We start from the raw sequence: 57,671 nt of genomic DNA, 5'->3' as shown, positions 1-57,671 counted from the left end.
ACGCTGATGAAAAATCCATCAAAGGGATGGATCCCCGGAAGAAACTGGATCATTCCTTCCTTCAGCGATGGCTCGTCAAAGGCATTCCCCACCCGGTTTGTCAGATCCACCGGCTCCAGCGGGAAGCGGCTTAAAAGCCATCTGGCATTCTCCTCGTTCTCCTTTGTGTCAATGGTGCAGGTGCTGTACACAAGGGTTCCGCCCGGCTTCACATACTCCCATGAAGCGGCAAGGATCTCCCTCTGAAGGGAGGCCAGTTCAGCCATCTTTTCCATGGTCATGTTGTATTTGATGTCAGGCTTTTTCCCAATGATCCCAAGGCCTGAGCAGGGAAGGTCCGCGATAACGATATCCGCCTTTTCCCTGGCATCTTCATCCGTCACCAGGGCATCCCAAACCACCGCCTTTATGTTGGGGGCGCCAAAGCGGGCCATATTTTCCTCTATCATGGCCACCTTCTGCTCGCTCAGATCCCTGGCCTCCACCATGCCCGTACCCTTTAGCTTGTCAGCCAGGTGAAGGCTTTTTCCTCCCGGAGCAGCACACACATCAATGATGTAATCCCCCTCCTTCGGATCAGCAAGTTCGCTTACCAGGGCAGAGGTCACATCCTGAACCTGGATCCATCCGTTCCGAAAGCTTTCCAGGCTTTCCAGATAATCATAACCTGATATGGATATCATGGATTCCAGCCAGGAAAGTCCTGTCACAGCCACCCCCTGGGATGCCAGGGATTCCAGGATCTCCTTCCTGGACGCCCTGCTGAGATTGCAGCGCACCCAGGTGGGTCCGTCCCTAAGAAAAGAGGCGGCAATTGCCCCCGCCTTTTCCCTTCCATATTCCTTTTCCCACATGTCATACATCCACTGAGGGATGCTGTAGGCCAGGGACGGCGTATCAAACACCAGGGAATCCTTTTCCCTGGAAACAGTCCGGAGCACGCCGTTGACAAAGCCTTTCAGGCCTGAAAAATGCCGCTTTACCGCCAGCTTCACCGCCTCATTGCAGGCGGCGGAATCCGGCACCCTGTCCATATACAGGATCTGGTACACGCTCATCCTTAAAAGATTGCGGATCAGCGGTTTCATCTTTTCTGTCTTGGTCTTTGAATACCTGTTAATGATATGGTCGATCTGCAGAAGATATTCCAGCGTGCCCTCGGTGACCCGTGTGATAAAGGCACGGTCCGGCTTGTCCAGGTACTGGTACTTCTGCAAAGCCTGGTTCAGTACAAGGTGGACAAAACTCCCCCTTTCCAGTACCTCTGTCAGTATATCCAGTACGATCTCCCTGTTTTCAAGTCCGCGGTCCGATATCTTAGCCATTCCTCTTATGTCCTCTCCAGGTATTAGTCATTTCTTCGATTGCCAAAAATCATAAGAAGCCTCAGGAGCTGAAGAATGGATGCCGCAGCTGCCGCCACATAGGTAAGGGCCGCCGCGCTCAGCACGCTCCTGGTCTGCCCCACTTCCTGTCCGGACAGGATCCCGGTGGAATCCAGCAGGGTCACTGCCCTGTGTGAAGCATTATATTCCACCGGCAGAGTGACCAGCTGGAACAGCACTGCCAGTGAAAACAACAGGATACCGATGCCGGCAAGGGTGGAACCGCCTCCCCCAAGCAGCAGGCCGATGAGAATCAGGGGCCAGGCCAGGCTGGAGCCCAGATTGGCGGCAGGCACCAGGGCTGCCCTGATCCTTAAGGGCGAATAGTCGCTGGCATCCTGCATGGCATGGCCGCACTCATGGGCCGCCACGCCGATTGCTGCAATGGAGGTGGAACCGTATACGGAATCCGACAGGTTCACAGTCTTTGTCCTGGGGTCGTAGTGGTCCGTAAGATTGCCCGCCACACGGCGCACGGTCACATCATAGATACCCTGGTTGTTCAAAAGCTTCTGGGCCACCTCGGCGCCTGTAAGACCGCACATGCTGCGCACGGAGGAATACCTCTGATAGGTGGAGTTCAGCTTGGCGGAGGCTATCATGGATATGACTACGCCGATCAGAACCAGAATATAGGTTGAATCATAAAAAAATGGATAATACATAGTTATTCATCACTCTCTTTCAATTGTGCATTCAGTTGTGCATTCAAGTATGCTTCCATGCTACTCAGTTTTCCTTGTCAGTATATCCCCTTCAGGGACAGGATACCCCCGCAGGAACGCATCCACATCCATGCGCTTCTTTCCCTCCATCTGAAGTTCCTTTATGGACAGCAGGCCTTCGCCGGTCTTAACCACCAGGGACCGCTTGCCGGAACATACCACCGTACCGCGGGGAGCACTGTCAAGGGATGGAACGCTGTGGGCAATCCCCTCTTCCTCGTCTTTCCCAAGTACATCTGCGGACCATATCTTAATGGTTTTTCCATTCCACATGGTATATGCGCTGGGCCATGGATTCAGTCCGCGGATCAGACGCTCTATGGACACCGCGCTCTTCTCCCAGTCAATATCTCCCAGGGATTTGGTAAGCATTTTGGCGTAACAGGTTCCCTCCTCCGTCTGGGGGGTGCGGACTATGGTTCCCTCCTCCATCTTCTTAAGGGTGGACAGGATCAGTTTCCCGCCAGCCAGGCTCAGCTTATCATGGAGGCTTCCCCCTGTCTCATCCCTGTCAATGGGGATCACCACCTTCTCCAGCATATCGCCGGTATCCAGCCCCACATCCATCATCATGGTGGTTATGCCGGTTTCCTTCTCCCCATCGATCACACACCACTGGATCGGCGCCGCTCCCCGGTACTTGGGAAGCAGGGAGGCATGGATATTCACACATCCAAGCCTCGGCAGGTCCAGGACGGATTTGGGAAGAATCTGGCCAAAGGCTATGACCACAAAGACATCCGCCTCCATCTCCCGCAAAACCTTTACAAAGGACTCATCCCTTACCTTCACCGGCTGGTACACCGGTATCTTATATTCCAGCGCCTGGATCTTCACCGGCGTCATCTGCATCTCTTTTCCCCTGCCCTTTGGTTTGTCAGGCTGGGTCACCACTGCAGCCACATCATGGCCTGCCTCTACCAGTGCCTTTAAGGTGGGCACGGAAAAGTCAGGTGTTCCCATAAAAACAATGCGCATCTTCCCACTCCTATTCCTCAATGATCTCCTCGCCGGTCTCCGGGTTGGTGTCCACCAGTTCCCCTTCCACCAGCTCCACATACATCTGGCCTTCCAGATGGGCATACTCATGGCAGAGGGCTCTGGCCAGAAGACCTTCTCCCTCCACTTCCACCGGCTCCATATTCTCATTCAGCGCCCGCATCTTTACATAGTTTGGGCGTGTCACGATACCTGACTTGCCCGGCAGGCTCAGGCAGCCCTCATAACCGGTCTGTTCCCCCTCCTGGGCAATGATCTCAGGGTTGATCATCACATACTGGTTGCCGTCATCCACGTCCACCACAAAGATCCGCTTCAGCACGCCCACCTGAGGTGCGGCCAGGCCGCAGCCATTGGCCTCATACATGGTCTCGAACATATCCTCAATCAAATCCATGGTACGCCCGGTCATCTCCTTCACAGGTTTGCACTTCTTTGTTAAAATCTCGTCTCCCATAACCCTTATCTGTCGAACTGCCATCGTGGTCTCAATCTCCTTTATTATGTTCTGTCACGTTAAATCATATTGTACTGTCAGTCCAAAACGGCCCTCCGCCTCCTTAAGGCGCAGTTCCGCCATTTTCCTAATCTGTATCAGTATATCATAATTTTCGTGCTTTATATATAAAATTTTTCTATAAATATCATTAACTTTGTATACAGGCGCATTCACCGGGCCGATGAGCTTAAAGCCCTCCATGGCGCTCCCTGCCCTCTCCTCCACCCAGCGGGCGGTCTCTGAGGCGGTCCGCTCCAGCACATCCTCCCTGGGACAGGCCATCTGGATGGTGAGCAGGGCCACGGCCGGCGGATACCCAAGAAGCCTTCTGTATGCCATCTCCTGACCGTAAAATGCCTCGTAATCCTGGCTGGCAGCGGTCACGATACAATAATGGTCCGGCTGATAGGTCTGTATGATAACATTGCCCGGAAGGTTTCCCCTCCCGGCCCTCCCGGCTGCCTGGGTCAGGAGTTCAAAGGTCTGTTCCCCGCACCTGTAATCCGATGCATACAGGGACAGATCCGCTGCCAGCGCTCCCACCAGGGTCACCTTGGGAAAGTCATGGCCCTTTACGATCATCTGTGTACCGATGAGGATGTCTGCATCTCCCCTGGCAAAGGCGGAGAGGATCTCCTGATGACCTCCCTTTTTGGATGTGGTGTCCGTGTCCATGCGCAGGATCCTGGCGCCGGGAAACAGTTCCCCGGCCATGGTCTCGATCTTCTGGGTTCCGGTGCCAAAGGGCGCAATATACCGGGAACCGCAGGCAGGGCACTCCCCAGGCTGCTGTATGGTGTAGCCGCAGTAATGGCACATCATGCGTCCGTCCCTGTGCAGGGTCAGGGTCACATCACAGTGAGGGCACTTAAGCGCTTCACCGCAGGCGCGGCAGGACACAAAGTTGGCATACCCCCTGCGGTTGATAAACAGCATGATCTGCTCCCTGTTTGACAGCCGCTCCTGGATCAGTTCCTGAAGGCGGCGGCTGAATATGGAACGGTTCCCGGCCCTCAGCTCCTCTCTCAGGTCCACGATCTCCACCTGGGAAAGCCTTGCCTTTGTCTTGGCCCGCTCCTTCATGGTAAACAGGGTGTATTCCCCTCTCAAAGCCTTTGTGTAGGATTCCAGGGACGGTGTGGCCGATCCCAGCACAAGGGATGCTCCGTTGGCTTCCGCACGCACGGAGGCTGCCTCTCTGGCATCATAGCGGGGGGACAATTCACTTCTGTACGCATTCTCATGTTCCTCGTCAATGATGATCAGACCCAGATCGGAAAAAGGGGCAAACAGGGCGGAACGGGGACCGATCATAATATCAATATCCCCTGTTCTGGCCCTTTCATACTGATCATACCGCTCCCCGGCCGACATGCGTGAGTTCATCACCGACACGCGGTTGCCGAACCGATTGTAAAACCGCATTACGGTCTGCCATGTAAGGGATATCTCAGGTATGAGCACAATGACCTGACGCCCTGCCGAAAGCACATGGCTGATCAGTTCCATATAGACCTCGGTCTTGCCGCTTCCCGTAATACCGTGGATCAGATAGGTCTTTCTTATCCCCTCCCGGTAATCCTGGATAATGGAATCCGCAATCTGACGCTGGACCTGGTTTAAGGGCGGGGCCTGGTCTGCAAATACAGGAGAATCCGCTCCGGCCAGTCTCTGCATTTCCAGCAGCGGGTTCCTGTAACGCTCCACCACCTCCACCGCAATGACACCGGCCTCCTCCAGGGGTTTTATGACAGCCGCAGTAAGGTTTAAGCGCCCTGCGGCCTCCTCATATGGTATGATGCTTGAATCCTTAAGGGCTTCTAAAAGCCTGAGCCTGGCCTTATGGTTCTTCTGCCTGGCCTGTGCAGCTGCCTGTTCCAGCCCCTGGGGATCCAAAAGGCAGCGTATCCTGCGCCGGGGCGCCTCCTTTACCTTCTGCTTCACCGGAAGCACGGTCCTTAATGCCTGGTTCATGGTGGAACCATACCGTTCCTTCATCCACCATGCCAGCCAAATAAGCTGGGATTCCGCAGTCACGCTTCCCTGCACAATCCCAGCCACATCCTTCAGCTTATTCTCATCAAACTCCGCCTGGTCCGTCAGGCCCACCACATACCCCTTGCGCTGCCGGTTGCCCTGCCCAAAGGGAATATATACCTGATGCCCCACCTGAATGCGGTCCTCCAGTTCCTGCGGAATCCTGTACTGGAAGGTCCTGTCCACACTTTCGTGGGAAATATCTATGATAATATTGGCATACTTCTGCCCCACACACTTCACCTGTCAATCTTTAAATCTGATATGTACGTTCCCGTACTCCAGCCTATTATACATGAGAATAGGGAAAAATGCAAATCAGGGAATATATTGGTTCAGGGCAGCAAACAGACGGTCATAATCAATGGGCTTTGAAACATGGTCATTCATGCCTGCGGACAGGGCCTTCGCCATGTCCTCGGCAAACGCATTGGCGGTCAGGGCAATGATGGGAATCTCCTCCGACTGGGGATGGGAACTGTTTCGTATCCGTCTGGCCGCCGTATAGCCGTCCATCACAGGCATCTGCAGGTCCATCAGGACAGCCTGGTAATAGCCCTCGGCAGACGACTCAAACAGGTCCAGCGCCTCCTGCCCGTTGCAGGCCTCCTCCACAAGGAATCCGGCTTCGGACAAAATGGTATGCACGATCTCCATGTTCAGTTCATTGTCCTCGGCCACCAGCAGGCGGACGGTCTTTTGGGATACCTTGCGCAGAAGCCCTGAGACTGCACCATGCCCCGGATCTCCCGCCATGTGTTCCTCCCCATCCAGTTCCATGGAAAGGGTGACCGTAAAACGGCTCCCTCTGTTTTTCTGGGTCTCCACCTGGATACTGCCGTTCATTGCATTTACGATCCCCTGGGCAATGGACATGCCCAGACCCGTTCCCTGGACAGCGGCGGCACTATCGTCATTTTCCCGCATAAAAGGGACAAACACGTAATCCCGGAAATCCTCGGACATTCCGATCCCGTTATCCTCCACTATAAACACAAAGGTCCCGGATCCCGGCGAGCGTTCCGTCACCTCCTTTGCCGTAAGCTCCACCCTTCCGCCTTCCGGGGTATATTTGACTGCATTGGACAGCAGGTTTAACAGTACCTGGCGCAGCCGTCCGCTGTCCCCTATGAGCCGGTCGTGCATGAGCTGTCCCCCGTCCACTGTCAGGCTTTGCTTTTTCTTTTCCGCCTCTGGACAAATAATGGTTTCCACCTCACACAGAAGGCGGCGCAGACAGAAAGGGGTCCTGGACAGTTCCATCTTTCCTTTCTCGATCTTAGACATATCCAACACCTCATCGATCAGGTTTAAAAGATGGCTGCTGGACATGGATATCTTCTTCAGGCAGTCCTTTACACGCCCCGGATCATTCACCTGGGCCAGGGCGATGGAGGTCATACCCACAATGGCATTCATGGGGGTGCGGATATCGTGGGACATCTGGGCCAGGAAATTGCTTTTTGCCTCATTTGCATACTGGGCCGCCTCATATGCGGCCATCAGGGCATTCCGTTTCTCCTCCTCCTGTTTCATCTCCATCATCTTTTGGTCGTGGATGTTCATGTTTGCAAAAATCACCTTGGCGACCCGGCTTCCCTCCATCTCAGCAACGCTGAAACGTGATCTGACCCACTGGACCCCCTCCGGATACTGCCTTCTGAAGTCAATGTCATATACGGGATGATCTCTGGATAAGGTCATTCGCAGGAACTCAGGGCTTCCGGCCCTGCGCATCTTCTCCTGGTCCTCATGGCAAACATGGCCCTGTATAAACTTTTCATAATATAGCTTCAGACTCCCCTTGGGAAACTCCCTGGATTTTTCTATCCATGTCTCCTGCCAGATTGCTTCCTCCGTATCGTGGTCCAGGTCAAAAAGATAGATGGAATAATAGCACTGGCACAGATTGGACAGCACATTGTCACGAAGCCGGGCCTTGTCCTTTAACATGACCGTGTCCGTGATGTTCTGATGATACCCGCGAAGGCACACTCCCCCCTGGTAACTCAGGTCCCGGACTCCTCCGCACCGCACATAGATACGGCCCAGAACGGGATGCTCCCAGGGATACTGCACCTCAGCCCGCTCATTCCTGATCATCTTTTCCACACCGGACTGTATCATGGGGCAGTATGCCGGATCGATCCGTCCATACCACAGTTCATAACATTCCTCCGGGGACGGCATCTCTTTTAATCCCAGCAGTTCCAGCATGGCCTTGTCGCTGTACATCCGAGGCGCTCTGTCCTGGTCCATCTCGATCACCCACAGGCCTGTGCGGGCCATGCTCAGAAGCTCCTGCGTATTTTTTATATCCATAAAATGGTCCTGCATATGTACATCCCCCTTTTGCCGGCCGGCGTGTTGATCTTGCCGTTCACAGCGCTCCAGTATCACTTATCCTACAGTATTTTCCCTCAGTGGATAATGGCACACATCACTTCACAGCCACGGCCCGTTTTTCAAACCCTTTGAAACGCCACGAGAATACAAAGGCGCGGAAGATCCAGTCAATGAACATACCGTACCACACTCCCATCACCCCAAGCTTACATATATTCACAAACAAGTATGCAAACCCGATGCGGAACGCCCACATGGAAAACACGGCTACCGCCATGGTGAATTTCACATCCAGGGACGCTCTCAGGGTATGGGGAATGATAAAGGCCAGGGGCCACAAGATCATGGCTATGCTGTGGGCTGTAATCAGTTCCCTGGACAGCCGGGACGCCTGTTCCGAGAGATGGTAGATCCCCACCAGCCGGCCTGAGAACACCACCATGGCGGTACTGAGCACTGCCAGAATCCCGTAATTTACCCCCATCAGGGTCTTTGCATAATGCTTTGCCTCCGCCAGCCTTCCGGCACCCACGCACTGGCCCACAATGGTGATCAGCCCCAGCCCGATGGCAGTTCCGGGCAGGTACAGGATGGTCACCAGATTGCTGGCAACCGCATAGCTGGCAATGGCAGCCGTGCCCAGGGAGGACACAAGACTTTGGAGGAAGATTTTCCCAAATTGGAACATACCGCTTTCCAACCCGCCCGGTATGCCGATGGAGAGTATGTTCTTTATCATCCTCACATCCGGCACAAGGAGCTTCAGGCTGTTAAGGCGGATGGAATTATGACGGTTCTGGATCAGCACCAGCATCATGGCCGCTGCTATGATACGGCTTAACAGGGTGGGATAAGCCACTCCGGCCACCCCCATCCCAAGGCCGAACACGCAGACGGCATTGCCCGCAATGTTGATCACATTCATCACAAGGGAGGTCATCATGGATACCTTGGAATTACCCATGGAGCGGAACAGGGCCGCACAGGCGTTATACAGCCCGATGAAGGGGTAGGAAAGGGCCGTGATCCAGAAATATGTCTGGGCATTGTCCATGACCGAAGTCTCCACCCTTCCAAAAATAGCGCCCAAGAGATGCCTGTTCCCAAGGATCGCGATCCCTGTCACCACCATGGAAAGGGCCAGGGTCACGGTGACCAGCTGCCCGGCCGCCTTGCGGGCATCCCTTGGCTGCACCTTGCCCAAATACTGCGCCGAGATCACCGCGCCCCCGGTTGCCAGGGCTCCCATGATCTGTATGATCAGCACGCTGATGGAGTCCACCAGTGAAACCCCGGATACGGCGGCCTCGCCAACGGCAGCCACCATGACCACATCCACCATTCCCACCAGCACTGCCATGATCTGTTCCACGATCAGCGGCGCCAGCAGCTTTATCAGTTGTTTTCTGGAAAACATATCATACCATCCTTATATTATCTCATAACTTCCCGACTCACCCGCCCTGATACCGGCGGAATAAAAATGCTTAGCCACCTGGACCAGATAGCAGGTATCCTTTATCCCCGCCGTCTCATAGGGTGAGTGCATGGCCAGCTGGGGAAGACCGATATCCACGGTGTTAAGCGCTACATGGGCATTGCTGATGTTGCCCAAAGTGGAGCCCCCGGGCATGTCGGAACGGTTGGCAAAGGTCTGGAAGGGCACGTCCGCCTCCTGGCAGAGTACCTTAAACATGGCTGCCGAAACAGCATCCGTGGTGTATTTCTGGTTGGCATTGTACTTGATGACGATTCCCTCATTCATATAGGGCCGGTTGGTGGGGTCCGCCTTAAGGTCAAGGTTGGGATGGACCGCGTGGGCATTGTCCGCCGATATCATGAAGCTGGATGCCAGGGACATGAGGTATTCCTCCTCACTTCTCCCAAGATTTCTGTTGATCCGCTTTAACGTATCCTCCAGGAAAGTGGAATCCGCTCCCTGTTTTGTGCCGCTTCCCACTTCCTCATTGTCAAACACGGCGTGGACAGACACATTTTCAGAATTTTCCCCTTCCAAAAAGCCCTTTAGGGATGCAAACGCACACTGCAGGTCGTCCAGGCGGCCGCAGGAGATAAACTCGCCGTCAGCTCCCCAAATCGTCCCCGGTGTTCTGCTGTAAAGGAACAGGTCATGGCCCAGGACATCCTCCTCCCTGACCCCGGCGCTCTCAGCCACGGTTTTCATAAAAGTCCCCTTGGCAGAGGCATCTCCGTACAGAGGCAGCATATCCACCTGGGGGTTGTATTTATAGCCGTCATTGACCTCCCTGTTAAAATGGATGGCCAGATTGGGGATCATCAGCAGGTCCCGGTCCACCTTCACCAGCTTTGTCACCAGGCGTTTTCCCTCCCTGACAACCAGGCGGCCCGCCACGGAAAGGGGCCTGTCCATCCAGGGCGCGCACAGCATTCCGCCGTATTTTTCCACGTTCAGTTTGATATAGTGCCCTCCTGCCTCCATCTCGGGATTCTCCTTGATCTTAAAGGAAGGTGAGTCACTGTGGCTTGCGATCAGATGAAATCCGTTAAATGCTCCCAAAGGTATCTTAAATGACAGAATGGAGGACTGGTTCCTTGTTACAAAATAGGAACCGCCCCGGCGAAGTTCCCATGCCTCCCCTTCATGGAGCTGGGTAAACCCGGCTTCACAGAGCAGTCTGCCTATATTCTCCACTGCATGAAAACTGGTGGGGCTGTCTTCCAGGAAACGGATCAGTCCCTCCGCTGTCTTCCTGCAGTCGTTTCTATCTAATGTCATGTCTTATTCTCCTTTGATTCCTTTTGGTTTCATACCTAAATACTGTACCACAAAGCCCGCGCTCAGGCAATAGGCCAGATAACGGGCGATCAGGCTTTTTTCTCCCTCTCAGCCATCCACGGCAGGATAAAGCCCAATCCCACCAGCACAAAGGGCGTGATGATGTTGAGTACCAGCTGGAAGGGATCTTCGGAATAAATACCTGTGATACATGCAAATGCGGTAAAAACAAAACACCAGGTTCCCACCAGGATTCCCGGAATCCTCCCCTTCAGGAAGCGATACTCGGCCTGAAACTTGTCCCCTGCCTTTTTTAACGCGATATATGCCACAAACACCCAGAGATAGCGAAGGGGCATGCAGACGGAATTGACCTTCACCAGCCAGCGCACCAGCACGTCCACATTCTTGATCCCAAAGGCAGGCACAACGATCAGTACACACACAATGAGCAGAACCAGCCTGTGGCCGTTTACATAGGTGCCGTGTTCATTTTTCTCAAACATCCTGCTTGGTATGAACCGGGAGTCAGCGCTGTCCAAAAGCATGCGCAGCGGCGCGTCCACGGACAATACCATGACGGAGAACTGACCGATGAGATTGGTCAGGGCATATACTACCACAAAAAAATTGCCCATATGATAGTATTCTCCTAATTTCTGGAACGCATAATAAGCTCCGTTGGTCATCAGATCACCAGGAATATGGTTGGAGTCAAACATCATGCCCAGGGCAATGGTTCCCAGGATGGCGGTCACAGCCACCATAAGAGCCAGGGCAACCATTCCCTTGGAAAAGTCCCTGGCAGGGTCCTTCATCTTATTTACATAGGGAGATATCTTCTCACAGCCGCCCACTGCAAATACCAAAATCGAGAGCCCCATAAAGAAACTCATATCAAAGGTAGGCATAAAGGTCCGCACCGACCATTCAATGGGCACAAAGGCGCCGGTGGTCAGGGCCGGCGCCGCCACCATCATTACAATAAACAGCATGGACATAATGAACATGGCTGATCCGGCCAGAGTGGACAAACGCTTGAGCACGCTCATTCCCTTGCTGGACAGATACATTGCAAACAGGAAGATCACCAGACAGATCAGCTGCATCACCGTGGTATTCATGCCGCTGGCCCTCTTGTCCTGGAACAAGGCCCAGCTGGCCGCGATCACCGTGGAATTAGGCTTTTGTGAGATATAGGGCATATGCACTACCCAATAGGTCCATCCCGCATAATAGGCCATCCTAGGACCGATGGTCTCATGGATCCAGGAGCTGACACCGCCTCCCGCATGTTTGAAGGTGGATCCCAGCTCTCCCACCATCAGGGCATAGGGCACAAAGTAGATCGCAAATATCAGGATCCAGGACACGATCGCCTTCAGCCCGCCATACTCTGAAAATCCGTTGATCACATTCCCAAATCCCCACACTGTGGAAAATGCCATAAAAGCAAGGGTATGCCATAGTATCTTTCTGTCATCCTTATGCTGCTTCATTTTTGTCTTTCTCCTTATCTGTACCTGTTTTTCCAGGAATTTATCTTCATGGAGAAATATTCTTCCCCGAACAGCAAAAAGACATGCACTTTTTATTCTCTCTCCCCGCAATTAGCGCTGTTATTATCCAATATTCTAAATACTCTCCCCACCTCATATGATGATATGAGGTGAATCAGATGCAATCATGTGAATTAGTAATGTCCATATCAGCCCTTGCCTGCTGTATCGCCGAAGGAAGATCGCCTGAGGAAATTGCCCTTATCAGTTCCATTTACTCGCAGCTGGGTGATACGCTCAATACGATCGCCGCCCACCAGGCGTTATGCCAGCCCTGTGACTCAGAAAAAAAGGAGGATTCGGGGAAATCCGGCAGCTCAGGACAGTCCGGCAGTTCTGGACAGACCAACCGTTCTGGGCAGGACGGCAGTTCTGGGCAGGCCAAACGTTCTGGGCGGGACGGCAGTTCTGGACAGACCAACCGTTCTGGGCAGGACGGCAGTTCTGGGCAGACCAACCGTTCCGATAAACAACAGATATAAAAAAAGCAGTACGAAAACCATGGCATAAGGATCCTGTCATCCATTCCTGCATGGTTTTCTGTACTGTCTTTCTTATATTGTAACTGTTCCGTCCCGAAACTGTTACCTTATATTTTATTTAGGGCGGCCTGTTCCTTTAAGTGTTTCACTGCCAGGGACAGCTTCATGCTGTTGGACCCCTTGAACAGCACACAGTCCTCCGGCTTCAGGTGTTCATCCAGCCAATGCTCCACTTCTCCCAGCTCCCTTAAAGATACTTGGGGAATTCCGGGCGCCAGAGCAGCCAGCTCATCTCCTATCTCAGCAGCCAGTTCCCCCAGCAGAACCACCTGATCCACGGGATGAACGGCGATATATGCGCCGATCTCTCGGTGGAACCTGGGGGCATCCGCTCCCAGTTCCTTCATATCCGCCAGTACAGCGATTTTCCTTCCCTCTCCCGCCACGGAGCAGAGCACTTCCAGGCCCGCCTTCATGGATACAGGGCTTGCATTATAGCTGTCATCGATCACCGTCACACGGTCCAGCGTGAAGATCTGCTGTCTTCCCTTATATCCTTCAAACTCCTCCAGCTTTTCAGCCGCCGCTTTCATGGGAACACCGTATGTTCCGGCAACGGCCAGGGCTGCCAGGGCGTTGCTGACCATATGGCTGCCCATGACGCGCAGGCGGACTGCAACGCGCTCATTGCCATGGACTGCCGTAAACACAGGATACCCCTGTTCCAGGTGAAGGTCCTCCCCCCTGTAATGGCAGCCCTCAGACAATCCGTAAAGGATCTTCCTTCTGCCGTTCTCAGGAACCACATCCCTAAGCAGCCCGTCATCCCCGTTAAGCACAAGCAGGCCGTCAGCTGCCATATTGTCCTGGATGTGGAGTTTTTCTTCCAGGATATTCTGCTGGGATCCCAGCTGTTCAATGTGGGTCACACCTATGTTGGTCATCACAGCGCAGTTCACCTGAGCCACTCTGGCAATCCTTGTCATCTCTCCCGGCTCACTCATGCCCAGTTCAATGACTCCGATCTGGGCCTCCTGCGGAATCTCGGCAATGGTAATGGGTACACCCACCTGGCTGTTACTGTTGCCCGGTGTCTTATACACGCAAAATCCAGCACTGAGGGCAGCAGCGATCATCTCCCTGGTCGTGGTCTTCCCCACGCTTCCTGTGATCCCCACCAGGGGAAGGGTCCTGCCTGCCCTGCAGTACGCCCCAAAATCCTGAAGGGCTTTTCTGGTATCCTCCACCTGGATCCAGGCGGCCGCCAGGGCGCGTTCCCGTCTGGCAGAGTCATCCCCCGACTGAGCCTTAACAGTCTCCTGCACATCCTCCGGGGAGTGATGGCGGCTGGTAAATACGGCTGATGCCCCATTTCCAAGGGCCTGGCATATGAAATCATGGGCGTCCACATTTTCCCCTATGATGGGCACAAAAAGGTCGCCGCCCTCCATTTTCCTGGAATCAAGGCTGATATGCCCGATGAGTATCTCACCCTCTCCCCATAAAAGTCTGCCTCCCACGGCCTGTGTCAGTTCCGCTGCTGTTATCTCTTTCATCTTTATGCCTCATCTCCCAGCCTGTTTACTACTTCTTCAATGACTTCCCTGTCCAGGAAATGATAGCGCACACCGTTAATTTCCTGGTAGTCCTCATGGCCCTTTCCAATCACCGCAACCATATCCCCGGGCCGGGCATGGGTAATGCTGTATTCGATGGCCTCCCGCCGGTCGGGTATCTCTATAAACACGCCTCCGGTCTTCTCAATGCTTCCCCTTATGTCCGCAATAATATCCTCCACCTTTTCAAAGCGGGAATTGTCCGCGGTCACAATACTTAAATCAGCCAGCCTTCCGCCGATCTCACCCATGGAATACCTGCGCTCCTTAGAGCGGTTTCCGCCGCATCCAAACACCACCACCAGGCGCTTTGGATGATACTGGCGCAGTGTGGACAGCAGGCTTTCCATGCTCACTGCATTGTGGGCATAATCCACAAGCACGGTGCAGCGGGCGGAGGTGTGTACGATCTCCATCCGTCCATTGACCCGGACATGCTCCAGGGCATGGCTGATCCTCTCCTTTGAAAGATCCAGGAAGCTGCAAATGCTCACTGCCGCCAGCGCATTGTCCACATTAAACAGCCCCGGGATCCCAAGGCGCACATCCATCTCATATCTGCCCTTTACATCAAACTCAGTGCCCACAAAATCCGGACGGGACACATAGCGGATGTTGGATGCGGTAAAATCAGCATCCGGCACACCCTCCCCCTCCTCCAGAACACTGTAGGTGTGGATGGCGCAGGACGCGTTCCTCACAACGGCCTTAAAATGGCTGTCATTGGCATTCACAAGGCCCACCTTACACATGTTCAGGATCCTGGACTTGTAATACAGATACTCCTCAAAATCCGCGTGCTCATCCGGACCGATGTGGTCAGGGGAAATGTTGGTAAAGATACCGTAATCAAAGGTGATCCCATCCACCCTGTGCATCTTGATCCCCTGAGAGGATACCTCCATAATCATATACTGGCATCCGCTCTTTGCCATCTGGGAAAATGCCTGGTGCAGCTGCCAGGACTCCGGCGTGGTGTTCATGGTGGGGGTAACGGTGTCGCCTATGACGATTCCCGTGGTTCCGATCATTCCCACCTTTTTGCCTGCCGCTTCCAATATGGCTTTGATCATATGGGTCGTGGTGGTCTTTCCCTTTGTTCCGGTGACCCCGATGGTGATCATCTTTTTAGCAGGATAACCAAACCGGGCCGCGGATAAAAGAGCCAGGGCACGGCGGCCGTCCTCTGTCCTGAGTACGGTCACATCCGCCAGTTCCTCCGGGGACAATCCCGACCGGGCCATCTCCCCTTCAATCCCCCGCTCTGTCACAAGCACCCTGGCACCGGCTTTTAATACCTGGGGCACAAACCCGTGGGAATCCACCCTGGTTCCCGCCATGCAGACAAACACAGCCCCGGAAACCACTTTCCTGGAATCATACACCACCTCTGTCACTTCCCGGTCCAGGCTTCCCTGTACCAGTTCATACCCAAGCCCCTCTAGCCAATCTCTTAATACCATATGTTGTCCTCTCTATCCATTCTGTCACGGCAGTCCGTTATATTAGAAAAGTCCTGTGATCTTTCCGTTCTTATCCACATCAATATTCTCCGCAGCCGGTTTCTTTGGAAGACCCGGCATGGTCATGATGGAACCTGTAAGGGCAACCACAAAACCGGCCCCCGCGGATACGTATGCATCCCTTACATTGATGGTAAATGCAGTGGGACGTCCCAGCTTTGTCTGGTCATCAGACAGGGAGTACTGGGTCTTTGCCATACAGACAGGAAGATTTCCAAATCCCATGTCCTCAATGTTCTTCAGGGCCTTAGATGCGGCCGGAGTATAGGAAACACCGTCCGCGCCGTAAATCTCAGTGGCAATGGTATGGATCTTATCCTTTAACCCCATCTCATCCGGATACAGCACATGGAAGTTTCCGGGCCTGTGCTCCAGGGTTTCCAGCACCTTTTCAGCCAGGGCAATCCCGCCCTCGCCCCCCTTTGCCCAAACTTCGGACAATGCAAACTGACATCCCATATCCTCACAGAATTTCTTAATATAAGCATATTCCGCCTCTGTATCTGTTGTGAAGGAATTCAGGGTCACAACCACAGGGACATCATACTTCTGGATGTTCTCTATGTGTTTTTCCAGGTTTACGATCCCCCGCTTTAATGCCTCCAGGTTCTCCGGTCCAAGCTGGTCCTTGGGAACCCCGCCGTTGTATTTAAGCGCCCGCACCGTTGCAACCAGCACAACTGCATCCGGCTTTAACCCCGCTTTCCGGCACTTGATGTCAAGAAACTTCTCGGCTCCCAGATCAGCGCCAAAGCCCGCCTCCGTGACCACGATATCCGCCAGCTTAAGGGCTGTCTTGGTTGCCCTTACGCTGTTGCAGCCATGGGCGATATTTGCAAACGGTCCCCCGTGCACCAGCACGCCTGTATGCTCCAGGGTCTGGATCATGTTGGGCTTTAAGGCATCCTTTAAAAGAGCCGCCATGGCTCCCACCGCATGCAGGTCCGATGCCGTCACAGGCTGTCCTGCAAAGCTGTAGCCCACAATAATGCGTCCCAGACGCTCCTTCAAATCTTCCATATTGTCTGCCAGGCAGAGAATGGCCATGATCTCTGAGGCAACCGTGATCACAAAATGGTCTTCCCTCACCATGCCGTCAGCCTTTGCCCCCAGTCCAATGACAATATTGCGCAGGGCCCTGTCGTTCATGTCCTCACACCGTTTCCACAACACCTGCCTCGGGTCGATGCCCAGGGCATTTCCCTGCTGGATGTGGTTGTCCAGGAGAGCGGCCAGCAGATTATTGGCTGAGGTAATGGCATGAAAGTCTCCGGTAAAATGCAGGTTCAGGTCTTCCATGGGAACCACCTGGGCATATCCGCCTCCGGCAGCCCCGCCCTTGATACCGAAGCAGGGGCCCAGGGACGGCTCTCTCAGGGCTATGATGGCGTTTTTCCCCATCCTGCCAAAGGCCTCCCCCAGCCCCACGGTGGTGGTGGTTTTGCCCTCACCGGCAGGCGTGGGGTTGATGGCTGTCACCAGCACCAGCTTTCCGTCCTGTTTGTCTTTTACCTTTTCCCACAGTTCATCTGTGAGCTTGGCTTTATATTTGCCGTAAAGCTCCAGGTCATCCTCCGAAATCCCGTAAGAGGCAGCAATCTCCTTAATGGGCTGCATTACCGCTTCCTGAGCAATCTCAATGTCTGATTTCATGGATACATCCTCCTTAAAATAATTTATTTTCCTTATTTCAGTATTTCTTCAAATTCCTCTATGGTCATGAGCACTTTCCTGGGTTTTGTCCCCTCTTCCTCGCCCACCACACCGGCATCTGCCAGCTGGTCCATAATGCGGGCCGCACGGTTAAAACCTATTTTAAACATCCTCTGAAGCATACCGATGGATGCCTTTTCTTTTTCTATAATGAATTTGCCTGCCTGGACAAAATATTCATCCCTGTCGCTCTGTGCTCCCCCTGTATCGGCGCTGGGCGAGGACACCCGGCTCTCAACTTCCGGATTGTACTCCGCCACCATGCCCTGCTCCGTAAGGAAGTCCACCACACGGCCCACTTCCTCATCCGATACAAAGGCTCCCTGGACGCGCTGGGGTTTGGGGAAACCGGCCGGATAAAAGAGCATATCGCCCTTGCCCAGCAGCTTCTCAGCCCCGTTCATGTCAATGATGGTCCTGGAGTCCACACCCGAGGATACGGCAAATGCGATCCTGGACGGCACATTGGCCTTGATCAGGCCTGTGATGACATTCACAGAGGGCCTCTGGGTTGCGATCACCAGATGGATGCCAGCTGCCCTGGCCAGCTGGGCCAGGCGGCAGATGGAATCCTCCACCTCTCCCGGGGCCACCATCATAAGATCTGCCAGCTCATCGATGATGATCACAATCTGAGGCAGTTTCTCAGGCTTATTCTCATCCTCTATATCCTTTATCTTCTCGACCCTCTCATTATATCCCTTCAGATCCCTGACATTGCAGTCTGCAAACTTCTTGTACCGGTCCGTCATCTCAGCCACCGCCCAGTTCAGAGCGCCGGATGCCTTTTTAGGGTCTGTCACCACGGGGATCAGAAGATGGGGGATCCCGTTATACACACTAAGCTCCACCACCTTGGGATCCACCATGATCAGCTTTACATCATCCGGACTGGACTTAAATATAATACTCATGATCAGGGTGTTGATACACACGGATTTGCCCGAACCAGTGGCGCCTGCAATGAGCAGATGGGGCATCTTGGCAATGTCGGTCACCACCACCTGGCCGCCGATATCCTTTCCCACTGCAAAGGCCAGCCGGGATTTATGGCCTGTGAACCCGTCCGCCTCCAGCAGGTCCCTGAGATATACCATGTTGTTCTCTTTATTGGGCACCTCGATCCCCACCGCAGACTTACCCGGAATGGGCGCCTCGATCCTGATGTCCGCAGCTGCCAGACTCAGTTTGATGTCATCGGTAAGGCCCACGATCTTGCTCACCTTCACACCCTGTTCAGGCAAAAGTTCATACCGTGTAACGGCCGGCCCGCAGCTTATATTGGTCACGGTCACGCCCACGCCAAAATTGTGCAGGGTCTGCTGCAGCTTGATGGCCGTGGCCTTATACTCATCGCCGGAAAAAGCTCCTGGATTTTTATTGCCCTTTTTCAGAAGCCTGGTGGGAGGGAATATATATTCCTTTTTTACCACCTCTTCCTTTTTTTTGATCTCCTCGGCAACGGTCAGATCAGTTTCATCCTTGGCCGCTGTCTCCTCATGTTTCTTTTCTATTTTTTTCTGAAGCAGTTCGGTCTCGGTCTCAATAACTTTTCCCGATGCGGTCACCACACGCTTGGGCTCCTCGGGAACAAATACACTGTCATAATTAAGGCCCTGCTCCGAGGTGTCCCGGCTGTATGTATCCATACCGGAAAAGTCCCCGCTCTCCCCTGGTATCCCTTCCTCCCGGCTGTCCCAGGGCACTTCACTGTACCCTGACGGCTCCCCCTTCAGGGAGTCCGCCATATCCATCTCCTCCAGGGTCCGGTTATCCTTATGTACACGGATGGTATCCTGGTCATCATACCCAAATCCGTCTTCCTCCACCGAAATCCCCGTCACCACAGGGGCATCGGACTCCCGTCTGCTGTGCCCTTCAATAGACCTGGCCAATGCTCCCACATCATCCAGGTCAAGCCCATCCGTATCCTCCTGCCCGTGATTTAAGGGCGGATCAAATTTGCCCCTGAACTCATTCACCATGACCGGAGCGCCGGATGCCGCCACGCTGTCCATGGCAGGGCTGTCCTGGTACTCATCTGGGATCTCATCCAGATCAGCGCCGAACTCCCTGTCAAACTCTTCCTCATCATACTCTTCCTCATCATAATCGTCATAAGCAGTAAGCCGCGTGGCATCCAGGTTGACGCCCCGGACCTTCTGTTCCTCCCTGAGGCGCTTTCTCTCCTCCGCCCTCTGGGCATGCACTTCCCTGCGCCTGTCCATATCTTCCCTGGCGTACTGGTAAGCCTTGTCCCCGCCCTTTTTTACAACGTTTACAAAGGAGCGTTCCGTGATGCACACCATGCAGATGATAAACAGCACGGCCAGGATCAGAAAGGTTCCCGGTTTTCCCAGTCCGATAATAAGAAAAGAGGTCAAAACACCGCCGATCCATCCGCCTCCAACGCCGGTCAGGTAGGACTGCTTATAATAGTCCCCCCATGGCGCCCCTGCGGGAGCGGTCCCGAAAAAGAGCTGGAGCAGCCCGCAGATCGTGACCACTGCCGCCACCACTGCCGCCAGTTTCATGGCCGCATGAAGGTTTCCCTGATTGGACAGATGAAAACAGGTGCCCACAAAAATAAGTACAGGCACCAGATATCCCACCATACCAAAGATCCCCAGCTGTACGCCTCTGAGTACATCACCCACCACGCCGCACAGCCTGAAATTACTTAAAAACAAAAGGATGGCAACAGCAAAAGAGCAGATGATGACCACTTCTGCTCTCATAAACTCTGTATTTTCTTCCGTATAGCCCTTTTTTCCTGAGGTTTTGCGGCCTTTTGAGGACGAGCTGCCCTTTCCTGATGTGCTGCCCTTTGGCCTGCCCGGTTTTCTGTTTCCACTCTGCTGTCGTTTGCTTGAATCAGCCACAAATATAGCCCCCTGTCATTCACTTACAAGTCTGATGTTATTTCCTGGGTATCCAAACACTGTGTTCTTCCATTTAGGCCCAGTTATAGCTAGTATACAAAAAAATCCGGAGAAATGCAACGCTTAAAAAACGGACCCCCTGGCAGAGGTCCGAAGTTTTTTGGCTTTTCGCTATGATTTCCCGTCTGTTTACGGGTCCTGTACCTCACCTGCCATCTTTTCATCCAGCATGTATACGGCCGAACTGAATTCCACCACACGGGTCAGGCTTCTGGGATTGACCTTTTCAGGATCCACTCCTGCATTCTGGCTCAGGCGCTTTAGGTACTTATGGACATTGCTCCGGTCCAGGGGCGTCCCTTTCCAGTTCACAAACACAGGTCCGCTCTGGATCTCCTGCTTCTTGCAATACGTCAGGATCTGACGCCTTAAACGGTCCGGTATAAATATCACCCGTGATCTCTTTCCACGGGGGATCACCATATATCCTCGGGATACAGCCTCCACGGTCACATACCGGTGCTCGCTTATATTGATCTTTGTGGAAGACAGGATCTGGATCAGATAATAGAGGCGCAGGTTCCCCTGCTGCTTTGCCTCCTTTAACAGCTGCCTGTACTCGGACAGGGTCAGCTCCTCCCCCATCACCGGAAGGCTCTCTCCCGGCTCCAGGGCCGGAATCAGGTACTCCCAGCCAACGGACTTAAAAAAGGCATTGACCGCCGCAATCTTGGAATTGGCGCTGCTTGTCCGGTACTGCTGCTCCAGGTATTCCCTGTAACGGCTCAGTCCCTCTTCACACACCGGCGCGCCTTCCAAAAATAATATGTACTGCATCAGGTCCGCTTTATATTTGTTCACAGTCGCTTTCGCATATCCTGATTCCTCTAAATGGATACAAAACCCGCTTAACAGTTCCTGGGTAATCTCCCTGCCTGTCTTTTCCATACTTGGAGTTCCTCCACTTTATTCCATGGTATTTTATGGCAATTCTTTTGTATAGTACCTATTATGCCTTATTTATCATGAAAATTCAAGTGAATTGAAGCCGGGAGGGGGAGACTTTTTATGATGCTTCCCTGCATACATCTTATCATGGAGCCAGTCTCTCCCCCGTGCTTTTGCTCCGGCGCAACCGGATCCGGATTTTTGGATCCATCACCTGGCGATCATCTGCGGCGCTCCCTCTCATCTATCATTTCATACAGCTTTCCGAGGGCTTCCTTGATTCCGCCCACCCGGTTGATCAGTCCTGCGTCCACAGCCTGTTCTCCCACCAGCACGGTGCCCAGGTCCCGGGTCAGCATCTTTGTGTTGTGCATCAGATCCCTGAGCTGGTCGTAGGCGATATCCGCATGGTTTGCCACAAAGGTGAGGATCCTGTCCTGTATCATTTCAAAATACTCGTAGGTCTGGGCTGTTCCGATCACCATGCCTGTCATGCGTACCGGATGGATCATCATTGTTCCTGAGGGCACGATAAAGGAATAGTTGGTGGACACTGCCAGGGGCACGCCGATGGAGTGGCTGCCTCCCAGTACCAGGGATACGGTAGGCAGGCTGAGCGAAGCGATCATCTCAGCGATCGCCAGCCCCGCATCCACATCCCCGCCTGAGGTGTTGAGAAGGACCAGAAGTCCGTCCACGCTGTCGTCATCCTCGATCTCAGCCAGTTTTGGAAGAATATGGTCATACTTGGTGGTCTTGCTGCTCCCTGAAGAATTCTCATGTCCCTCCACCTCGCCGATAATGGTGATCAGGTGGATCTTCCTCTGTTTACGGTTGTCCTCCAGAATGACCTGGCCATACTCCTCCAGGCGGTTATCCTCTTTTTCCTCTATTTCTTTTTCCAGCTTTTTGGCTTCGTCATCCTTTTTTTCAGGTTCCTGGTTTTCATTCCTGTTTTTCTTGTTATTTTTTCCCTGTCCCATGACCGGACCTCCCTTTCATGAAGTATTACGTTACTATCCGCAGTCTATGGATAGTCTGCACCAACAGGGACAAAATATGCATATGAGGATCACAATGCTTCCAGGTTACAAAAACAGCCGGCCAGCAAAAATATACGCTGACCGGCTGCTGCATTTACTTATCTATGAAATTTTGCAACAGTTCAGGGCGGCTCATCAATCGCCCAGTACGTTCCTGATCGCCACCGGAGACCTGTAGTTCCAGGTGGAGATCTTGATGCCGCTCTTTCGGCTGGCTGCATGGACCACCTGTCCGTTGCCGATATACATGGATACATGGTTGATCTTTCCGCCGCTGCCCGCATAGAAGATCAGATCACCCGGCCTCATGTTGCCGGAGGTAACCGCCTTGCCCATCTTGGCCTGGGAGCCGGAATAATGGGGAAGGGAAACACCAAAGTGTTCCATTACCTTCATGGTAAATCCGGAGCAGTCCGCTCCCTTTGTAAGGCTGGTACCGCCCCAAACATAGGGATTTCCCACAAACTGCAGTGCGTAGTTGACAATCTGGGAACGGCGGGATGCCGCGTTATTAGCCGCAACCTCCTGAGGCGAGAATTTGATGGCTTCATTCAGGGCATAACGCACCTCCACATTGTTATCCCTTGTGGAAATGTACGCCTTATCCTTGGTGCTTCCATCTTCCTCATCCACAGAATCCAGCTCGATCTCTACCCATCCGTCCAGCTGGGCCACTACCGGATATCTCTCATCCTTTACGATCTGGGTCCAGATCTTGGAATCCGTGCTGGGCTCCGTGCGCACGTTGAGCACATCCGTGTTGATAACAGCCTTCAACGCAGCTGTCTGCATGGCAATATCCTTGGCCTCCTGGCCGGTGGCCGTAAACTGCGGGTCCGCGGATACATAACCGATAATGGGGCCTGATTTGATCTTGTACCATCCATCCAGGGTCTCCAGGATCTCACCTGCCGCCTTACTTGTCATCTTGCCAATGATCTTTCCGTCCTGCTTGGGTTCGGCCCGCACATTCAGGTAATTATTCACCTTGGATATCACCAGATTGTCGTACTGGTTGATGGCCATGGCCTTCATATCCAGTTTGCGTCCTTCATTCAGGGAATAGGAAACATCCGCATAATCCGCTGATATATAGCCTTCTTCGATCTGGATCCATCCGTCCTGCTGCCCCAGGACCACATACCGTTCGCCCTTTAAGGCCTGTCCCACCACATTGCTGGGATCCAGTTCCGGTGCCTGGCGGATGTTAAGGTTGTCCGCTGTAACCGTGGCCCTCAGCTTAACCAGTTCTTTTGCCTTGGCCCTTGCTTCCTCCCCGGTGAGCAGGTACTGGTTGCTGATATATCCGTCCACACCGCCTGAGGTGATGTGGGACCAGTCTCCCTCTGTGCCCAGTATCTCGCAGGCGCCGTCTCCGGACAGCTTACCGATGATCTTACCGTCCGTGCTGGGTGTCTCCCTGATATTCAGATATCCGGACACCTGCACAATACCCAGGTTGGTGTAGGAGCTGATGGTTTTATCAATCTCCTCCTCTTCCTTCCTGGCGGCCTCCTCCTCCGGTGACAGTGAACCTTCCGCCTGTGCCTGAGCCGGGGTAGCGATCTGGCCTTCCTGTGAAGGCGTACTTCCCGCCACCCGCCCGGAGGCCGGCTTCTTTACGGTCTTGATTCCCACAACAATTAAGCCCACCAGGATCACTGCTGCCAGCAAAAGCAGGAGATATCTGGGGTCTATGTTCTGATTACGTTTTCTTCTGGCCTTGTTAAGGCTTGATAAATAATCCTTATGTTCAAGCATGATTCCGTTCGTCTCCAAATTAGTTTTTCGGCATGTAAACTCATACAGCGTAAAGTATATCACAAAATTGTATGGGAAAAAGTGAAATATTTCTTAAATTTCGTAAGGAATTATTTGGAGAGCATCATTCTGTCATTGGCAAACTCGCCTCCGCTGGCTTCGGAGAACTTTTTAAGAAGATCATCCACGGTAAGATTTTTCTTGGCCTCGCCGGAAATATCGTAAATGATACGGCCGTCATTCATCATAATGAGACGGTTGCCGATCTGGATGGCGTCCTTCATGTTATGGGTTACCATAAGTGCTGTAAGCTTTTGTTCCGTTACCATTTCATTGGTCAGGTCCAGAACCTTTTTTGCAGTCTGGGGATCCAGGGCGGCCGTGTGTTCATCCAGAAGCAGGAGCCTGGGCTTCTGAAGGGTTGCCATCAGAAGTGTCAGGGCCTGACGCTGTCCGCCGGACAAAAGTCCCACCTTGCTGGTCATCCTGGTCTGAAGCCCAAGGCCCAGGCGGGTGAGCATATCCCTGTAATAGTCTTTTTCATTGGCGCGGATCCCCCAGCCCAGACCGCGCCTCTGCCCTCTTCTAAAAGCCAGCGCCATGTTTTCCTGGATCTCCATACCCGCGGCCGTGCCCTTCATGGGATCCTGGAACACGCGTCCGATGTATTTGGCCCGCTTGTGCTCCGGCTGTCTGGAAATATTGATCCCGTCTATCTCTATCTTTCCCGAATCAATGGGATACACCCCTGCTATCATGTTGAGCATGGTGGATTTACCGGCGCCGTTGCCTCCTATGACAGTGACGAAATCACCGTCCTTCAGGGAAAGGTCGATACCGTTTAAAGCCTTCTTTTCGTTGATGGTTCCCTTGTTGAATGTCTTTCTCACATTAGTCAGTACCAGCATCAGCTTTCCCCTCCTTCTGAATATGCCCTATAGGCTTTCCATTTTGCGGCCGCCACCGGGATACACAGGGCCAGGGCCACAATGATGGCGGAAAGCAGCTTCATATAGTTTGGATTCAGCCCCAGCTGCAGCACAACGGCACGGATCACAAAATAGATAACGGAACCAATGACCGCTGCCGCCAGTTTGCAGGCAAAGTTGCGGAACCATCCAAAGATCACTTCTCCGATCACGATGGCCGCCAGTCCGATCACAATGGCTCCGGTGCCCATCTGTATGTCTGCGTATTTCTGGCTCTGGCACACCAGTGCTCCCGACATGCCCACCAGACCATTGCTGATCATCAGGGCCAGGAGTTTGGTAACACTGGTATTGACCCCCAATGCCCGTATCATATCCTCATTATTGCCCGTTGCCCTGAGGGCGCTTCCTATTTCCGTGCCAAAGAACCAGTACAGGACCGCCACAACGATCACCGCCGCGATAATGCCGATCACCTGGGAGGACTGGGCCTGGTTCAGCCCCGTGGCCCCTGAAAGCTGGGTCACCATGGAATCCACCTTCAGAAGAGGAAGGTTGCTCTTATTGCCCATGATCCACAGATTGATGGACCACAAAGAAATCTGGGTCAGGATCCCTGCCAGAATGGATGGGATTTCAAACACGGTGTGCAGGATACCTGTGACAAAGCCTGCCGCCATGCCCGCAAGGGTGGCAAGAGCCAAGGCCGCCACCGGGTCCATGCCCCTGTTTACGATCAGCATGGCGCACACGCAGCCGCCCAGGGCAAAGCTGCCGTCCACGGTCAAATCCGCGATATCAAGCAGCTTATATGTTATGTACACGCCCAATACCATGATCCCCCAGAGCACACCCTGCCCCACTGCATCCAACAGCGCGGGGCCCATGCCCTGCAACGCATTTAGTATATTCATCTTAAACCTCCATTTGTAGTGCATTTTCGTACTGCTATTTTGATCATTCTATAAATAGCTTGCCCAAACCTCCCATGGCAGCGCGCTCCGGCTTGAGCAAACCATCTATCACATAACCAGTTTTAACCAAAAAAAGATTGCTCCTGAACGCTAAAATGGGGTGCCGCAGGTTCCGGCGGATCTTCATGTCCGCCGGAGCCCCGCAGCACCGCCTTTGGGAAACATCCTGATACAAATATTACTTCAGATTAGATACATCGATTCCAAGTGTGGAAGCTGTCTCCTCATTGACTGTCAGCTCACACTTTTCAGCCGGAAGGTACTCGATTGGCATATCGGCCGGTGAAGCTCCCTCAGTAAGGATCCTCACTGCCTGCTGGCCGGTCATGTAGCCCAGCTGGTAGTAGTCGATCCCGTAAGTTGCAAGACCGCCGTTCTCCACCATTCCGGACTCTCCGCAGATAACAGGAAGTTTGTTGTCCCCTGCAACCATGCCCACCGTGGTCATACCGGCCGCAATGGTGTTATCCGTTGGCGCGTAGATGGCATCCACCTTGCCCACCATGGACTGCACAACGGTCTGGATCTCATTGGAACTGGATACGGTGAAATCCTGGCTGGTCATTCCCGCCGCCTCAATGGCTTCTTTTGCCATCTGTGCCTGGATCTCGGAATTGGACTCTGCTGAGCAGTACAGGATCCCCACTTTTTTTGCATCGGGAAGGATCTTCTGAAGCAGCTCCACCTGCTCCTTTACAGGGGTCAGGTCAGAGGTTCCTGTTACATTGCCCCCTGGCTTTTCATTGGTATCCACAAGGCCTGACTCAGCAGGGTCGGTCACTGCTGTCACAAGCACGGGTGCATCTGAAACAGCGCCTGCCACGGCCTGTGCTGCCGGGGTCGCAATGGCCAGGATCAGATCCTTTTTGTCATTAGCAAATTTGGATGCAACGGTCTGGCAGGCGGACTGGTCGCCGGATGCGTTCTGCTGATCCACCTCATATGCGATTCCCGCATCATCCAGGGCTGCGATAAAACCTTGGTTTGCCGCATCCAGAGCCGTGTGCTGGACCAGCTGAAGGACGCCGATCTTATAAACCGTGCCGTCCGCTGCCTGTGCAGATGTCTCCTTGGCTTCCCCGGCATCTTCCTTGGATGTCTCAGCCGCCTCTGCAGCGGTTGCCGCTGCGGTATCTGCCGCCGTGGTGTCTGCTGCTGTCCCTGCCGTGCTGCCGCCGCATGCGCTCATGGACAGAACCATGGCACCCGCAAGCACCAGAGACATGATCTTTGATGTTTTTTTCATAATGCTCTCTCCTCTTTTCATCCCATAGATTGCTCCCGTTCACGGATGTTTTCTATCATACTACAAAAAAATTCCGCCGTCAATTTTATTACTTTAAATTCCTGCGAATTTAAAGCGATAAAGTGTATTTTTTTGCGTACAATCTATTTTTCACAGCGGTTTAAGGGGAGAGAGACTACAAATTCCGTGCCCTGTTCCAGCCTGGAGGTCACATGGATGGTTCCATGATAAAAATTCACAATATGCTTCACAATGGAAAGTCCCAGGCCCGTGCCTCCCTGTTTGCGGCTGCGCCCCTTATCCACGCGGTAAAACCGCTCAAAAATGCGGTCTAAGCTCTCCTCAGGGATCCCCATTCCATTGTCCCGCACCCGGATGACCATGTTGTCGTCCTGCTCCCGGATATTGATCCAAACCTGTCCTCCTGGGTGATTATATTTTACCGCATTGCTTAAAAGGTTGGTGAGAAGCTCTTTGATCTGCTGGACATTGGCCTTTATGCACAGGGGCTGGCAGTCCACATGCATGAACACCTGGCTGGATGCCGCCTGGGGCTTTAAGCTGTCCATGATCTCCTCCAGCAGCACGCTGATGCGCACATCGGTCATCACCACCTCCGCATCCTTTGCCTCCAGCCGGGAAATCATCAGGATATCATTGATAAGGCCTGTCATATTGGCCGCCTCCTTCTTAATCCTCCTGGCAAAATCCATTTTCATGGACTCATCCTGGATCATCCCGCTCTCCAGCAGTTCCGCATATCCCTGGATCGAGGTAATGGGGGTCTTCAGCTCATGGGATGCATTGCTGAAAAATTCCTGGCGTATCTGTTTTTCCCTGTCGATCTGGCTCAGATACTCCTTCACATTCTGGGACATATTAGTGATGGTCTCGGCAATGACATTGATCTCCGGATACTGGTACCTGTCAAAATGCAGCTCCGTGTAATCCCCCTTTACCTGCAGCATTTTCCTGGAAATATCCCTCATGGGCCTGGTGACCGAGGACACAAACCGCTGGGTGGTGATCAGGGAGCACAGCATAGCCGCCCCAAAGCTTACAATGGCGGCAGGCAGCAGCATGGGAAGGTATTCGCTGATGCCCGAATAGGGTACGGCCAGCCGCAGGACCATGTCGGCGTGGTCCGACCGGCAGGCCACGTAAAGCATGGTCTTCCCCAGGGTGCTGGAATACCTTCTGGCATGCCCTTCCCCCTTTTCCACCGCCATCCGTATCTCTTCCCTGCCCAGATGATTGTCCAGATACTCCGCATCCGCATCCGAATCCGTGATAACGGTTCCGTCTGTCCTGATCAGGGTGACCCGGCTGGAATCCTGGTCTGTAAATGCCTCCAGCTTGTGCATCTGGCTCATCAGGTCCCCGTCATAATCCAGTATGCTGTCAATGGCCCTGATGGTGTATTTCATGTCCCGGCTGGACGTGGTCAGGATCATATTGCTGCTGGCAATATAAAAGATGACGCTGTTAATACACAGCGCCGCTAACAATACAAGAATAAAGCGTTCCAATATGGCTTTACGCATGATCTCCTCCTAAGGTAACTCCAACATACTCAGCGAGCTATGCTTCCGCCTTGATCATGCGGTAGCCCACTCCCCTGACCGTCTTGATACAGGATCCCCCCTCTTCGCCCAGTTTCTGGCGCAGGGTACGTATATGCATATCCAAGGTCCTTGTCTCCCCGTCATACTCATAACCCCATATCCGGTTTAGCAGTTCATCCCTTGTTACCACCCGGGACTGGTTTTCCAAAAGATATACCAGAAGTTCAAACTCCTTCAGGGTCAGCTCCGACACCCGGCCGCTGCTCATAACCTCCCTGGTCTTTCGGTTTACGGAAATCCCCTGGTAAGACAGTACGTCCCGTTCCTCCTCCCTCCTGGTCCTGCGCAGCAGGCTTCGGATACGGGCTGACAATTCCAGGACCCCAAAAGGCTTAACCATGTAATCGTCCGCCCCGCAGTCCAGTCCAACCACTTTGTCCAGTTCCTTTTCCTTGGCGGTCAGAAGCATGATGGGAATATCCTTAAGTCCTTCTGAAAGCCTGACCTGCTTGATCGCCTCAATTCCGTCCATCCCCGGAAGCATCCAGTCAAAGATGGCAAGGTCCGGCTTTTCTTCCTTCATCCTTGCCAGGCCCTCCTCGGCTGTCTCAAACCCTTCCGGATCATAGCCAAAGCCCTCCAGGGCAATCTTTAACAGGTTCCTGATATTCTCATCATCCTCTATGATATAAATCCGTTCCATCTCTGCTTCTCCGCCTTTCTGAGTATGTAGCTTCCACGTATAAGACTGCCATCCGTGTACAAGGCTGCCATCCGTATACACACGGCCGTGCATGGAAGATATGTAAACAGCATACCAAATGCAAGTAAAATCCGCCCCATGGAATTGTAAAATCTGCGTAAATTTTTTACGATCAGAGGATTTCCCTGTATAATCCCAGGACATTTTTATAAAAAACAGCCTCTATGTCCGACTGGGAAAAGCCTTCCCTGCTCATGGCATCTGCCAAAAGGGACAGCTGGGATGCGTCCTTCATCTCCAGTTCACATTCGATCCCGTCAAAATCAGATCCCAGGCCCAGACAGCCGATTCCGCCTATGTTGCGGATATGCTTCATGTGATCCACCATATGGGAAATGTGGCTGATCTCAGATTCTCCCTCTGCAAAATCGTGTAAAAAGCAGGAGTAGTAATTAATCCCCACCACTCCTCCCCGCTCCGCCAGGGCGCGTATCATCTCATCAGTAAGGTTCCTGGCATGGGAGGCAACTGCCCTTGCATTGGAATGGCTGGCCACAAACGGTTTTTTTGTATGGCGGAACACATCCCAGATCCCCGCATCGTTTAAATGGGAAATGTCGATGATCATTCCCAGGCGCTCCATTTCCCGGACAAACCGGACCCCTGTTTCTGTCAGGCCGTTTTCCGTGTCCGCCACCAGACGGGAACGGCCATTTTCCTGCATTTCCCTTTTGTTTGGAAATGCCAGTTCATTTGGATAGTTCCAGGTCAGGGTCATCATCCTGACACCCAGCCGGTAGAAATTGCGTAAAAACCCCAGTTCCCCCTGGCAAACGCCTCCCTCCTCAATGGTCAGAAGGGCCGACATCTTTCCCTGCTTCCAGTTCTCCTCAATATCTTTGTAGGATTTTACAATACCGATCATATCCCTGTGGGCTTCCATCTCATTATAGAATGTATCCAGAAGCTGCATACAGTATTCAAAGGGCTTCCCCTCCGCCCGGTCCAGATTGGTATATAGGGCAAAGTTTTGGAGCCCGTAATCACCTGCCTGCATTTTCTTAAGGTCGATCATCATGGAATTCTCCAGGATCGATGCGTTTCCGCCCGCCCTGTGATCCTTATATATTTCTGAAATGGTGTCACAATGCATATCAACAACCTTCATACCTGTTCCTCTTTTCCCGGCCCTCCCTGCATGTCTTCCTCATTCCCTGTCATGGAGCCGTTTTTGTACTCTCAATCTATTCGGGACCGCGTCAAATTATTCAGTCACTCACAGTCTATACTGATTCAGCTGTTCTGTCAATCATGGCAGCGCGGCTTAAGGCCGCGTCAATAGAGACAGCTATATTATCCCTGCCGATCTCCAGGTCAAAACCGGACTTTTCCATCACTGACATGGGCTGCTCATTGACATGGGACAGGATCATTGTGATGTGTGCTTTGCGGCACCGGGCATGAAGCTTTTTCAGGCTGTTTAACGCAGTTGCATCCATGGCTGGAACACTTCTCATGCGCAGGATCAGGACCTGTTTCTTTGTGTCAAGGGGAATCTGGGCAATCTTGTCCGCTGCGCCAAAAAACATGGGGCCGTCCACCTCAAACACCATCACATGCTTTGGCACCGGCTTTAAGTCAATTCGTTCCCTGTCATCCCCTTCCCTGTCATCCTCCTCATACTTCCATCCATATATATCGGAAACATCAGACATCCGTTTCATAAACAGCAGGGAGGCCAGGACCAGCCCCACTCCGATGGCCATCACCAGATCAAACACCACGGTGAGGAAAAATGTGATCAGCAGTACTGCGGTATCGCTTTTGGGAGAGGTCTTTACCACATCCAGAAATTCCCTCCACTCGCTCATATTATACGCCACCATAAAAAGGATGGCGGCAATGGCCGGCATGGGGATCAGAGCCGCATAGGGCATAAGGAAAATAAGGACTAACAAAAGGACGGCGGCGTGGACCATACCGGCCACCGGTGTGCGCCCCCCGTTCTTAATGTTGGCCGCAGTCCTGGCAATGGCTCCCGTGGCCGGGATCCCGCCAAACAGGGCGGAAGCCGCATTGCCCGCTCCCTGGGCGATCAGTTCCATGTTGGAATTATGCTTTCCTCCCACCATGCCATCTGCAACCACACAGGATAAAAGGGATTCAATGGCTGCCAGGACCGCAATGGTCAGAGCATCAGGCATGACCCTGCGGACCAGTTCAAAGGAGATCTGGGGCAGGTGAAAAGCGGGCAGGCTGGAGGATATGGTGTACAGATCCCCAATGGTATTTACTCTCAGATCCAGGCCTTTTACCAGCACGGCGGAAACGATCACCGCCACAAGCGAGGGGGGTATCTTCTTAAAAAATCTGGGCCATATAATAAGGATTCCCAGGGACAGCGCCCCCACCGCTACCGCCATGGGGTTAAAGGTGCCTGCACAGGCAATGACTTCATGAAGCTTTTCCATGGTCTCCACAGGGGATGTTTCAAATGTCAGTCCCATAAAGTCCTTGATCTGCCCAATGAATATGGTGACAGCAATACCGGTGGTAAAACCAGTGGTGATAGTATATGGAATGAACCGGATCAGGCTTCCCAGGCGCAGCACGCCCATAATGATCAGCAGAATGCCGGCCAGGATCGTGGCCACCGCCAGTCCCTCCGTCCCATTTTTGATCACGATACCGGCAACAATGGTGGCAAATGCAGCGGTGGGCCCTGCGATCTGCACCTTGCTTCCCCCTAAAAAGGAGATCACAAAGCCGGCCACAATGGCAGTGTAAAGGCCCTGTTCCGGCGTCACACCCGAAGCAAGGGCCAGGGCGATGGACAGCGGGAGGGCTATGATCGCCACAATAATGCCCGATACCACGTCATTGACAAACTGTTCTTTGGAATACTGTTTCATGGACAGAAACAGCTGCGGTGTTAAATCTTTCATACTCTTCTCCTACCCTTTTGTATAATTATAAAAATTCTATAAACAGCTTTACTATAAATGGTAACCAAGGGTCATATCAAGAGCTTTTTTTCATGTTTCTCATCTAATACAAAACATACTTGACTATATCGAATATCGATATTATAATTATTATATCGAATATCGTTATAGCGTATCATACCAGCAACTAAGAAAGCAGGTGACAACATGCCGCGGATACAGTTTCAGACCCTGACGGAACCCATGTACTATATACTGCTGATCCTCCAGGAACCGCATTACGGGTATGAAATCATGCAGGAGGCTGCAGCCCTTACCCAGAACCGTGTACAGATTGGAGCCGGCACCCTGTATGCGCTTCTGGCACGCTTTGAAGATGAGGGGATGATACGGCAGACCGCAGTGGCGGACCGGAAAAAGATTTATTGTCTTACCGGCCACGGTCACCACATTCTTATGACCGAATATAAACGTCTGGTATCCATGGTAGAGGACGGCCGCAGCCGGCTGAAACCGATATGGGATGACGAGCATCTCAAATGATGGGAGGTTTTACGATGAGAGGTCTTGGAAATGAACAATATGACGCACAGTGGGAGATTCCGTTCCATATGACCGAATACAAAAAGCTGGAACGTTTTTTAGAAGAAAAGGCCATGGAGGGCTATATGATCGAGGGATTTACCCCCTTTTTCCAGAATGGATATTTCAGCTATCTGACGCCCGGCAGATACCACTTCTGCGTGGACATCTACCCTAAGAAGATTACGGCAAAGCTGTTGGCATCAGATGAATTTAACGAGTACCTGGACGCCTGCAGGACCAGCGGATGGACGCCGAAGACCTATTATAAGAATCTGGTGATCTTCTGCTCTGAGGCCGGCCAGCGGCCCATGGAACTTCAGACCGACCGGGCGCTGGCATATGAACTGCTGCGGGATACCACTCTGCGCACGGAAGAAAGGCAGCTTTTTGTCCTGTTCCTGCTTAACATCGCCCTGTTTGCATTTTTTATTCCCTCAAGCGTGTCCATTGCAAAGGAGGGAATGGATGCCGGCACACCGTTTTACCCTCACCTGCTCTATGTGGCCGCCCTGCTGGGTGCCGATGCCCTCGTATTTTTCAGCCGTCTAAAACGCCATATGGAAATAAAAAAAGCCCTGCGTGAAGGGCTTCCCCTGCCAAAAGGCAGGATGCAGACCCTGAATTGCCTCACCTGCATCCTGTTCCCCATGGCATTTTCCGCAGCGGTCATCCTCATGCTTTTGACCAGCCGTTCCTTTGTCCTGGCAGGCATAGGGCTCCTGCTGCTGTTCGTCTTCCTGATGCTGTGTTTCCCTCTGAGGGCCAGGACCATGGCTTGGCTTGGGCGTCTTCCCCTGTCAAGGAATGACCGGGTATCTGCCGCCGTATTTGCCCTGATCTATGTGGCAGCCTTCTTTGTGCTGATCGGTCTGTACCGGTGGCTTTCCTGAAATCCCTTGTCTGTGACCGGGATAATCCAGCTTCCCCGCCTGTTTTATTTTGCACGCCCACATCCCTCTACTCACTTCTGAGCGCATCGATGGGGTTTAAATTAGCAGCCCTGTTGGCCGGCATATATCCGAACAAAAGGCCGATGCCCACCGACACGCTGAAGGATATGGCGATCGCAGCAGGAGTAGGCGTTGCCGTTATCCCAACAGCTGTTCCCACCAGTGTGGTGGAGATACAGCCAATGAGGATCCCCACAACCCCTCCCAGGGAACTGGTTACCGCTGCTTCTATGACAAACTGGCGCATGATGGTCCCTTTGTCGGCTCCCAGGGATTTCCTGATCCCGATCTCCCTGGTGCGCTCTGTGACAGATACCAGCATGATGTTCATAACCCCCACACCTGCTACCAGCAGGGAGATGCCTGCGATCCCGCCTAACATGGCGCTCATCATGGCAATCTGTTCATTCAGGGAATCCAGCATCTCGCTCATGGCAGTGACCCGGTACAGATCATCATCCTTAAATGTCTCATAGAGGAAATCTTCGATCGCCGTAACACAGTCATCTGACAGGTCAGTATCCACCGATGTAAAGGTATAGCTGCTTATGACCGCGTTCCTGGACATTTTAACAGCCACGCTGTAGGGCAGCCAGACAAAATCATCTGTGCCCCCGTCATCCATGTCGTCCTCCTCCTGAGCCACCACACCCACGATCTTAAATGAATATCCCCCGATTTTAATGGTCTGGTCCAGGGCGCTTTGGGCGCTGCCGTAAAGCTCTTGGGCCACAAATGCTCCTATGACGCAGACCTTCTGCCTGGACATGATATCCGCATAGGAGATATTCCGTCCGGCTTCCATTGTGTATTCCTTTAAATCCAGATACTGTTCGCTGTAGCCGCCCACACTGGTGGAATCCATCTCATCCGTACCGTGCTTTACCGTGGTTGATAAGCTTACATTGGGGCTGAGTTGGGCAAACAGATCCGTATTATCCTCATAGAACGCATACATTTCATCTACATCCAGGGAACGCGAGGTCAGGTTGGTCACGCTTACATTGATCTGATTTACGCCCATACTTGCAAAACTCTCCACCACACTGCCCATGTAGCCGTTTACAAGGCTTACCAGAATAATGACTGCCGCAACGCCGATGATAATTCCCAACATGGTCAGGAATGAACGCATTTTATTGCCCCATATGCTCTTTAGAGCCAGCTTGAATGATTGAAGCATAGTCTTTTACATCTCCGTCAAAATTGATCTTCCCATCTGCGATCCGCACCACCCGTTTTGCTTCCATAGCAATGGAATTGTCATGGGTGATCATCACAATGGTGTTGCCCTCGTTGTTTAGCTTCTTTAAAAAGTTCAGCACATCCCTGCTGGTCCTGGAGTCCAAGGCTCCGGTGGGTTCGTCCGCCAATATCAGGGACGGATTTCCGGCCAGTGCCCTGGCTATGGATACCCTCTGCTGCTGGCCGCCGGACAGCTGGTTGGGAAAGTTCCTCCATTTGTCCTCAAGGCCAACCCGCTCCAGTGAAGCCATGGCCCGTTCCTTACGCTCCGCTGTCCCCGCCCCCGCATACAACAGGGGAAGTTCCACATTTTCCAATATATTCAGCTTGGGCAGCAGGTTGTACTGCTGGAAAATAAATCCGATCATACGGTTTCTGACTCCGGCCAGCTGCTTATCCGTCATATCGCTGACATCCTCGCCGCCCAGATAATAATCCCCTTTTGTGGGCACATCCAAAGCGCCTATAATGTTCATCAGCGTGGATTTACCGCTTCCCGACTTTCCTACAATGGCCACAAACTCTCCACGGCGGATCGTAAGGTTTACATCATCGCTGGCCCGTATCTCTTCACCGCCCAGATAATAAATCTTATAGATATGATTCAGTTCGATTAACGGTTCTCCCAAGGAGGCCGACTCCTGTGTCATCTCCATACATATGGTTTCCTTTCTCACTTCATCTAAAGGGGCCGCTGATCCGAATTGCCGAAATTACCTTGGACCGCCGCCCTGGCCGCCACCGCCGCCTGGGCCGCCCTGGCCGCCTCTGCTGCCCTGGCCGCCGCCACCGCCGGGACCGCCTCCCATGTCCATCATAAAGACGCTGGTGTTGGATGTACTGGTTTCCGCCACATATACCACATCTCCCTCTGACAGTCCGCTCTTGATCTCCACATAGGAATCGCTGACCAGGCCGGTTTCTACTTCCACTGCCCGGAATCCGGCCGGAACAGGACCTGCCTGCTGGGTCACCGTGTCATCCTTTACATAGACCTGGTTGCCCCGCATCAGGGCATCTGACGGAATTGCCAGAACTCCTGTTGCCTCATCCAACGTGATCACTCCGTCCACATTCATTCCCGGAAGAAGATCTCCCATCTCATCCATGGTCACCGTAACCGGATAGGTGGTCACTCCGTTGGAGTAGGTGCTTTCCAGGCTTACATTGGTCACCGTGCCCGTATAAGTCTCCCCCTCAAGGGCATCCGCTGTCACCGTCACCTTCTGTCCCACCTTTACGCTTAAGATATCCAGTTCGTCAATGGACATTTCAAAGGTAAGTCCCGAAAGATCGTAAATGGTGGCAACCGTGGTAGTGCTGCTGGTATTCCTTGATATATTATCGCCCACCTTATAGCTTTTAGTGATCACCTGACCGGATATGGGAGCGGTTATGGTGTAGTCATCATAGGTGTCCTGGGTGTTGTCCAGGCTGCTCTGGGCGCTCTCCACCTTTTCCTCCGCATTTTCCATTGCATCTGAATAGGTTTCGATCAGATCCTCTGCTGTCTTTGTGGTCATCAGGAAAACAGGAGTTCCCACAGTCACGTAATCTCCCTCATCCACCAGAAGGGATGCCACCTCCACGGTGGCCGACAGCTCTGCGTTCATGGTGGTGTCTATGGTGGCCATAAAAGTGCTGTCCTCGCTTCCCACGAATTCACCGATCTGTGCCGTTGCCCTTGTGGATGTGGTAAGACCGCCCGGATTTGCCGCCTGGATGGTTACATTACGCACCATACGTCCTCCTGTAAGGGCCACTTCCTGGTTGGCTACTGCTGTCACCGTACCCGCCACCTGCTCCCCTGTATCCACCAGTGTAAGAACCGCCCCCATTCCCGGCGCAATCAGGGCTGCCTCCCCGGATAAGAAGGGAATCCGTATTTTCATCACATCATCGCTGTAAAGCTTGGCAATGGTAGTGTTATTGCTCACCTTGCTGCCCGCGCTGATGTTCAGCTCACTGATATAACCTGTTTCAGTGGCCTTGTATGTATTGCCGCTGTAATCGCTGAGGGCCTCATTGTATTCCTGTACCGCCTTTTCATAATCCTTCTGGGACCGTTCCAGGGAATTCTTGGCATTGCTCAGCTGTGACTCCACGCTGGTCCTGTCAATCTCGTAGAGGACCTGCCCTTTTTCAACCTGGTCCCCCTCCTCAAAATCAGCGCTTATGACCTCCCCCTCCGCCAGGGCCGTTATGCTGTAGGAATCCTTGGCCGACAGGGTCCCTGATGAGGACAGTTCTGAAACAATATCCCTTGTCTCCACCGTAGCCGTATTCACGGCATTTGCCTCTGCAGCCGCGGTTCGGGCAGCCTGCCTGCGCTGCAGCACCACCACTATGACCACGGCGGCAAGGACCAGCATCGCAATGATGAGCTTCAGCCTGTTTTTCTTTTTACCCTTTTTCTTCGGCTTATCCGTTTCCCCTGCCTGTTTTTCTTTTCGTTTTAATAATGCCTTTATGCTGGTCTTTTCCATAAGTCACCTCGTCCCATTAGTATTCGATGGCATCCACTGCCGTGTAAGAGCCGTTGCTCTCATTGCAGACAAGAACCACCTCATCACCCACTTCCAATTGTCCGTAGATGGAGAACAGATACTGCAGTTCGGAAGAATTCAGCTCCACTGTCAGGTAACCGTCACTGTCCAGGGAATCATCCGTGTCAAAGTCATCATCTGAATTGTCCTCATCAATCTCAATCCGGACAGAAGTGGGAGTCATAACATCTGTGGACTTATAGTAAATATTCTTGATCTCGCCTTTTAACAGCACATAGGAGTTGTTGCCTGATGAGTCGTCCTGGTCCCAGGCACTGGTTGTATAGGCCCAGATGGTCTTGGATTTTACATTGTAATAGATAACAGCAAATCCCGCATCCTTCTGGGACAGTTTAACAGACTCCAGGGTACTGGCCACCCCATTAAGGAATACATTGGCATTCTCCGTATCAAAGGGAACAGACTGGGCCACGCTGAAGCCTTTTCTTACAAGGATGGGGCCCTTGCGCTCGTCCTCCAGGATACTGATGGGGTTGATTTCCCCATCGCTGTTTAATTCGCAGTCCAGAACAGCGCCGTAGATACTGCTGCTGTCCTTGGGAGTGGTTTTCAGAAGGTTATAAAACATGTTCATACAATCCGTCTGGTTCAGCACCTCATCCCCCTGCCGGTTTACCTCCTCGTTTAGTTCCAGGTAATTAAACTTGGAGATCCTTGAGGATGCCAGATCACCGGTAAAGTCCTCATCCGTATAGCCCAGCATGGTCAGAAATGCTTTTACGGCATCCTTGTATGTTATGTACTCATCCGGTTTAAAAAGGCCGCCCAGAAATCCGCTCATCCATCCCTGGGACGCCGCGATCCTGATATATACCGCATTGGGGTTGGTGCTGGGCACATCGGCAAAAACCGAAACGCTGACAGCGGGCAGATTCTCACGGTAGCTGGAGGCATTGACCAGCATCCTTGCAAAATCCCCTCTTGTAACCTGTTCCGTATAGTTTGTCACATTTAAAATTCCTGTCAGATTTACCACCTGTTTTCTCATATCAAAATTGGCAGATGAAGTATCCGCCATCACTGTAACAGGTGCTGCCCCGGTGATCCCAGTGATGATTGCCAGAGAACCGCTTAAATACCGGCAGGCTGCGCATCGTCTGTTCATATCTCTTGCTCCTCTCAAATCAATGGTTGGAAAAATAGCATAATTAATACTCTCATACTCTACCATCATAATGTGTTCATTTTGTGATATATAATGGATATTTTTAGGTTCATTGTCTGATTTTTCTAAAATCCACAAATCAAAAAGGACATACCTCTATGATATGCCCTTTAAGGATCTTTTGGTCATATATGCTGCCTCTTTTCCCTACATAAGAGGCGCCACCAGACGCATGAGGCGTCCCAGCTTCTTTCCTCCCCAGCTGTAATTCTTACAGTTTTCCATAGTGATAAGGGCGCATGTTTTAAGGGTATCCTGATAGTCCTGCTCCACAGCCAGGACCACCGGGTTCCTGTAAATATAAGAAGCGCATTCAAAATGCAGGTACAGGCTTCTGAAATCCAGGTTAATGGTACCCACCACCGCCTTCTCGTCATCGCTGACAAATACCTTGGCATGGACAAACCCCGGCGTATATTCATAGATCTTGACTCCTGCCTCGATCAGCTCCGGATAATAGGTCCTGGCCAATAGGTAGGCATACTTCTTATCCGGGATATGGGGCATGATAATGGTCACGTCAATGCCTCTCTTGGCAGCATAACACAGGGCATTCTCCATCTCATCATCTAGGATCAGGTAGGGGGTCATGATATGGACATAGTTCTTGGCCTGGTTCAGTATATCCAGGTAGACGCGCTCTCCCACCTGCTCCCTGTCCATGGGACTGTCGCCGTAAGGAAGAACAAATCCTCCCCGGTCCCCTGCTCCTGCCACTTCAGTCCCCTTGGGAAGCACATAACGGCTGAAATCATCCTGCTGCCGTTCAGTCACATTCCACATCTGAAGGAACATCATGGTAAAACTTAAAACCGCATCACCCTTCAGCATAATGGCCGTGTCCTTCCAGTGGCCGAACCGTACCTTGCGGTTGATATACTCATCCGCCAGGTTCACGCCTCCGGTAAAGGCAGTGTGTCCATCGATCACAACGATCTTGCGGTGGTCCCGGTTATTCTGGTAAGTGGACAGGGTGGGCTTTATGGGTGAAAACATCTTACAGCGGATTCCCTTGGCCTCCAGCACTTTGGGATAATGATAGGGAAGCAGCATCAGGCAGCACATCCCGTCATACATGACGCGGACTTCCACCCCTTCCTTCACCTTTTCCTCCAGTATTTCCAGAATGCTGTCCCACATGTAGCCGCGCTCAACAATAAAATATTCCATAAAAATAAAGCGCTCCGCCTGCCTCAGTTCCCGTTTCAGCGCCTCAAACTTGTCCTCTCCCAGGGAAAAATATTCCACTGAGGTATTCTCATACACAGGATAACCTGCGCAGTCCTTCATATAGTCGATCAAATGGCTGCTTCGCAGGCTGGATCTCCTGATCTTCTCCTGCACTGACGGATCCTGCTTCAAATAGGGGGCCGTTGCCTTGATGGTGGTGCGAAGGCGCCTGGCCAGCAGCTTTGTCTGGAACTGCATCTGTACAAAGATATAGAGCAATACCCCAAACACGGGGATTACAAGAACGGGCACGATCCATGCCATCTTAAAGCTGGAATTAATGGGCTCGTTAAATATATAGATGATCACAACAGCACTGAGCAGGATGGACACAGCATATATGATGTGCACATAGTCCTCCAGCCACCGGAATACCCCAAACAGGATTCCCAGCTGTATGGCCATAAACAGGATCACAAATGCAGTCCTGCCAAAAATAATCCTGAACAATCCGCGCAGTTTTTTCATTTTGCATGCTCCTCTTTTGATTTTTGATTTTCCTATTATCTCATGCCTTGTTTTTAATTGCAACACGAAAAAAGGCGCTGCGGCCTGACTGGAAACATCCAATCAATTTGCAGCAGCCTTCCCGAATATCTTCTTATCCAGATCAGCTATGGTAACATGTGTCAGCCGTTCCCGGCAGCACTGGTCCAGATCATCATAGAGCCCATCCATCACTCCTGCCATACCGGAAGAGATCAGGCAGCTCATATGTGGATTCCCGCTTTTCCATGAAACGGTCACAAAGGGGGTTTCCAGGGCATCCGCCACCATGGTCAGATTGATCTCCCTGCTGTCCCGGTGAAACAGATACCCCCCGTCCACCCCTTCCTTTGTTTTTACTAAGTCGGCCTTTTTCAGCTTGGCCATGACTTTGCGGATTCTGGCCGGATTCGTACAGACATTCTCTGCCAGCCCTTCACTGGAATACACGGTTGCCTTATGATTCAGAAAGACCAGTGCATGTACTGCAATTGTAAATTCGCTTGTCACTGTATCATTACTCCCCTTTCGCTCTGGCCCGTGCCAGAGTTATTCTCTGTAAAATCATACCATTTTTTCTCAGAAAATGCACTGGTTTTGTCCGCGTTTTTTTAAATTCATGGGCCTATTGCCCCGGCGCTGCCAATTCCGGAGCAAAAGAGCCCTGGTTTTTCCCTCCCGGCGTTTCTGCAGCCGGCCCGCCTTCGGCCGGTCCGTCTGTGCCTGGTCCATTTCCGCCGGACCCATGCTCCGCCTGCCCTGCGCCATCCTGCAGGTTGTGAACTTTCTGGCCTGCGGTTCCCTGATCCTGGCTTTCCTGCCCCCTGGTCCCCTGGTCCTGGCTCACACTCCCCTGGACGGACTCCGGTGTATTCCCGTCTGAATGTTCCTGGCCCGCGTCTGAATGTTCCTGACCCGTACCTGTCTGTTCCTGACCCGTACCTGTCTGTTCCTGACCCGTACCTGTCTGTTCCTGATCCATACCTGTCTGTTCCTGGTTCGCGCCCGGCTGGGCAGCCGAGTTTCGCTGGATCCTGGCCGGTTTGGCCTTATAGGTGCTGGTATGCAGTGCTGTCTCCTCCACAACCTTTCCGTTTTCCTTTAACTGGCGGTAGGTCTTCCAGACAGAACCCGGCTGGGCCTGTTCAATGACCTTTTCTTCTCCATATGCCAGCTCAGGATTCTCCTCATAGATTGGTTCCGGCGGCTCTACGTCCCTGACCTTTTCGGACCGGAGTGAGACATCCTTTCCGTTCTCCAGCACCGGAAGTCCCACAATGGAAAGCTTCAGCTGGTTGCCGCTAAAGGAGGCCCTGAGTCCCACAGAGGCATCCCCTGTGTTCACAAACCGCAGATCCGGTCCCGCATAGCCGTCAAAACTGACCATGGCATCCTGCCCCTTTTCAATATAGCTGGGGGCAAAACTGTGAAAATTCCGTTCCGTTGTCTTAAATCCCGAATTAATGATGGCATGGTACAGTGTGGTGGAAACCTGGCAGACGCCTCCGCCCGGTTCCTCGATCAGCACGCCGTTCCTGTACGCGCCTGCGGGCTGGTACCCCTTGTCACTGGTCCGGTTGCCGGTGGTCATGTTAAATGAAAACTCCTGTCCGGGTTTCAGTATCATCCCGTCAATGGCCTCGGCCGCCAGGCGTATATTCTGGTTCCTGTTCTTATTGTTTGTAGTGGTTGTGGCAAATGTGCCGATCACCTTGTACTGTTCCTTGGCCTGCGCCCGTGTCCTTTTTGGGGCAACTGTCTGAAAGACCGCCTGGACCTGGGTCTGCAAAAGGGGTCCCTCCACGGCTTTCATCAGGTCCCTGACCAGCTGGTCCTGGTCCAGGGCACGGCCGTTTGATTCTTCCGAATACCCGTAGGAACCCGTTGTCTTGTCAAATGATTCCATCTGTGAATCCACCGGCTGACGGTCCCATTTTTCTGCAATCTCAGCTGCCTTTTTTGTAAGCTCAGCCTTTATGGCATGGGTATCCGGATCCTCTGCCCATTGGGCGGGGACTTCTATTTCCACCACGTCCTTTACATCCACTACCTGAATGCTCCGGGATTCCCTTTTCGTTTGTTCCTGATCCTCACGGCCTTCCTTTTTGGACTGCGGGGCCGGACCGGCCGTATCAGGGCTTTCTGCATCAGGACTGGAGCCGGAGGTTTCCAGGCTTACCTGGACGCCCTCTGCCTCATGCCCCCTGACCGACCTGAGTTCCATCACGCCGTATATCACGGCGGCAGCTGCCAGAGCTGACAATAACCATATCCTGCCCCACATATATCCATTTTTTCTGTAATGGTATCTCCTTCTGGCCCTGCCTTTTCTCATTGTTCTATCTCCGCTTTCCTTCCATTGTCTGTTTAATGATATTTTCCATCATATCTTCATTCAGCTGCCCGCTGGCATATCCGAATACATTTCCATCCCTGTCGATCATGAACGTGGTGGGGTAGGAAAACACGCCGTAGGACATGAACACATCACCTGTGGTATCCATAAGCACAGGATAGGTATATCCGTTCTCATCCAGGAATTCCTTGATTCCTTCTTCTGATTTCTCGCCGCCTATATTAGGACTGGCCACGCCCAGGATAATAAGGGCGTCATCGCCTTCCGTATCATATGTCTCGTACAGTTTCTGGATATCAGGCATCTCGGCCCTGCAGGGAGGACACCATGTGGCCCAGAAATTCAGGAACACGGTCTTCCCCTTATAATCCGACAATGTATGTGTGTTGCCATACTGGTCCGTAAGGGTAAAATCCACTGCCGGAGGATTGGCTGTATCCCCTGGGCTTTCACTTTCCTGTCCAACTGCGTCCGCCTGGCCTTCCGTCTGCGCAGACGGGCCGCCTGACTGGGTTTTGTCACCGCCATCCGTGTCCCCGGACTCCTCTGAAGGCTGGCCGGCATCCGCTGCAGGAGCCGCGGGGTCTTCGCCCGGTTCATTTCCCTGCCCTGACGGGCTGCTTTCATTGCCGTTCTCCCCGGCAGTCTGACCAGCCTCAGTGCCAAAGGGCGCCTGGAACTGGGAAAGATAACCGGTCACTGCATTCATTCTTCCGGTAAACATGAGAACACCCATAAATACCATCAGGATCCCGCCGATCTTTACCGTGTATTTCACCACATTCACATGAGTCTTAAAAAATTCCAAAAGGGACGTGGTAAACAGCCCCACTGCCAGGAACGGCAGCACGAAGCCCAATGTATAGACGCCGATCAGTCCAAAGGCCATTGCCTTGGTGCTGGCCGATGCGGCCATGAGCAGGACGCTTGCCAGGGCAGGGCCTACGCAGGGCGTCCAGGCAAAGCTGAACGTAAATCCCATGATCAGCGCGGTTACCGGGGACATGGCCAGGGTATCCAGCTTAAAGGGAAGCCTGCGCTCCTTGCCAAGCACCTGGGAGGTGCCGAAAAATCCCAGCTGATAAAACCCAAAGAGCACCACGAGGATCCCACCGATCCTGGCAAACATGGTCTGGTTTGTCTTAAAAAAGTTTCCCATTGCCGAGAATCCGAACCCCAGCAGGAAAAACGCAAAGCTTACCCCAACCACAAAGCAGATGGTATGAAGCATAACCTTTCCCCGCTCATAGTGAATCCGTCCGTCCTCTCCCCGTTTTCCGGTTCCTCCTGACAAATACCCTATGTAAAGGGGCAGCAGGGGCAGCACGCAGGGCGAGAAAAAGCTGACCAGCCCTTGAAGAAAAACGGTCATAACAGGTACGCTTACATCTAATGAAAATCCCATATAGTACTCTCCTTATTCATTGCTTATTATATATGATCAGACTGCAAACAGGTCATTAAAAGCCTCGCTCATGGTGGGATGGGTATAGATCGCATCCCGGAGAACGGTGTAGCTTACCTTTGCATCCATGGCCAGTTTTATCATGTTTATCATCTCGTAGGACTCTTCACAAAACAGATGGGCTCCCAGGATCAACCCCGTCTCCTCATCGATCACTGCTTTTAACAGTCCTGCCGGCTGCTCCAGCACCTGGGCCTTTGGAATGGCTGCCGCCGCAAGCCTGGCTGTCTTTATCCTATACCCGGCCTTTACGGCCTCCTTCTCACTGAGTCCCACCCTTGAAAACGGCGGATCCAGGAACACGCTGTAAGGGACAGCCCCCCGTTTTTTCAGATCATAGCTTCCATCTCCCAGGACAGCGGATCTTACGATCCTGAAATCATCCAGTGAAATGTATGTAAACTGGAGTCCTCCCCGCACATCCCCCATTGCATAGATATGGGGCGCTGTGGTGGCAAGGGTGTCATCTGTAATGATGCCTCCCCTGGCATCCGTCTTTACACCGGCCGCTTCCAGGTTAAGACCCTTCGTGTTGGGTCTGCGTCCTGTGGCAACCAGGACCGCATCTGCCTGAAGCCTGCGTTCACCTTCCCTGGTGTCTATGACCACAACGGCCCTGTCTTCCTCCTGCTCCGCTGCCTTTACCTTTACTCCGGCCAGGACACGGATCCCCCTGTTCTCAAGGGAAGCTTTTACCGCTGCAGCGATCTCCTCATCCTCCCTTGGGAGAAAAACATCTCCATCCTGAAGTATGGTCACTTTTGAGCCAAAATTTGCATAAATGGAAGAAAATTCTACGCCAATATATCCGCCGCCAATGATCACCAGTTTTTCAGGCAGCTCCCTGCGGCTTAGCAGCCCCTCGCTGGTATAAACATAAGGGTTATCCTTCAGGCCTTCAACGGGAGGGATAAATGCCTGGGATCCCGTATTAATGAATATCATTTCCCCTTCCACCTGGAACACATCCTCATTGTGCGCCACCTCCACAATATGCGGGGATACAAACCTTGCATTCCCGTCAATAACCGTAATATTAGGGTTGCTGTCCAGCTTCTGGTAGTTTTTCCCTCTCAGTCTTCCGGTCAGATCCTCCTTCTGCTCCATGGCCTCCCTGTACGCGGCGGACCTTTCTTCAAATGTTTTCCCGGCTGCTGCGGCCAGTCCGGCGCGATAGACTAGTGATTTGGTAGGAATACAACCCACATTAATACAGGTCCCCCCATACATCATAGAAGAACGCTCAATCAGGGCAACGGTTTTGCCGGCCGCCCCCAGGGCCCCGGCCATGGTCTTGCCGCCCTTGCCAAAACCGATTATAACTGCATCATACTTTTTAAGATTCTCCTTCATGCTGCTTCTCCTTTTTTATTTGTAATCGAGTTTGTTACAGTTCTTACTGTAACTATACATGATACAGTTATATTTGTCAAGCATTATATCAAAATAATTTCACGGGCCGCTTTCATAAATGGGGCCGCTTTATTCAGCGGCCACCTGTACCGGCACCATAAATTCCTGATGCCAATTATAATACACTCCTTTTAACCCCAGCTGGACCTGGGTATCCCCTTTGCTGTAGCACAGGTTATATCCCAAGGGTTTTTCATGGTTTTCTATCCTCTCCTCATCCTTATACACAGGTTTTGCAAGCACCGGATAGGGAGCGCGGATATCCTCTTCCATCAGGGCGTACAGTCCGCTAAACTCCTTTCCATCATCATTCATCTCAATCTCAGTTTCCACGTATACAGCAGGCCTTGTCTCATCCACCCCGTTTATATTTCCGTAATAAACTGGCGAATCTGTCCTGCGGGCGCTGACCACCTTCACAGTACACTCATCCAGGCTGAATGTCTGATCCACCTCTGTTTTCTCCTCGGGAATGGGAATGGTCAGCCATTGGATCTCCTTTTGATATGCCATATTCACACGGTCAAATTTCAGCCATATCTCCCCGCCTCCGGCCTCCGGGTCCAACTCATATGTTATGATCTGGCCCTGCTTTCCGTCAGGTATGCCCTGTAACCCCATCTGGGCATTTAGTGAATGATCGAATTCCGTTTCCCTAAGATGGCCGGTTCCCTTTTGGTCCCCCTTGCAGAAGCTCAGCTCCGCAATAACAGGCTGCATGACGTATCCTTCCTTGGGATAGGTGTAATAGGCGGCCTGGAAACCGTCCTCCGTCCATTTTCCCGTTGCATAGATCCCCATACCCTGGTGAAACACCATGCCCGGTATCTCCTCCGCACTGGGATATTCATGGGCTTTTACAAAGGAAAATAAGAATCCTTCTGAAAAGCCGGGAATGTGGAGTTCATAGATTCCATCCGGCTCCGGAATGGTAAGCTCCATCTGATCCACATAATAGTCCCAGTAGGTGGCGGCATATCCCTTGGTTAGATACTCTTCATATCTGGAGTTTCGCTGGTGCCTTCTTGCTGAAATGGATCCCCCAGGAACCCCCGGCCCCTGGATGGAATCTATAAAATGCTCGCCCGGCAGCCCGTTCTTTGTTTTCCTGAATCCCGTTCTCTCCTCAAAGGAGCTCCGCCCGTAGATCCCCTTCTCATGGTCCAGTTCAAAGTAGCTGTTATCCCATTGAGGATATTTCCCTTCCTCCTGAAGCTTCATGTTTTCCTCTTCTTTTTTCAGGAGTTCCTCAACCTCGTCCTCCGGTATGACGGTAATGGAATGATCCTCCACCTTTACCCGGTAGATCCATATCCCGTTCTGGTATGCCACTGACTGAAGCCATGCCTTGGCTCCCTCTGTCTCTATAGGCGGGGGCGGGGACTCCATGGTGTAAACGGGCGGCTGTCCGGGAGCGCAGATTCCAAACCCTTCCGCAAACTGGACGCCCTGGACCGGTCCGGATGAAGAACCCTCCTCCCTCCCGTCCGGGACGCCTCCCTCTTCCCAGTCCGGATCGCTGCCTTCCGTTCCATCCAAGAAACCGGCATCAGTCCCCTCCGATCCCCTGTCCGGGGACACTCTTTCCATGGGGGACCTGCTGCCGCTATGGGACCCGCAGGAAACCAGGAAAGCCGCCAGGACGAACGCCCACACGCACAGAAACCACGTTCTAAGCATGCTCCTTTTTCCAATGGACCTTTGTTCCCTTACCATCTTTTGTTCATCACTCATAGGTTTTATCCTCCGTTTACAGGTTGGTCTCCCCATACCAGAGTGTGTTTGAAAAATGCTTTCCGGCAGACGTGCAGATAACGGGATTGAATTTTCAAACAGCCTCAGGCAGACTCTGACTTTATTTTATCAGATAATCCACTTACAGACTTTACATAAACCTTAATTCTACATGAAAATATCCGAACCATATCTGTATCAATGCCGCGCTTCTTTGAGCTAACCGGCCGATACGGACAGGATTCGGATTTGTAATAGGATTGACCAGGAACAATGGATCAGATCGTGATCAGATTATATTCCCTGTTTCCAAGCCCCAGCTTGACCGCGTGGTCAATGCAGGTCTCCCAGTTGGTGTCCGGATGGGTGTCTGTGAAATGGTCGTGATGGGTATGTTCCTTCTCCGCCAGGTAACTCCCGGCAAGCACCGGCTGACGGTTTACCGCATCCGCACAGGCCACATCCAGGGCCACCGGGTCAAAGGACGCAAACATACCCACATTGGGTACAATGGGCGTGTCATTTTCCCCATGGCAGTCGCAGAACGGGGATACATCCACCACCAGGCTCACATGGAAATTGGGACGGTCCTTTAATACAGCCAGGGAATACTCGGCAATCTTCATGTTCAGGATGTCATTGGCCTCATCGCCCATAGTGCACACGGCATCCACCGGACATGCGCCGATACAGCGGCCGCAGCCCACACATTTGCCCGTGTCAATGGACGCCTTGCGGTTTTCAATGGAGATAGCCCCATGGGCACAGTTCTTCTTACATGAGCCGCAGCCAATACATGTTATTGTATGTACATATGGCTTTCCTGCATTGTGCATCTCCATCTTGCCGGCCCTGGAACCGCAGCCCATGCCCAGATTCTTTAAGGCACCGCCGAACCCGGTCGCCTCATGGCCCTTAAAATGGGTCAAGGAGATCACAATATCAGCATCCATGATGGCACGGCCTATTTTGGCCTCCTTTACATAGTCGCCGTCTATGGGAACCAGGGCCTCATCCGTGCCCTTCAGTCCATCGGCAATGATCACATGACATCCTGTGGTAAAGGGATTATATCCGTTCTCATAAGCAGCGTCCAGATGGTCCAGGGCATTCTTCCTGCGCCCCACATACAATGTGTTGCAGTCTGTAAGAAATACCCTGCCGTTAGCCGAACGGATCAAATCCACCAGCACTTTTGAATAATTGGGGCGAAGGTAAGCCAGGTTTCCCGGTTCGCCGAAATGGATCTTTATGGCCGTATACTTGTTGCTGAAATCAATATCCATCATACCGGCCTTCTTAACCAGCCTCTCCAGCTTCTGCAGGAGATTTTCCTGTAATGTGGTTCTCATATTTGTGTAATAGACATTTGAAACTGCCATGATATCCTCCTTTGGAATCGTTATTGGATTATTATACTTCATAGCTTCCATATATTCAAGGGCAAGGCAGAACAGAGTTCAGGGCCAGGACTCAGGATTGTTTCATTTTCTTCCGGTAGATCCAATAGGAATACACACTGGGTATCAGTACCATTGCCATAAACACCACAAAATACAGGGATGCAAGATTAAAAAACCCCATAACGATCATCAGGATCCCTCCCGCGGTCCATATATATCCCGCCAGCCTGTGTGTCCGTGTCCAGTTATCCTCATCCGCCAGGGTCCAGGGAAGTTTGATTCCCATGGTATAGTTTTGCCTGCACTTGGGGAGGTAATTGCCCATTACCACAAACAGGGCGGCGATGGGAACGCTCACCACGGTCCCCACATTCATGGACATGCCCACACCGGACAATATGATGACCAGCTGCATCGCCACTGCGAGGAGTACGATAAACCAGCGCATCACCTGTCCCAGTTCCCTGGAACGCCTGATATTCTCCCTCTTGGGGTCAATGACATACATGACATTGATAAATATGGTCATCAGCAGCATAAATGCCGGTATGCCGAATGCTGCCATGTTGCGGCTGGAATAACCGTTGATCTGATTATCCTCCCCCCAGTGGGTGGGCACCTGCTCAGGAAGGCGGCTGTAGAATACAAGGGATATCACAAAAGGTACCAGGGTCAGCCCCCAATAAAGAAAATCCCAAAACGTCAGCTTTCTATTGATCTTTCTCATGATGTTGTTCCTCCATTAATGTCTGAAGCCAGGAAAGCACTTCCTGGAATACGGTGGTGTTCAGCTCGTAGTAAATATATTTTCCTGATTTGCGGTCCTCAATCAAACCAGCCTGTCTGAGAATGTTCAGGTGATGGGAAATCGTGGCCCCTGTGGTGTCAAAATGTTCCACGATCTGGCCGGCCGTCATGCTGCCCTGTCTCAGCAGGGACAAAATCTCCCGGCGCGTGGGGTCTGACAAAGCCTTAAAGGTATCGCCAAAGGGCATGATCTGATCCTCCTTTCAATTTTGAGGAAATGATGTTAACTTATTCCGGGATCTGTGACACCAAATAAAAAATACATTTAGACATATATCTAAACGTCTAAATGTATTCTACCAAATCATGGTTTATGTGTCAACTGTAAATAACTGGTTCTCCGCCTCCATGGGCCGATGCTGCCTTAAATGTCTTCTTTGCATCATACATGGCCTCATCCGCTTGTTTCAGCAGAACAGCCGTATCACAGCCATCTTCGGGGTAGAACACATATCCGGCAGAGAAATGGACCGGGATTCTCTCCTTGGTGCCAAGCTCCACTCCGGCCTCCTCCATATCCCTCATCATCTTCCTAACAGGAACCATCAGTTCTTCCCTGGATCCGGCCCCATAGAGGAACATGGCAAACTCATCCCCGCTGAGCCGGGCAGTTACACACTTTTCCCAGGCGCAGGATATGAGGATCCTGCCAATAGCAGCCAGATACCGGTCTCCGTTCTGGTGGCCGTACTGGTCATTGACCTGTTTCAGATTATCTGCATCCGCCATCAGCATAAGCCCATGTCCCAAAGGTTCACTGCCGGACAAAAGAGCCTCCGTCTGCCGGTAGAACGCCCGCCTGCTGTAAAGCCCTGTGAGCAGATCCACGTCACGTTCCTGTTCAATCCGTTTTTTCTCCCGGATATCATCCGTTACATCCATGATCATCCCCAGGGTACTGTGCCCTCTCGCAAATGTCTCCAGCCTGATATAACGGACCTCCTCCCCTTCCATGCGGTAAACTCCGTTTTCACCTTCCACCGGATGCTTTTTCACCTGTTCCAGGGCTGCCTCAAACAGAGTATAATCAGAAAACAGGGTTTCTGCCTCCGACCTGCCGATCATGAGGATTTCCGCCAGCCGGTTGGTTGCCATGACCCTTCTCATGTCGCAGTTATATTCATACACTCCCAGAGGCGCCTTACTCATCTCCAGGATCTGGGATATCTTGTTGGTGGTATCCAGAAGGCTTTCCACCATCTGGTTGATCTGGAAACTGAGCTCACCAAACTCCGGCGTACTGTCCACCTCCACCCTTGTATCCAGGTTTCCCCGGGTGATCCTTTCCAGTTTTTCATGGATGGAGGAAATCCCGTCCACAATATACCTGTCTATGTAAGCAGAGATACAGACGATCATGATCAGCGAAATACAGGTCAGATAAAACGCAAGCAGCAGCGTGCTCCTGTTCAGTTCACCATACAGGGCTGCCGTTGACTTTGTAATGCCCAGGATCACGGAACCGCTGGTTTCAAAAACGCCGTAGCTGTCTTCCTGGTTGATCATCAGCCTGATCCCCCGTCCCCTCACACCCAGATGCCCCGGCTCGATTCCAATGTCCTGGATCTGTCTGTTTACAAGGCCGTCATCCGTGGATCCAAGGATCAGGCCGTTGTCAGGATCAATGGCATAGATGGTCTCATCCTTTTCTGAGGTGACCAGGGAAAAGATATAGGATAGCTCCGTCTTTTTCATGGCTTCCAGGACCGTGGTGGGCTCCAGCCCCACCTGGACGATCCCTTTGTGGTCCCGGCTCCACACAGCGGCATACTGCATCAGCTTCTGCTCCGCCGTATTAGGTGTTATCTCCTGGCACAGCCGAAGATCATAATCCTTAAGCATGGGCAGGAAAAACCGCATCTGCTCCCCTGAATTAAAATTCAGCCCGTAATACCTGGGTTCGGAACCGGCATACAGATTCCCCTCCGTGTCAAACAGATGGACCTCATCCACCTGGAGCATGCCTGCAATCCGCTGTATTTCCTGCTGATTCCCCACAATATCCGGTTTTCCCTGTATCATATATGAGATGGCTTCCGCGCTCATGAAGCACTGTTCCATCAGACTCTCTTTCGCCTTCTGTGTCTCCTTCTCATTCTGGTTCAAAATCTGCCCGATCTGCCAGAATTTATTCTGGGAATTGCGGTACATACCGCTCTGGGCATTATGGATCAGCTGGAAATAATTTACAAACAATGATATAAGCATGGCGGTCAGTATTACAATACACAGACGTTTCCGGATCATTTGCTTCACTGCTGTCTGCCCTCCCCAATTGTTTCGTGTACTCCGGGAGTCTCCGAGGGTACACTTTATGTGCTCTGTATCATAGAATAACACATTTTTAGGAGGGGGACAAGAAATTTGCATTTCTCCGTCACACGAAAAAACACTATCCCAGTTTATTCAAATCCGCCATATAAGGAACGTATACCCGTCACACAGAAAAGAGGACGGCCTCAGCCGTCCCCCTGTCCGGAAACTTTTTATGATAACGTTTCTCTGTTACTTCATCAGCTTCTTAAACTCATCTGCCACAAACTGTACCTGCGTACCCACGATCACCTGTACGCTGGTCTTGCTTGGGCGGATAACTCCGGCAATACCGGCGGATTTGATCTTTTTCTCATCCACCTGTGTGTAATCCTTGATCTCCAGCCTCAGCCTGGTAATACAGTTATCCACACTTGTAACATTTTCTTTGCCGCCAAGACCTTCCAGAACAATTTTGGCCACCTGTGTGTAGTCATTATTGGCAAGCTTTACAACTGTCTCATCCAGATCGTCATCCTCCTCACGGCCCGGGGTCTTTAAGTTAAACTTCGTAATCATAAAGCGGAATACCACATAGAATACGATAAAAGCAGCAATTCCTAACGGAATGATCAACCAGGTTTTCGCAGCAGCCGGAAGCGATGCTGAGAACAGAAGATCGGTTGCGCCTGCTGAAAATGAAAAGCCGGCACGGAAGCCAAGCAGCACGGTGATGTAGGTGAAAATGCCGTACAGTACAGCATATACCACATACAATACAGGTGCAAGGAACATAAATCCAAATTCAAATGGTTCTGTTACGCCGCAGATAAATGCACAGAGAGCTGCGGAAGCCACAAGGCCGATAGCGATTTTCTTTTTATTATCTTTTGCACAGTGAACAATCGCCAATGCGGCGCCTGGAACACCGAACATCATACATGGGAAGAATCCTGACATATACATGCCCAGGCTCCAGCTTACGTTAGCAGACGTATCCCCAGCCCAGAAATGGGACAAATCGCCAAGGCCAATGGTATCAAACCAGAATACATTGTTTAAGGCGTGATGTAAGCCGAACGGAATCAGCAAACGGTTTAAGAATGCATAGATACCCGCGCCTACTGCTCCCATTTTTGCGATTGACTGTCCCAAAGTGGTCAGCCCGCCGAAAACGATTGGCCATACAAACAACAAAATTGCAGCTGCGATGACGGAAAACAGAGCCGTAACAATTGCAACGCAGCGCTTGCCTGAAAAGAACGCCAGCCAGTCCGGCAGCCTTGTATTCTTAAACTTATTGTAGCAGGTAGCGCCGATCACACCGGCAATGATACCAATCAAGGCGTTCTGGATCTTAGCGAAAGCCATACCCTGAATGCTGTCCGGTGCAATACCGGCCAATGTCTGAACAACTCCCGGTGAGAGCAGGTGGGTAATCATCAGCCAGGATACAAGACCGGCCAGACCCGCTGTACCGTCATGGTCATCCGACATGCCGACCGCTACGCCTACTGCAAACAAAAGCGCGATAATTGCGCCGTCAATCAAAGCCAGCGCTGCCTGCGTCAGAAAATATCCAATCATCGGGATTGCGCCTGTAATCTCACCGCCCTGCATAACAGCCGGGCAGAGCCAGTAACCAATACCGGACAGAATGCCTGCAACCGGTAATACGGCAACTGGAAGCATTAAAGATTTACCTAGTTTCTGTAGCCATTTCATCATAACATAAATCCCCTTTCTTATTTTGAGCTCTCCTATCATATAATTTCTATAGGAAAACTCTGATTTATTTGTTCATGACTGTTTTATCTAAACCTGGAATCAGGTTTAAATCATTTTTCTCCCTATCCCGGCTCTTATCCGGCCAGGACAGATTCCACCGCCTTCATGGCCTCGGCCTCATCCGGTCCGTCTATGCGGAAAACCACTTCATCTCCCGCCACCGTGTTCATGGCCATGATACTCATGACGTCCTTGCCGTCCGCCCTGTTTCCGTTGCACAAAAGTTCCACGGTGGACTGGACCTGAAGCATTTTCATCATGAGTATTGCGGCCGGCCTTGCATGAAGCCCCATCTCATCCTTTAAGATAAAGCTGCGCTCTATCAACTCATCCCCACCTTTAATTACAGCTTAATGATCGTGGTCTCACCTGCTTTTACATCCATACCGCTGAGACATTCCATCTTTGGGAACTCAGGAGTATTGCATACGATAACAGGCGTAATTACATCATATCCCGCTTCTTTGATCTTATCCATGTCAAATTCCAGAAGCAGGTCTCCCTTTTTTACCTTGTCCCCGGCCTTTACATGTGCCTCAAAGTACTGTCCCTTTAACTGGACCGTGTCCAGACCGATATGGATGATCAGCTCAGCGCCGCTCTCCGTCTGCACGCTCAGGGCATGCTTTGTATCAAATACCATGGTAACCAGGCCATCGGCCGGCGCCACGATTTTCCCCTCGGAAGGGATGATCGCCGCCCCTTTTCCCAGGATCTCCTGGCTGAAGGTGGGATCGCTTACCTCGCTCATGGGAACGGCTTTTCCGCTCACCGGCGCTGCAATGATCTTTTCCGCCTGTTCTTCTCCCCCAAACAGTTTTTTAAGTGAACCAAACATCCTTATTACTCCTTTCTTATGCCCCGCTTGGCGGGACCCGACTGTTACTTTGTTCTGATACGCTTGATGTGCAGGGCCAGGTACGCTACTTCTTCCTCTGTGACCTGATGCCCATACTGCCTCTTGATCAGCTCCCGTACCTTCTGGCTGCAGACATATTCTTCCGGATATAACCTGTCGATCACTTTCTGGAACTCCAGATTATCCAGATCCATATGCTCCCCTGTAAATACCCGCTGTGCCAGAAAACGCAGGTGTGTAATGAACCGCTCATAACTTAAAGACTGTTCATCCAGCTTTATATTAAAATACTCCTCCACCACCTCTGATACCTGCTGGATCAGGTTGGTGATCTTTATTGTATCACCCATGGGCGCATCATATTCCGCATTGACAATGTGGAGGGCAATGGAAGCCGCCTCATCCACCGGCAGCTTGATTCCCAGATCCCGGTCGATCATGGCAATGGCATACTCGCCTATGAGGTATTCCTCATGGTAAAAGCTGCGCACCTCTCTGATCAGCGGGTTGGTAAACATCATCTTCTGTTTAAAACGCTCCAGTGCAAAATTTATATGATCCGTAAGGGTGATATACACATTTGGATTAATGGGGCGGTTCAGCACCCCTTTTGCATAGCTGATGATCTCAGCCGATATCTGTACATGTTCCATGGGCAGGTTTACGAGCAGTTCCTTAAACTTATCCATGGTATTCTGGCTGTCCAGGCGGAATACCTTCTCCACCTTTTCATCATCAATGGAACTGCCTTCCCTGGCCTTAAAACCAACGCCTCTCCCCATGACGATGATTTCCCTGCCTTCATCGTCCCAGGTACTCACAACATTATTATTGATTATCTTCGATATTTTCATAATTGCTCCTGATTAAAACAAAAAAACCAACTTTGCTAAAGAGATATCCGCACAAAATGCGTATATCAATCATCCCCTTAACAAACCTGGTTTTGCCTGCCGAACAGTAACAATCCTTATTAATTATTCAATTGACTTCCAAAGATTTACTTCACTAACAGCATAATAACAAATCTTAAGATAAAAGTCAATAATATTTTATATATTTTTTATACTTCTTATAGTCCGGTTATTTTTATGACCTTACATAAATGTAAATAATGCCTGTGACCACCAGATAAAACCATGTGGCCGGATTGGAAAACCATGTGGTAAAAAAGGACAGCATCATGTACATGGCGATCTGGGCATAAAACACATGGCCTGCCGGACACCGCAGGTTCCTCCTGGCCTTCACCAGGTAATAACATGCCGCTCCCAAAAGGGCTCCCAGAAGCATCATTCCAATCACGCCGAAATCATAATAGGCATCGTAAAACAGTGTGAGGGTGGTCAACTCCTTTTTTGTTACAAACAAAGGAAAATTAACCAGTGAAGGCACAAGGAATTTAAGCCCTGTCAATGCCCACACCGGAAACAGCATACGCAGTCCCAGGGTATGGGAGGGCAGCTGCTCCACCAGACAGTTGAAATTATCATAGTTATTGGCAATATACATATAGGGCTGGGTGACAAAGATGGGCATATGGCTGTTCTTCATCTCAAAAATGCCATTGAGGTATTCCACGCTGTGGCTGCGCATCACGGTGAGCGCCAGATAGGCCGGCACCATGCACCCAAACAGGATCACCACATATCCGGGCCTGATGTTTCCGGCCATGGATATATAGGTAAATGCAGCCATGCCCACTGCCAGGATCAGCTGGAACCTGGACACACACAGCACAGGCACTGCCAGAGCCAGAACCACGCAGACCGCTCCCAGCCAGAAGCCCCTGTCCCTGGACAGCCCTCTCCCCCTTCTGGAAACCATAAGGCTGTACACCACAAATAGGCTGGGGACCAGCACGCATGACACTGTAAAGTAATGGACCCCGCTCACATGAAAATAGGAATATGCATGGGGGACCCCATAGGAAAACAAGGGCACAAATCCCAGCTTCCAGGCTTCAAAGAAAAAGGCGGCATAGGACACGGCTACCAGCCCGGCCATGGAATGTAAAAGCCGTTTGGCCTGGAAAGGCGATTCGGCGGAGGCGTAAAAGCGGTACACGGATTCCATGTCATCTGCACTCCAGCCGTCAAACAGCCTGGTAAGCACCTCAAACACCGCCCAGAACGCGGCCACCGCCAGTCCCAGACAGATCCAGGTCTCTATGCTCCAATCCCCCTGAAGGCGGCTCAGCTTAAAGCAGGAAATCCCCTGTCCTCCCACAAAAAACAGGCAGAACAAGCCCCGCAGATGAATGACATTCCTGCTGGCCGCGTAATCCCTGTAGTACAGCCAAAGGGCTGCTGTAATTAAAACCAGCCCAGACAGCATGTAAAAATGCTGCCGGGCCAATATGAAACTTATAACATAACAAACAAAATAAACTAGCATTATACTGTTCCATTCTCCACAAATTCTCTCATGTACTGCTCCACCTCAGCCGCTGTGTCAAAGCTCATGGCCTTGTCCGCCACTGCCTTCAGCTCCCGGGTGTCGTATTCTGTAACCATCTTTCTGGCCTTCAGCATAGCGGATGCGCTCATACTGAATTCATTTAATCCAAATGCCAGAAGCAGCGGAATCATCATTGGGTCGCTGGCAGCCTCGCCGCACATGCCTACCATGATGCCGGCCTCACGCCCGGAGGCAATGATATGGCGGATGCTTCTTAACACAGCCGGATTAAATGTGGAATACAGGTAGGACACCTTCTTATTGCCC

At 51.9% G+C, this 57,671-nt stretch carries 46 protein-coding genes (2 of these 46 cut by a window edge); 3 read left to right on the top strand and 43 right to left on the bottom strand.

Annotation, left to right across the window (positions count from 1 at the left end):
• From rsmB to CLFS41_RS13300, 9 genes are all read right to left on the bottom strand, one after another.
• Positions 1-1,325: the 5' portion of a 16S rRNA (cytosine(967)-C(5))-methyltransferase RsmB gene (gene rsmB / locus CLFS41_RS13340; RefSeq protein ID WP_045092536.1), read on the bottom strand. It extends 16 nt beyond the left edge of the window; only the first 1,325 of its 1,341 coding nucleotides appear in the window; its start codon is at positions 1,323-1,325; its stop codon lies off the left edge, out of view.
• 23 nt (positions 1,326-1,348) lie between these two features.
• Entirely contained in the window at positions 1,349-2,050 is a 702-nt protein-coding gene (locus CLFS41_RS13335; protein ID WP_007858163.1) for a zinc metallopeptidase, read from the bottom strand.
• A 60-nt stretch (positions 2,051-2,110) separates the two neighbouring features.
• Entirely contained in the window at positions 2,111-3,088 is a 978-nt protein-coding gene (fmt, locus tag CLFS41_RS13330) for a methionyl-tRNA formyltransferase (RefSeq protein ID WP_045092535.1), read from the bottom strand.
• A 10-nt stretch (positions 3,089-3,098) separates the two neighbouring features.
• On the bottom strand, positions 3,099-3,590 hold the full coding sequence (def, locus tag CLFS41_RS13325; protein ID WP_007858165.1) for a peptide deformylase: 492 nt from the start codon (positions 3,588-3,590) through the stop codon (positions 3,099-3,101).
• Positions 3,591-3,620: 30 nt separating this feature from the next.
• The gene (gene priA, locus CLFS41_RS13320) at positions 3,621-5,879 is read right to left on the bottom strand and encodes a primosomal protein N' (RefSeq protein ID WP_045092534.1); all 2,259 of its coding nucleotides are present in this window, start codon (positions 5,877-5,879) and stop codon (positions 3,621-3,623) included.
• 84 nt (positions 5,880-5,963) lie between these two features.
• A complete protein-coding gene (locus tag CLFS41_RS13315; protein WP_007858167.1) occupies positions 5,964-7,982 on the bottom strand; it encodes an ATP-binding protein in 2,019 nt (672 codons plus the stop codon).
• 103 nt (positions 7,983-8,085) lie between these two features.
• The gene (locus CLFS41_RS13310; RefSeq protein WP_045092533.1) at positions 8,086-9,408 is read right to left on the bottom strand and encodes an MATE family efflux transporter; all 1,323 of its coding nucleotides are present in this window, start codon (positions 9,406-9,408) and stop codon (positions 8,086-8,088) included.
• A gap of 12 nt (positions 9,409-9,420) precedes the next feature.
• A complete protein-coding gene (locus CLFS41_RS13305) occupies positions 9,421-10,749 on the bottom strand; it encodes a M18 family aminopeptidase (protein ID WP_007858169.1) in 1,329 nt (442 codons plus the stop codon).
• Between the two features lie 89 nt (positions 10,750-10,838).
• Positions 10,839-12,248: an amino acid permease gene (locus CLFS41_RS13300; protein WP_007858170.1), complete on the bottom strand. Its 1,410-nt coding sequence runs from the start codon at positions 12,246-12,248 to the stop codon at positions 10,839-10,841.
• A 179-nt stretch (positions 12,249-12,427) separates the two neighbouring features.
• Between CLFS41_RS13300 and CLFS41_RS31165 the strand changes: the two genes are divergently transcribed.
• Positions 12,428-12,790, top strand: a complete 363-nt coding sequence (locus CLFS41_RS31165; RefSeq protein ID WP_347468335.1) for a DUF6774 domain-containing protein — start codon at positions 12,428-12,430, stop codon at positions 12,788-12,790.
• A 107-nt stretch (positions 12,791-12,897) separates the two neighbouring features.
• Here CLFS41_RS31165 and murF read toward each other — a convergent pair whose 3' ends face one another.
• The 14 genes from murF to CLFS41_RS13225 form a co-directional block, all read right to left on the bottom strand.
• Complete coding sequence (murF, locus tag CLFS41_RS13290; RefSeq protein ID WP_045092532.1) at positions 12,898-14,346, bottom strand: UDP-N-acetylmuramoyl-tripeptide--D-alanyl-D-alanine ligase; 1,449 nt, start codon at positions 14,344-14,346, stop codon at positions 12,898-12,900.
• Between the two features lie 2 nt (positions 14,347-14,348).
• On the bottom strand, positions 14,349-15,869 hold the full coding sequence (locus CLFS41_RS13285; protein WP_045092531.1) for a UDP-N-acetylmuramoyl-L-alanyl-D-glutamate--2,6-diaminopimelate ligase: 1,521 nt from the start codon (positions 15,867-15,869) through the stop codon (positions 14,349-14,351).
• A 42-nt stretch (positions 15,870-15,911) separates the two neighbouring features.
• A complete protein-coding gene (locus CLFS41_RS13280) occupies positions 15,912-17,582 on the bottom strand; it encodes a formate--tetrahydrofolate ligase (protein WP_007858196.1) in 1,671 nt (556 codons plus the stop codon).
• A gap of 32 nt (positions 17,583-17,614) precedes the next feature.
• Positions 17,615-20,380, bottom strand: coding sequence for a DNA translocase FtsK (locus CLFS41_RS13275; protein ID WP_264470446.1), 2,766 nt, complete (start codon positions 20,378-20,380; stop codon positions 17,615-17,617).
• 333 nt (positions 20,381-20,713) lie between these two features.
• Positions 20,714-21,472 carry a tyrosine-type recombinase/integrase gene (locus CLFS41_RS13270; protein ID WP_007858208.1) on the bottom strand — a complete coding sequence of 253 codons (759 nt, stop codon included), beginning with the start codon at positions 21,470-21,472 and terminating at the stop codon, positions 20,714-20,716.
• A gap of 221 nt (positions 21,473-21,693) precedes the next feature.
• A complete protein-coding gene (locus tag CLFS41_RS13265) occupies positions 21,694-22,455 on the bottom strand; it encodes an ATP-dependent Clp protease proteolytic subunit (protein ID WP_007858209.1) in 762 nt (253 codons plus the stop codon).
• A 195-nt stretch (positions 22,456-22,650) separates the two neighbouring features.
• A complete protein-coding gene (locus tag CLFS41_RS13260) occupies positions 22,651-24,276 on the bottom strand; it encodes a C40 family peptidase (RefSeq protein WP_007858210.1) in 1,626 nt (541 codons plus the stop codon).
• Between the two features lie 110 nt (positions 24,277-24,386).
• Positions 24,387-25,184 carry an ABC transporter ATP-binding protein gene (locus CLFS41_RS13255; RefSeq protein ID WP_045092530.1) on the bottom strand — a complete coding sequence of 266 codons (798 nt, stop codon included), beginning with the start codon at positions 25,182-25,184 and terminating at the stop codon, positions 24,387-24,389.
• A complete protein-coding gene (locus tag CLFS41_RS13250) occupies positions 25,184-26,119 on the bottom strand; it encodes an ABC transporter permease (protein ID WP_007858212.1) in 936 nt (311 codons plus the stop codon). The genes CLFS41_RS13255 and CLFS41_RS13250 overlap by 1 nt, the downstream gene beginning before the upstream one ends.
• A 238-nt stretch (positions 26,120-26,357) precedes the next feature.
• Entirely contained in the window at positions 26,358-27,425 is a 1,068-nt protein-coding gene (locus CLFS41_RS13245; protein WP_007858214.1) for an ABC transporter substrate-binding protein, read from the bottom strand.
• A 143-nt stretch (positions 27,426-27,568) separates the two neighbouring features.
• Positions 27,569-28,969 carry an ATP-binding protein gene (locus CLFS41_RS13240; protein WP_007858223.1) on the bottom strand — a complete coding sequence of 467 codons (1,401 nt, stop codon included), beginning with the start codon at positions 28,967-28,969 and terminating at the stop codon, positions 27,569-27,571.
• Positions 28,970-29,006: 37 nt separating this feature from the next.
• Complete coding sequence (locus CLFS41_RS13235) at positions 29,007-29,693, bottom strand: response regulator transcription factor (protein WP_045092666.1); 687 nt, start codon at positions 29,691-29,693, stop codon at positions 29,007-29,009.
• 172 nt (positions 29,694-29,865) lie between these two features.
• Positions 29,866-30,861: a dipeptidase gene (locus CLFS41_RS13230; RefSeq protein ID WP_045092529.1), complete on the bottom strand. Its 996-nt coding sequence runs from the start codon at positions 30,859-30,861 to the stop codon at positions 29,866-29,868.
• A 115-nt stretch (positions 30,862-30,976) separates the two neighbouring features.
• On the bottom strand, positions 30,977-32,638 hold the full coding sequence (locus tag CLFS41_RS13225; RefSeq protein ID WP_007858230.1) for a SulP family inorganic anion transporter: 1,662 nt from the start codon (positions 32,636-32,638) through the stop codon (positions 30,977-30,979).
• A gap of 207 nt (positions 32,639-32,845) precedes the next feature.
• Between CLFS41_RS13225 and CLFS41_RS13220 the strand changes: the two genes are divergently transcribed.
• Together CLFS41_RS13220 and CLFS41_RS13215 are read left to right on the top strand one after the other, a co-directional pair.
• Positions 32,846-33,181, top strand: a complete 336-nt coding sequence (locus CLFS41_RS13220) for a helix-turn-helix transcriptional regulator (RefSeq protein WP_007858231.1) — start codon at positions 32,846-32,848, stop codon at positions 33,179-33,181.
• A gap of 14 nt (positions 33,182-33,195) precedes the next feature.
• Positions 33,196-34,113, top strand: a complete 918-nt coding sequence (locus CLFS41_RS13215) for a DUF2812 domain-containing protein (RefSeq protein ID WP_045092528.1) — start codon at positions 33,196-33,198, stop codon at positions 34,111-34,113.
• A gap of 67 nt (positions 34,114-34,180) precedes the next feature.
• Here CLFS41_RS13215 and CLFS41_RS13210 read toward each other — a convergent pair whose 3' ends face one another.
• From CLFS41_RS13210 to ptsP, 20 genes are all read right to left on the bottom strand, one after another.
• Positions 34,181-35,356 (bottom strand): ABC transporter permease, encoded by a 1,176-nt coding sequence (locus CLFS41_RS13210; protein WP_007858239.1) that lies wholly within the window; start codon positions 35,354-35,356, stop codon positions 34,181-34,183.
• Positions 35,310-36,074, bottom strand: a complete 765-nt coding sequence (locus CLFS41_RS13205; RefSeq protein ID WP_007858240.1) for an ABC transporter ATP-binding protein — start codon at positions 36,072-36,074, stop codon at positions 35,310-35,312. The genes CLFS41_RS13210 and CLFS41_RS13205 overlap by 47 nt, the downstream gene beginning before the upstream one ends.
• 57 nt (positions 36,075-36,131) lie before the next feature.
• Complete coding sequence (locus CLFS41_RS13200) at positions 36,132-37,904, bottom strand: efflux RND transporter periplasmic adaptor subunit (protein WP_045092527.1); 1,773 nt, start codon at positions 37,902-37,904, stop codon at positions 36,132-36,134.
• A gap of 16 nt (positions 37,905-37,920) precedes the next feature.
• Positions 37,921-39,090: an S-layer homology domain-containing protein gene (locus CLFS41_RS13195; protein WP_045092526.1), complete on the bottom strand. Its 1,170-nt coding sequence runs from the start codon at positions 39,088-39,090 to the stop codon at positions 37,921-37,923.
• A gap of 207 nt (positions 39,091-39,297) precedes the next feature.
• A complete protein-coding gene (cls, locus tag CLFS41_RS13190; protein ID WP_045092525.1) occupies positions 39,298-40,848 on the bottom strand; it encodes a cardiolipin synthase in 1,551 nt (516 codons plus the stop codon).
• Positions 40,849-40,950: 102 nt separating this feature from the next.
• The gene (locus CLFS41_RS13185; RefSeq protein ID WP_007858246.1) at positions 40,951-41,376 is read right to left on the bottom strand and encodes an Rrf2 family transcriptional regulator; all 426 of its coding nucleotides are present in this window, start codon (positions 41,374-41,376) and stop codon (positions 40,951-40,953) included.
• 115 nt (positions 41,377-41,491) lie between these two features.
• Positions 41,492-43,201, bottom strand: coding sequence for a VanW family protein (locus tag CLFS41_RS13180; protein ID WP_045092524.1), 1,710 nt, complete (start codon positions 43,199-43,201; stop codon positions 41,492-41,494).
• 4 nt (positions 43,202-43,205) lie between these two features.
• A complete protein-coding gene (locus CLFS41_RS13175) occupies positions 43,206-44,627 on the bottom strand; it encodes a cytochrome c biogenesis protein CcdA (protein ID WP_007858250.1) in 1,422 nt (473 codons plus the stop codon).
• Positions 44,628-44,663: 36 nt separating this feature from the next.
• The gene (locus CLFS41_RS13170; protein ID WP_045092523.1) at positions 44,664-46,040 is read right to left on the bottom strand and encodes an FAD-dependent oxidoreductase; all 1,377 of its coding nucleotides are present in this window, start codon (positions 46,038-46,040) and stop codon (positions 44,664-44,666) included.
• Positions 46,041-46,169: 129 nt separating this feature from the next.
• Positions 46,170-47,834 carry a hypothetical protein gene (locus CLFS41_RS13165; protein WP_045092522.1) on the bottom strand — a complete coding sequence of 555 codons (1,665 nt, stop codon included), beginning with the start codon at positions 47,832-47,834 and terminating at the stop codon, positions 46,170-46,172.
• Between the two features lie 278 nt (positions 47,835-48,112).
• Positions 48,113-49,216: a DUF362 domain-containing protein gene (locus CLFS41_RS13160; protein ID WP_007858253.1), complete on the bottom strand. Its 1,104-nt coding sequence runs from the start codon at positions 49,214-49,216 to the stop codon at positions 48,113-48,115.
• Between the two features lie 91 nt (positions 49,217-49,307).
• Positions 49,308-49,964: an SdpI family protein gene (locus CLFS41_RS13155; RefSeq protein WP_045092521.1), complete on the bottom strand. Its 657-nt coding sequence runs from the start codon at positions 49,962-49,964 to the stop codon at positions 49,308-49,310.
• Entirely contained in the window at positions 49,948-50,232 is a 285-nt protein-coding gene (locus tag CLFS41_RS13150; protein WP_007858256.1) for an autorepressor SdpR family transcription factor, read from the bottom strand. The genes CLFS41_RS13155 and CLFS41_RS13150 overlap by 17 nt, the downstream gene beginning before the upstream one ends.
• Positions 50,233-50,362: 130 nt before the next feature.
• Positions 50,363-52,291 (bottom strand): diguanylate cyclase, encoded by a 1,929-nt coding sequence (locus CLFS41_RS13145; protein ID WP_242856866.1) that lies wholly within the window; start codon positions 52,289-52,291, stop codon positions 50,363-50,365.
• Between the two features lie 258 nt (positions 52,292-52,549).
• Complete coding sequence (locus tag CLFS41_RS13140; RefSeq protein WP_007858258.1) at positions 52,550-54,025, bottom strand: PTS transporter subunit EIIC; 1,476 nt, start codon at positions 54,023-54,025, stop codon at positions 52,550-52,552.
• Positions 54,026-54,159: 134 nt separating this feature from the next.
• Complete coding sequence (locus CLFS41_RS13135) at positions 54,160-54,411, bottom strand: HPr family phosphocarrier protein (RefSeq protein ID WP_007858259.1); 252 nt, start codon at positions 54,409-54,411, stop codon at positions 54,160-54,162.
• A gap of 17 nt (positions 54,412-54,428) precedes the next feature.
• On the bottom strand, positions 54,429-54,923 hold the full coding sequence (locus CLFS41_RS13130; protein WP_007858260.1) for a PTS glucose transporter subunit IIA: 495 nt from the start codon (positions 54,921-54,923) through the stop codon (positions 54,429-54,431).
• A gap of 44 nt (positions 54,924-54,967) precedes the next feature.
• A complete protein-coding gene (locus CLFS41_RS13125; RefSeq protein WP_007858261.1) occupies positions 54,968-55,798 on the bottom strand; it encodes a PRD domain-containing protein in 831 nt (276 codons plus the stop codon).
• 235 nt (positions 55,799-56,033) lie between these two features.
• Positions 56,034-57,281, bottom strand: coding sequence for an O-antigen polymerase (locus CLFS41_RS13120; RefSeq protein ID WP_330363634.1), 1,248 nt, complete (start codon positions 57,279-57,281; stop codon positions 56,034-56,036).
• A gap of 59 nt (positions 57,282-57,340) precedes the next feature.
• On the bottom strand, positions 57,341-57,671 hold the 3' portion of the coding sequence (gene ptsP, locus CLFS41_RS13115; protein WP_045092519.1) for a phosphoenolpyruvate--protein phosphotransferase. It continues 1,391 nt past the right edge of the window; the window shows 331 of its 1,722 coding nt (coding positions 1,392-1,722); the start codon falls outside the window, past its right edge; its stop codon occupies positions 57,341-57,343.

This window comes from Clostridium sp. FS41 (genome assembly GCF_000954015.1).
Lineage (GTDB): Bacteria > Bacillota > Clostridia > Lachnospirales > Lachnospiraceae > Enterocloster > Enterocloster citroniae.
Note: the sequence above shows the minus strand (reverse complement) of the source record. Positions and strands in the feature narration are given on the sequence as shown.

Bases quoted from the DNA above. Each gene is read 5' to 3' on its own strand.
- CLFS41_RS13335 (WP_007858163.1), bottom strand. From the start codon at position 2,050: ATGTATTATCCATTTTTTTATGATTCAACCTATATTCTGGTTCTGATC.
- fmt (WP_045092535.1), bottom strand. From the start codon at position 3,088: ATGCGCATTGTTTTTATGGGAACACCTGACTTTTCCGTGCCCACCTTA.
- def (WP_007858165.1), bottom strand. From the start codon at position 3,590: ATGGCAGTTCGACAGATAAGGGTTATGGGAGACGAGATTTTAACAAAG.
- CLFS41_RS13315 (WP_007858167.1), bottom strand. From the start codon at position 7,982: ATGCAGGACCATTTTATGGATATAAAAAATACGCAGGAGCTTCTGAGC.
- CLFS41_RS13310 (WP_045092533.1), bottom strand. From the start codon at position 9,408: ATGTTTTCCAGAAAACAACTGATAAAGCTGCTGGCGCCGCTGATCGTG.
- CLFS41_RS13305 (WP_007858169.1), bottom strand. From the start codon at position 10,749: ATGACATTAGATAGAAACGACTGCAGGAAGACAGCGGAGGGACTGATC.
- CLFS41_RS13300 (WP_007858170.1), bottom strand. From the start codon at position 12,248: ATGAAGCAGCATAAGGATGACAGAAAGATACTATGGCATACCCTTGCT.
- CLFS41_RS31165 (WP_347468335.1), top strand. From the start codon at position 12,428: ATGCAATCATGTGAATTAGTAATGTCCATATCAGCCCTTGCCTGCTGT.
- murF (WP_045092532.1), bottom strand. From the start codon at position 14,346: ATGAAAGAGATAACAGCAGCGGAACTGACACAGGCCGTGGGAGGCAGA.
- CLFS41_RS13285 (WP_045092531.1), bottom strand. From the start codon at position 15,869: ATGGTATTAAGAGATTGGCTAGAGGGGCTTGGGTATGAACTGGTACAG.
- CLFS41_RS13280 (WP_007858196.1), bottom strand. From the start codon at position 17,582: ATGAAATCAGACATTGAGATTGCTCAGGAAGCGGTAATGCAGCCCATT.
- CLFS41_RS13275 (WP_264470446.1), bottom strand. From the start codon at position 20,380: ATGAGAGCAGAAGTGGTCATCATCTGCTCTTTTGCTGTTGCCATCCTT.
- CLFS41_RS13270 (WP_007858208.1), bottom strand. From the start codon at position 21,472: ATGGAAAAGACAGGCAGGGAGATTACCCAGGAACTGTTAAGCGGGTTT.
- CLFS41_RS13265 (WP_007858209.1), bottom strand. From the start codon at position 22,455: ATGGGACAGGGAAAAAATAACAAGAAAAACAGGAATGAAAACCAGGAA.
- CLFS41_RS13260 (WP_007858210.1), bottom strand. From the start codon at position 24,276: ATGCTTGAACATAAGGATTATTTATCAAGCCTTAACAAGGCCAGAAGA.
- CLFS41_RS13255 (WP_045092530.1), bottom strand. From the start codon at position 25,184: ATGCTGGTACTGACTAATGTGAGAAAGACATTCAACAAGGGAACCATC.
- CLFS41_RS13250 (WP_007858212.1), bottom strand. From the start codon at position 26,119: ATGAATATACTAAATGCGTTGCAGGGCATGGGCCCCGCGCTGTTGGAT.
- CLFS41_RS13245 (WP_007858214.1), bottom strand. From the start codon at position 27,425: ATGAAAAAAACATCAAAGATCATGTCTCTGGTGCTTGCGGGTGCCATG.
- CLFS41_RS13240 (WP_007858223.1), bottom strand. From the start codon at position 28,969: ATGCGTAAAGCCATATTGGAACGCTTTATTCTTGTATTGTTAGCGGCG.
- CLFS41_RS13235 (WP_045092666.1), bottom strand. From the start codon at position 29,693: ATGGAACGGATTTATATCATAGAGGATGATGAGAATATCAGGAACCTG.
- CLFS41_RS13230 (WP_045092529.1), bottom strand. From the start codon at position 30,861: ATGAAGGTTGTTGATATGCATTGTGACACCATTTCAGAAATATATAAG.
- CLFS41_RS13225 (WP_007858230.1), bottom strand. From the start codon at position 32,638: ATGAAAGATTTAACACCGCAGCTGTTTCTGTCCATGAAACAGTATTCC.
- CLFS41_RS13220 (WP_007858231.1), top strand. From the start codon at position 32,846: ATGCCGCGGATACAGTTTCAGACCCTGACGGAACCCATGTACTATATA.
- CLFS41_RS13215 (WP_045092528.1), top strand. From the start codon at position 33,196: ATGAGAGGTCTTGGAAATGAACAATATGACGCACAGTGGGAGATTCCG.
- CLFS41_RS13210 (WP_007858239.1), bottom strand. From the start codon at position 35,356: ATGCTTCAATCATTCAAGCTGGCTCTAAAGAGCATATGGGGCAATAAA.
- CLFS41_RS13205 (WP_007858240.1), bottom strand. From the start codon at position 36,074: ATGGAGATGACACAGGAGTCGGCCTCCTTGGGAGAACCGTTAATCGAA.
- CLFS41_RS13200 (WP_045092527.1), bottom strand. From the start codon at position 37,904: ATGGAAAAGACCAGCATAAAGGCATTATTAAAACGAAAAGAAAAACAG.
- CLFS41_RS13195 (WP_045092526.1), bottom strand. From the start codon at position 39,090: ATGAACAGACGATGCGCAGCCTGCCGGTATTTAAGCGGTTCTCTGGCA.
- cls (WP_045092525.1), bottom strand. From the start codon at position 40,848: ATGAAAAAACTGCGCGGATTGTTCAGGATTATTTTTGGCAGGACTGCA.
- CLFS41_RS13180 (WP_045092524.1), bottom strand. From the start codon at position 43,201: ATGAGAAAAGGCAGGGCCAGAAGGAGATACCATTACAGAAAAAATGGA.
- CLFS41_RS13175 (WP_007858250.1), bottom strand. From the start codon at position 44,627: ATGGGATTTTCATTAGATGTAAGCGTACCTGTTATGACCGTTTTTCTT.
- CLFS41_RS13170 (WP_045092523.1), bottom strand. From the start codon at position 46,040: ATGAAGGAGAATCTTAAAAAGTATGATGCAGTTATAATCGGTTTTGGC.
- CLFS41_RS13165 (WP_045092522.1), bottom strand. From the start codon at position 47,834: ATGAGTGATGAACAAAAGATGGTAAGGGAACAAAGGTCCATTGGAAAA.
- CLFS41_RS13160 (WP_007858253.1), bottom strand. From the start codon at position 49,216: ATGGCAGTTTCAAATGTCTATTACACAAATATGAGAACCACATTACAG.
- CLFS41_RS13155 (WP_045092521.1), bottom strand. From the start codon at position 49,964: ATGAGAAAGATCAATAGAAAGCTGACGTTTTGGGATTTTCTTTATTGG.
- CLFS41_RS13150 (WP_007858256.1), bottom strand. From the start codon at position 50,232: ATGCCCTTTGGCGATACCTTTAAGGCTTTGTCAGACCCCACGCGCCGG.
- CLFS41_RS13145 (WP_242856866.1), bottom strand. From the start codon at position 52,291: ATGATCCGGAAACGTCTGTGTATTGTAATACTGACCGCCATGCTTATA.
- CLFS41_RS13140 (WP_007858258.1), bottom strand. From the start codon at position 54,025: ATGATGAAATGGCTACAGAAACTAGGTAAATCTTTAATGCTTCCAGTT.
- CLFS41_RS13130 (WP_007858260.1), bottom strand. From the start codon at position 54,923: ATGTTTGGTTCACTTAAAAAACTGTTTGGGGGAGAAGAACAGGCGGAA.
- CLFS41_RS13125 (WP_007858261.1), bottom strand. From the start codon at position 55,798: ATGAAAATATCGAAGATAATCAATAATAATGTTGTGAGTACCTGGGAC.
- CLFS41_RS13120 (WP_330363634.1), bottom strand. From the start codon at position 57,281: ATGCTGTCTGGGCTGGTTTTAATTACAGCAGCCCTTTGGCTGTACTAC.